The organism is Streptomyces sp. CA-210063, from assembly GCF_024612015.1.
In the GTDB taxonomy this organism is placed as follows: Bacteria; Actinomycetota; Actinomycetes; order Streptomycetales; family Streptomycetaceae; genus Streptomyces.
Genome location: NZ_CP102512.1, coordinates 1,206,276 through 1,263,400, shown reverse-complemented (window position 1 = coordinate 1,263,400; position 57,125 = coordinate 1,206,276). Strand labels below are relative to the sequence as shown.

Here is a 57,125-nt window from a genome sequence, read left to right as displayed (position 1 = left end):
GGTCGCCACTCTCTGCATCGGCGTGGCTCAGAGCCACGCGCTCGTCCTCGAACGCTGACCTGCCGGGAGCCGCAGTGCTGCACCACCACGTCATCGGCCCGCCCGAAGCGCCGCCGCTGATCCTCGGCCCGTCCCTGGGCACCTCCAAGGCGCTCTGGGAGCCTTGCCTGCCGTTCCTGACCCGCGGTTTCCGGGTACTGCGTTTCGACCTGCCCGAACACGGCGGCTCCAAGACCGGCCTCCTGCGCGACCCCGGACCTGGCAGCACGACGATCGACGACCTCGCCTCGCTGGTACTCACCGTCGCCGACCACCACGGCTGGGACCGGTTCCACTACGCGGGCATCTCCCTGGGCGGTGCCATCGGAGCGCACCTGGCGGTCCACCGGCCCGAACGCGTCGCGTCCTTGGCCATGGTCTGCTCCTCCGCGCACTTCGGCACTGCGGGGCCCTGGCATGAGCGCGCCGCCCTGGTGAGGTCCGAAGGAACCGCCCCCCCTGCTCCGAACCAGCCCGGGCCGCTGGTTTGCCTCGCCGGCAACCGCCGACACCCCCTTCGGCCGCTGACTGCTCCGCAACCTTGCCGATGCCGACCCGGTCGGGTACGCGGCGTGCTGCGACGCCCTGGCCACGTACGACGTGCGCGGGGCCCTGAGGAGTATCTCCATCCCCACGCTCGTCGTCGGAGGTGGCCACGCCCGTCGCGCACGCCCAGGAGCTCGTGGCGGGCATCGCTCACGCCGCCCTGGAGGTCCTCGACACCGCCCATCTCGCGGCCGAGGACCCCCGAGCTCTATGGACGGTGCTCCAGGCTCGTCTGAACGGGGCCCACGCCGAGGACGCTCAACGGGTTCCGCCGCTCGACTGAACCGTTCAACCCGGGTACTGGGTCTCTGATGGGGAAGAGTCGCCCTCAAGAGATCCGATGTATGGATTTGGCTCGACGCTTGAGTGATCTATCGTGCTCAACGCACTTCCAGGAACCTCCTGCATACTTCCCTTTTTTGGGCGAATCTCGTCCTGCCTATAGACGCAGCCCCCGTCGTGCTCCTATAAATCCATCCGATGTCTTCTTGAGGGCAACGCGGGACACGGCCGCCATGCCGGTGCTCCGCTCCTGACGCCCTGCCCTTCCCCCTGACACATGGAGCCGCACCGTGTCCTCTGCCTCCCTCAGCAGACGCTCTCTGATGAAGGCCGCCGCCCTTGCCGGAGGAGTGGCGGCCTTCGGGCTGCCGCAGGCCCTGTGGCCCTCCGCCGCCGAGGCGTACACCGTCCCCTCGAAGATGGACTGGTGGTACCAGGCCCGGTTCGGGATGTTCATCCACTTCGGGTCCTACTCCTACCTGGGCCACGGCGAGTGGGCGTTCTACAGCGAGAACTGGGCCAAGGCCGACTACCAGAACCAGGTCAGCGCGCACTTCAACCCGACCTCTTTCAACGCCGCGACCATCGCAGAGCTGGCCAAGAACGCCGGCATGAAGTACCTGGTGATCACCGCCAAGCACCACGAGGGCTACGCGATGTGGGACTCCGACGTGGCGAGCTTCACCGACACCACGGGCACCAAGCAGTACAACCTGCGCGACTACGGCGGCTACCAGCCCGACCTGCTCGCGCAGTTGAAGACGGAATGCGAGAGCCGGGGCGTCAAGTTCGGGCTGTACTACTCGATCATGGACTGGAACCACTCCTCCCAGACCGCCAACCACAGCACCGTCTTCTCCACGATGGCCTCGCAGGCCGCTCGCACCGCCTACATCACCGACATGAAGGCCCAGTTGCAGGAGCTGCTGGACCGCTACGACCCGGCCGTGCTGTGGTTCGACGGCGACTGGTGCGGCAACCCGGCCACCCCCACGCTCAACGACTGGTGGATCAAGTCGGACGGCCAGGACCTGTACAACTGGCTGATCAGCCGCAAGCCCGGACTCGTCGTGAACGAGCGGGTCAAGCGCGACCTCGGTCTCGGCGACTTCGCCTGCCCGGAGGAGAAGGTCCCCCCGGCACCTATGGACCGGCCCTGGGAAACCTGCGTCACGATGAACGGCGCCTGGGGTTACAACCAGTCGAAGGAAAGCTCCTACCGGTCCGTCCGGGATCTCCTGAGGGAGTACGTCACGGTCGTCTCCCGCGACGGCAACTACCTGCTCAACGTCGGCCCCAAGGGCGACGGCACGCTCACCTCGGGCACCGTGAACGTCCTCAAGGGCTTCGCCGCCTGGATGGACACCTACAGCGACAGCGTCTACGGCACCAAGGGCAGCCCCTTCGCCGCCGAGCCGTCCTGGGGCAAGGTCACCATGAAGGACGGCAAGCTGTTCGCCCACGTCTTCAACTGGCCCACGGACGGCGTCCTGCGGATCCCCGAGGTCCACAACACCATCAACCGCGTCTACCTGCTGAACGCCCCGTCCACCTCGCTCTCCTACACCGTCAGCGGCGGCACCATCAACGTCACCGTGCCGGCCACCGCGCCCAACGCCGACGTCTCGGTGGTCTGCGTCGAGGTCAGCGGCATGCCCGCGGTCCTGCCGGAGGGTGTCTACCGGATGGTGTCCGCCAACAGCGGCAAGGCATTGGACAACGGCAACGTCACCACGCAGGGCAGCTCGGTCATCCAGTACACCCAGAACGGCGGCACTCCCCAGCAGTGGAGGCTCACCTACACGGGGCACGGCCACTACAAGCTGGTGTGTGTCCGCAGCGGCAAGGCCCTGGACAACGGCAACGTCGCCACCGAGGGCAGCGCGGTCATCCAGTACACCTCCAACACCGGAACTCCGCAGCAGTGGGCCATCTCCTCGCTGGGTGGCGGACGGTACAAGCTCGTCAACCGCCGCAGCGGCAAGGCTCTGGACAACGGCAATGTCACCACCGAGGGCAGCGCGGTGATCCAGTACACCTCCAACAGCGGCACTCCTCAGCAGTGGAGCATGACCAAGATCGGCTGACCGCCGGGTGCCGGTCCGTCGGCACAACCACCGGTTCCGAATGGAGAGTTCCGTCCGGACCGGCCGCGCCGACGGCGCAACATCACACCTGAGTGGTTCATCTCGAGCGGCGGCGCTGAGCAGCGCCGCCGCACTCGGCGCCCCGGCGGCTCACCCGCCAACGCACTTGCCTCATGCGGCGAACCCGCGGCACGACCGGCACCGCCCCGCAGTTCCCGCCGCGCACCGTCCGGAAAGACGCCGAGCCCGGCGGGTGGCATCCCCTGCCACCCGCCGGGCGTCGATCTGTCCGCCGACGGGCCGCTACGCGCCCTCGATCACGACGATGTCCAGGACGCGCGGCCCGTGCACGCCTTCCACACGGTCCAGTTCGATGTCGCTGGTGGCCGAGGGGCCGGAGATGAGCGTCAGCGGCCGGTACGGGTCCAGGAGGCTCAGCGCCTCGGGCACGTCGGGGGCTATCTGGCTCGCCCGGACCACGCAGATGTGCTGGTCCGGCAGCAGGGTCAGGGCCCTGCGCCCCTGGCCGGGGCCGTGGTCGAGGGTCACGGTGCCGGTGACGGCGATGGCGGTGGCAACGGTGGTGATCACGGCGTCCGCCGCGTCGAGTTGCTCCACCGTCAGCGGTGGGATGTCCTGCAGCCGTGACCAGGGCCCGTCGGGGACGAGGTCCTCGGGGAGACCCGGCGGCAGGATCACCGACCGCGCTCCGGTGCGTGCCAGCGCGCGCTCGGCGGCGGCCGCGGCACCGGCCGGCGGCACACGGACCACCGTGGCGCGGTACTCGGCGGCGCGCTCGGTGAACAGCGCAACGATGTCCGGCTCCGCATGGTCGGTGCGATGACCGTGCGGGACCGGTATGTTGTCGGGGCTCTCGGAGCCCGGGACATCTCCCAGAGCTGTCCTGACTGCGCTGAGGACTGTCTCGCGGTCGCTCATCGTGGTCCCTTCCCTTCCGCTGTCCTACGGCCTTCGTCTCGGGTCGTCGTCTTCGTCCGGCGCCACCAGGCGCGCAGTGATTCCTGGGCCGGCGCGGGCGTGTCCCGGGTGGCGGACCAGCGGGCGAACGGACCCGGCAGGAAGCCGATCCGGCCGTCGCGGGCCACCACGCGGGCCCCGAGGGCGGCGAGCCGCTGGGCCGCCGCCAGCCTCCGCGGGGACGACAGGACCGCGCCGGCGGCCTTCATAGCCAGCGCCTCGGTGGTGGGCAGCAGCCGGTCGCGGCGCTTGGCTTCCACGGCCTCGGCGCGGAGATGGACCAGCACTTCGGGGATGTTGATCTTCACGGGGCAGGCGTCGTAGCAGGCGCCGCACAGGGTCGAGGCGAAGGGCAGCGAGGCGGCGTTCTCGATGCCGACGAGCTGTGGGGTGAGGATGGCGCCGATCGGCCCGGGGGAGACGGAGCCGTAGGCGTGGCCGCCGGTGCGCTCGTACACCGGGCAGACGTTCAGGCAGGCCGAGCAGCGGATGCAGTTCAGCGCCTGGCGGCCCACCTCGTCGGCCAGGGTCGCGGTACGGCCGTTGTCGAGGAGCACGAGGTGGAAGTCCTGGGGACCGTCGACCTCGGTGACACCGGTCCACAGAGAGGTGTACGGGTTCATGCGCTCGCCGGTGGAGGAGCGGGGCAGAAGCTGGAGGAAGACGTCCAGGTCGGCGAAGGACGGCAGGACCTTCTCGATGCCCATGACCGTGATCAGCGTCTCTGGCAGGGTCAGGCACATGCGTCCGTTACCCTCCGACTCCACGACCGCGATCGTGCCGGTGTCGGCGGCCGCGAAGTTGGCGCCGGAGACGGCGACCTTGGCACGGAGGAACTTCTCCCGCAGATGGAGCCGGGCCGCTTCGGCCAGGTCGCGCGGGTCGTCGGTGAGTCCCTCGGGGGCCGCTCTGCCCCACTCGCCCATCTCTCTGCGGAAGATCTCCCGGATCTCGGAGCGGCCCCGGTGGATGGCCGGTACGAGGATGTGTGAGGGGCGGTCGCCGCCCAACTGCACGATGAGTTCGGCGAGATCGGTCTCGTAGGCGCGGATGCCGGCTTCGGCGAGCGCCTCGTTGAGGCCGATCTCCTGGGTCGCCATCGACTTGACCTTGACGACCTCGCTCTCGCCGGTGGCCTTCACCAGATACGTGACGATGCGGTTGGCCTCGGCGGCGTCCGCCGCCCAGTGCACGGTGCCGCCGGCGGCGGTCACCGTTGTTTCCAGCCGCAGGAGATGGTGGTCGAGGTGGCGCAGGGTGTGGCGTTTGATCGTGGCGGCCTTCTCCCGCAGATCCTCCCAGTCCTCCAGTTCGGCGGCGACGGCCAGCCGCTTGTCGCGGATGGTGCCAGTCGCCCTGCGCAGGTTCGCCCGCATCCGGGTATCGGCGAGCGCCGTGCGCGCCGCCTTGGGAAAGGCCGGTGTGCCCAGCCATACGACGTTGTCGGCACCGCTCACAGCGTGTCCCCTTCCGTGGAGGCCAGGATCTCGGCCAGGTGCAGTGTCCCGACGCCGGTACGGAGCCGGGACAGGCCGCCGCCGATGTGCATCAGGCAGGAGTTGTCGCCGGCGCAGAGGAACTCGGCGCCGGTGTCCAGGACATGGCGCATCTTGTCGACCAGCATGGCGTTGGAGACGTCCGCGTTCTTCAGCGCGAAGGTGCCGCCGAAGCCGCAGCAGGAGTCGGCGGCGGGCAGTTCGACGAGGTCGATGCCCTTCACCGCGCGCAGCAGCCTGAGCGGGCGGTCGCCGACGCGCAGCATGCGCAGTGAGTGGCAGGTCGGGTGGTAGGTGACCCGGTGCGGGAAGTACGCGCCGACGTCGGTGACGCCGAGGACGTCGACGAGGAGTTCCGACAGCTCGTACACCGTCGGCACCACCCGCTCGACCGCCTCGGTGAGGCCGACGTCCCCGTACCGGGCGGCCACGGCACGGTGGTGGTCGCGCACCATGCCCGCGCAGGAGCCGGAGGGAGCGACGACGGCGTCGTAGCCGGCGAAGACGTCGGCGAAGCGGCGCACCATGGGCAGGGTCTCGGGGCGGTAGCCGGTGTTGAAGTGCATCTGGCCGCAGCAGGTCTGGTCCTGCGGGAACTCGACGGTGTGGCCGAGGCGTTCCAGCAGTGCGGTCACCGCCCGGCCGGTGCTCGGGAACATGGTGTCGTTGAAACAGGTGATGAAGAGAGCTATGCGCATGGGGCTTCCTGGTGCGGGCCCGGGGATCCGGTCATGGTCAGGCCGTAGGTCCGCCCGGCGGTGCCGGTGAAGACCTGGTGGCGTTCTGCGGCGTCGAGCCGGGCCGTCAACTTGCGGGCGATAGTCACCACTTCGGCGTAGTCGGCGGCGAGCCGGCAGACTAGTCGTGCACGACGTCCAACAGCTCGCCCATCCGCGCTTGCCAGGCGATGTTGACCGGTAGCCTCTCGAGTTCGGCGATCATCGCTGGGTAGCCGTCGACCTCAAGGACGTGAAACAGGTCGGTGCCTCCCCCACTCTCGGCTCCGCTCGCGCGGGGCCCCCACCGCCACATGGTCCACTCGCTCACGCCGGCGGCGCGAAGGGCGGCAGTCAGCTCCGGGGGCACCTCGAGGTGTGCCGCCTCGTACTCCTCGACGCCGTCGGCACGAACCCTGGTGTGCAGGGCGATCCTCATGACGGTTCCTTCGAGGGCGTGGCTACGGGGACGGGGGTGCCGTTGGCCAGCAGCTCTTCGGCGCGCAGGTCCTCCCATACCGCGTCCGGGATCGTGCGCCGCAACTGCTCCACGGTGTCGCGTACCTCTTCGGGAGTACGGGCGCCGGTCAGGACGCTCGCGACCGCCGGGTGGCCGAAGGGGAAGCGCAGGGCGGCCGCGCGCAGGGGAACACCGTGGCGCTCTGTCACCGCCAACAGGCGCAGCGCGCGGTCGAGCACCGGCTGGGGCGCCGGGGCGTAGTCGTACGTGGCGCCGGGGCGCGGGTTGGTGAGCAGCCCGGAGTTGAAGACGCCGCCGATGACCACGCTCTGGCCTCGAGCGGCGGCTTCCGGCAGTACCTCGGCGAGGCCGTCGTGGTCCAGCAGGGTGTAGCGGCCGGCCAGCAGCACCACGTCGATGTCGGTCTCTCGCAGGAAGCGGGCGGGCAGCGCGGACTGGTTCATCCCTACGCCGATCGCCCCGATCACGCCTTCGGCGCGGAGCCGTTCCAGGGCGGGGTACGCCTCGCGCAGAGCTTGCTCGGCGTGGTTGTCGGGGTCGTGCAGCAGAGCGATGTCGACCCGGTCGAGACCGAGGCGCTCCAGGCTCGCCTCCAGGGAGCGCAGCACCCCGTCGGCGGTGAAGTCCCAGACGCGACGGTGGGTGGCCGGCACGGCGAAGCCGTGGGCGAGGTCGTCGCCGAATCCGCTCTCCGGGTTCGGTGCGAGCAGTCTGCCCACCTTGGTGGAGACGGTGTAGGTGTCCCGGGGGCGGCCGCGCAGCGCGGCGCCCAGCCGCTTCTCCGCCAGGCCGAGTCCGTAGTGGGGTGCGGTGTCGAAGGTGCGGATTCCGGCGTCCCAGGCCGCCTCCACGGTGGCGAGGGCGACCTCGTCGGTTACCGGGTGGTAGAGGTTGCCCATGGCCGCGCAGCCCAGCGCCAGTTGCGTGACCTCCACCGTGCTGCCGCCGAGCGTCGTGGTCCTCACGACCGGGCCGCCGGGCGCAACCGCAGCCCCTGCATGCCGCCGTCCACCGCGAGTGCGGTGCCGGTGACGGAGGCCGAGGCTGGGCTCGCGAGGTAGACGATGGCGGCGGCCACCTCGTCCGCGGTGACGAGACGGCCCATGGGCTGGCGGGAGTTGAGTGCGGCGCGCTCTGCTTCGGGGTCGTCTGCGGCGTCGAGTAGCCGTGTCACCCAAGGGGTGTCGGCAGTGCCGGGGTTGACGCAGTTGACGCGGATGCCCTCGCGGACGTGGTCGGTGGCCATGGCCAGGGTCAACGACAGCACGGCGCCCTTGCTGGCGGAGTACAGGGCGCGCTGCGGCAGTCCCGCGGTGGCCGCTATGGAGCACGTCGTGACGACCGACGCGTGCGCGGACCGCCGCAGGTGAGGCAGGGCAGCCCGGGTGGTGCGCACGACACCCATGACGTTGACGTCCAGGACGCGGTGCCATTGCTCGTCGGGGTTGTCCTCCACAGTGCCCTGGGCGCCGATCCCGGCGTTGTTGACCAGGATGTCCATACCGCCGAGCCCGGTGGCGGCGGCCTCCACGGCGGCGCTTACCGAGGCGTCGTCGCTGACATCGGTCTTGAGGGCGAGCAGCGGACGCGGCACCCCGGAGGGGTCGAGGTCGAGCACGGCCACCGTCGCTCCCCGCTCGACCAGCATCAGCGTGGTGGCCAGCCCGATGCCGGACGCACCTCCGGTAACCACGGCCCTGAGTCCTGACAGATCGGTCATGCCACATCCCCCTGTCCGGAGAATCTGGAGAGTCCGGCGCGGTCGGCGACCCAGAATGTTCCGTCCGGGTAGCGGTACTCGGCGATGGCCTCCGCCCGCATGGACGCGGAGAAGCCGGGCGCGAGCGGGGCGATGTAGTGGCCGTCGTGGATCACCACGGGGGTGGTGAAGTGCTGGTGGAGGTGGTCGACGTACTCGATGACCCGGTTCTCGGTGGTGCCGGACAGCGCCAGGTAGTCGAACATCGACAGGTGCTGCACCAGCTCACACAGCCCCACTCCGCCGGCGTGGGGGCACACCGGCACCCCGAACTTCGCGGCGAGCAGCAGGATGGCCAGGTTCTCGTTGACCCCGCCGACCCGAGCGGCGTCGATCTGGAGGATGTCGATGGCGCCGGCCTGGAGGAACTGTTTGAAGACGACACGGTTCTGCACGTGCTCACCCGTGGCGACCTTCACCGGCGCCACCGCCCGGCGTACGGAGGCGTGCCCGAGGACGTCGTCGGGGCTGGTGGGCTCCTCGATCCAGTACGGGTCGAACTCGGCGAGTGCGTTCGTCCAGTCGATCGCCTCGTCCACGTTCCACCGCTGGTTGGCGTCGATGGCGATGCGGATCCCGTCGCCGACAGCGGCCCGGGCCGTGCTCAGTCGGCGGATGTCGTCGGCCAGGTCGGCGCCGACCTTGAGCTTGATCTGGGTGAAGCCGTCGGCGACGGCCTGCTTGGCCAGCCGGGTGAGCTTGTCGTCGGAGTAGCCGAGCCAGCCCGGGGAGGTGGTGTAGCCGGGGTAGCCGCGCTTCCGCAGGGTCGCCTCGCGCTCGGCGAGGCCGGTCCGGCCCTCGCGCAGGAGGGTGAGGGCCTCCTCGGGGGTGAGGGCGTCGGCGATGTAGCGGAAGTCGACCTGGGAGACCAGCCACTCGGGTTCGGCGTGGGCGAGAAGCTGCCACAGCGGCTTGCCCTCCCGCTTGGCGGCCAGGTCCCACACGGCGTTCACCACGGCGCCGATCGCCATGTGCATCACGCCCTTCTCGGGGCCGAGCCAGCGCAGTTGGCTGTCGCCGATGAGGTCGGCGCTGAGCGAGCCCGGATCGGCGCACAGTTCCTGAACGGAGCGGCCCATCACATGGGGCCGCAATGCGTTGATCGCGGCGACCTGGACGTCGTTGCCGCGTCCGATGGTGAAGGTGAAGCCGTGGCCTTCGAGCCCGTCGCCGGCGTCGGTGCGCAGCACCACGTAGGCGGCGGAGTAGTCGGGGTCCGGGTTCATCGCGTCCGAGCCGTCCAGTTCCCGTGAGGTCGGGAAGCGGACGTCGTAGGTGTCGACCGCGGTGATCCGGGCGGGGGTTGCAGTCAAGGAAGTGCCTTTCACGCTTGGCCGAAGGTCTGACGCTGGCCGCCGAGCCCGTCGACGGACAGTTCGACGGTGTCGCCGGGGTGCAGATACGGGGTGCCGGGCAGGCCGAGGGCCACGCCCGCGGGCGTACCGGTGTTGATCACGTCGCCCGGCTCCAGGACCATGTATCGGCTCAGGTACGACACGATGTGGTCGACCGGGAAGATCATGTCGCTGGTGTGGCCGTCCTGGCGCTTTACGCCGTTGACGCTCAGGTGCAGTCCCAGATCCTGCGGATCGCCGACTTCGTCGGCGGTGACCAGCCAGGGACCGAGGGGATTGAAGGTCTCGCAGGACTTGCCCAGATCCCACTGCGGTGAGTACTCCAGCTGGAACTCGCGCTCCGAGACGTCGTGGCTGACCGCGTAGCCGGCGATCACGGCCCGCGCGGCGGCCGGCCCGTCGAGGTAGCGCGCCCGGCGGCCGATGACGACCGCCAGCTCGACCTCCCAGTCCGTCTTCACAGAGCCACGGGGAACCAGCACCTCGTCGTAGGGGCCCACGACCGTGCCCGGGTCCTTCATGAACACCACCGGCCGCGGCGGGATCGGCGCGCCGGTCTCGGCGGCGTGGTCGCGGTAGTTCAGGCCGACGCAGACGACCTTGCCGGGACGGGTGACGGGTGCTCCGATCCGCAGGCCGTCCACGTCCAGTTCGGGCAGCATGCCCTCCGTGACCGCCGCACGGGCCCGGTCGACACCGTCCCCGGCGAGGAAAGCGCCGTTGATGTCGCTGGCCACAGAGGACAGATCCAGCAGCCTGCCGTCGTCGGTGCGGACAGCGGGCCGTTCCTCGCCGGGCGCGCCGACTCGTAGCAGTTTCACTGGGTAACTCCCTTGCCATGGGTGGTGTGGTTCGTGAGGGGTGATCGGCCATGCCAGCCGCGCCGCCATCAGCGCACCGGGCCGGATTTGCATTGGGCTTCGACGCCCTTGCAGTCATCGGAGGTATGGCCGCACGGTGACTGTAAGCACAGGAAGACCAGCTGGCAATGGAGACATCGGATGTATCTGGTCGTCGTTGGCGGTTCCGTTTCACCTGCATGGTCGATATGTGCTGCTGTGCCCTCAAAAGAGGACTGACTGCGACTCCTTCCTCCGATGAATCCATCGAGTGGTCATGCGGTCGTCTTCCCTGTTGAGAGCGGGGTGTGCCTGGCGAATCTCCTGGTCTCGGCGGGTCAGGCGCCGCGTCGCACGCGTCCTGCCGAGCCACCGCGCGGCGTCCCAAGTGGCTTCGTTGCCGAATTGTGAGCTGTTGCCGTTCTGCGCCCCGAGCCCCCGAGGATGGGTATAAATCCAGGTGAAAAGTGGTGGCGAGGGGTGCCTCAGGGTGCCAGGGCGGACCAGTGGCGTCCCATGAACCGGTGTAGCCCAAATCTACGACCGCGCACTCTTGTCAACGCTGGCAACGCCGTCGTAACGTCCTGGTCGTCCGAGATACATCGGAGGAATGGCCTGCACCTTCCGGTACATGCATTCGACTCGCACAGTGCGGCCGTTAGGCCTCCCCCCCGTCCCTCGGGCTGCCCTCACTCACGCTCCCTTCTGACGTGATCTGCACGTGCCTTGTGCCGGATTAGCAGCGTGCCCGGCCAGCGGCCTCGCCCTCCCCCCCCCGCAGGCGAGTACGCCACCTTCCACCGTCGCCCGGCGGCTCCCCGCCCTGCCTGAAGAGAGAACCCGGTCATGAAGCTCGCTTGCACCCGTTCCACCGCCGCAGCCGTCACCGCCGTCCTCGCGGCGATGTCGCTCGCCACCGCATGCAACCGCGAAGGTTCCGACTCGGTCGGCGCTGGCAGCGACAAGCCGGCCATCGGTATCGACCTGCCGCGTTCCGACTCCGACTTCTGGAACTCCTACGCGCAGTACATCGAGAAGGACATCAAGTCCGACGGCGTCAACGCCCTGCCCCGGAGCAACTCGCAGAACGACGTCACCAAGCTGGTGGCCAACGTCCAGGTGTTCCAGAACACCGGGGCCAAGGCCGTCGTCATGGCCCCCCAGGACACCGGCGCCATCGCCTCCACCCTCGGCACCCTGTCGGCCAAGAAGATCCCGGTGGTCAGTGTCGACACGAGACCCGACTCGGGCGACGTCTACATGGTGGTCCGCGCCGACAACCGGGCGTACGGCACCAAGGCGTGCGAGTACCTCGGCAAGCAGCTGGGCGGCGAGGGCAAGGTCGCCGAGTTTCAGGGGGCCCTGGACTCCATCAACGGACGCGACCGGTCCGAGGCGTTCGCGCAGTGCATGAAGACGAAGTTCCCGAAGATCAAGGTCTTCGAGCTGCCCACCGACTGGAAGGGCGACGTGGCCTCCGCCAAGCTGCAGTCGCTCCTGGCCCAGCACCCGGACCTGAACGGCATCTACATGCAGGCCGGCGGTGTCTTCCTGCAGCCCACCCTGGCGCTGCTGGAACAGAAGAAGCTGCTCAAGCCGGCGGGGGAGGAGGGCCACATCACGATCATCTCCAACGACGGCATCCCGCAGGAGTTCGACGCCATCCGCAAGGGCCAGATCGACGCCACAATCTCCCAGCCTGCAGACCTGTACGCCAAGTACGCCCTCTACTACGCCCAGGCCGCGATCGACGGCAAGACCTTCAAGCCGGGTGCGACCGACCACGACTCCACGATCGTCAAGATCCCGGGCGGTCTGGAGGACCAGCTGCCCGCCCCGCTGGTCACCAAGGACAACGTGGACGACAAGTCCCTGTGGGGCAACAACGTCGGCTGACTGCCGGCAGCTCACACCCACGGTGTGGAGAGACGGGCGATCCCCTCTCCCCACACCGCTTCACACCCGGCGTTGCCCGGCCCCACTCCGCACACGAAGGACGGTATCCACCATGGCGGACACCGCGACCGCCCCGGCGACCGGCCCCGGGCATCCGGCCCCGGTGGCCGAGGCGACCGGCATCAGCAAACGGTTCGGCGCGACCGTCGCCCTGCGCGACGCACGGATCAGCATCACCGCGGGCGAGTCGCACGCCCTGGTCGGACGCAACGGCGCCGGAAAGTCGACGCTCGTGTCCATCCTCACCGGCCTCCAGCGGCCCGACACCGGTTCCCTGCGCTTCTCGGGTGAAGCGGCGCCGGCCGTCGGCGACATCGACGCCTGGCGCTCCCGCGTCGCCTGCGTCTACCAGCGCTCCACGATCATCGGTGACCTGACCGTCGCCGAGAACCTCTTCCTGAACCGGCAGAGCGCCGGTGCGGTGCAGCCCATCCGCTGGAAACAACTCCGCGTGCGCGCCGAGGAACTGCTCGGTGAGTACGGTGTGGCCGTCAACCCCGCCGCGCGGGCGAAAGACCTCACCGTCGAACAGCGGCAGTTCGTCGAGATCGCCCGGGCGCTGTCCTTCGGCGCCCGCTTCATCATCCTCGACGAGCCGACCGCCAAGCTCGACGCCCGCGGCATCAACCGCCTCTTCGCCAAGCTCCGCGACCTCCAGGACCAGGGCGTTGCCTTCCTGTTCATTTCCCACCATCTGCAAGAGGTCTACGACCTCTGCAGCACGGTCACGGTTTACCGCGACGCGGCGCACATCCTCACCGCGCCAGTGGCAGAGCTCGGCCACCAGGAACTGGTGGAGGCCATGACGGGCGAGTCCGCCTCCGCGAGCAACGCCCTCGTGAGCGCGCCTCCCGCGGCGCGGACCGGCTCCGCGGAGCTGGTCTCGATCGACGGCCTCACGCTGACCGGTGCCTGCCAGAGCCTGTCCCTGTCGGTCCGCTCCGGTGAGGTGGTCGGACTCGCCGGAGCGGCGGCCAGCGGCAACGTGCAGGTGGGCGAGGCGGTCGCCGGACTCCACCGGGCCGAGGACGGCAAAATCTCGGTCACCGGCAGGACCGTGCGGACCGGCAGTGTGCCGTCCGCCCTCGCTGCCGGGGTCGGTCTGGTCCCCGAGGACCGCCATCTACAGGGACTGGTCAACAACCGCAGTGTGGCGGAGAACGCCACGCTGACCGTCACCGACCAGCTCGGCCCGTTCGGCACAGTCCTGCCCTCCCGGACCAGGACCTTCGCCCAGCGCATGATCCGGGATCTCGACATCAAGACCCCCGGAGCCGCTACCCCGGTCTCCGCTCTCTCGGGCGGCAACCAGCAGAAAGTCGTCGTCGCGCGCGCCCTCGCCACCGACCCGCATGTCCTGGTGGCCATCCGGCCCACCAACGGCGTGGACGTCAAGTCCAAGGAGTTCCTGCTCGGCAGGATCCGGCAGATCGCCGACGGCGGCAAGGCCGCACTGATCGTCTCCGACGAACTCGACGACCTCAGGGGATGCGACCGAGTCGTCGTCATGTTCCACGGCCGGGTGGTCGCCGAGTTCGACCGCGGCTGGAAGGACGAACACGTCGTCGCCGCCATGGAAGGCGTCGGCGCCACCACCGCATCCGGTACCGACGAGCACGGAAGGTAGTCATGTCCGCCACCACAGAACTCACCGAGCCCGCAGCGAGTGCGGCGGAGCCGGCCGCCGCGGACACCGCCCGTCGCCGGGTCGACCTGGGCCGCTTCCGTGAGCTGTCCCTGGTCCCGGCCATCCTCGTCCTGATGCTCATCGGGTTCATCGTCTCGCCGGCCTTCCTCACCTCCGACAACCTCATCGGCGTGCTGCAGCAGTCCACCGAGCTGAGCCTGCTCGTCCTCGCCACGACGTTCATCCTCATCAGCGGACGGATGGATCTGTCCCTGGAGTCCACCATCGGCGTGGCGCCCGTCATCGCCGTCTGGCTCGTACTACCCACCAGCGGCGGCCGTTTCATGGGGCTCGGGCTGTTCCCCGAATGGATGGCGGTCCCGCTCTGCCTCCTGGTCGGCGCGGCGATCGGCGCCGTCAACGGCTTCCTCATCCTCAAGCTGCGCCTCAACGGGTTCATCGTCACCCTCGGCGCCCTGACCATGCTGCGCGGACTCCAAGTGGCCCTGTCCGAGGGCCAGTCCATCGTGGAGCTGCCGTCTTCGTTCACCTACCTGGGCAAGGCCTCATGGCTGGGTGCCCCGGCCGCCATCTGGGTCTGCGCGATCCTGTTCGCGGCGGGCGGCGGCGCGCTGGCATGGCTCCGGCACGGCCGGGCTCTGTACGCGATCGGCGGCAACCCGGAGGCCGCCCGCACCGCCGGCATCCGCGTCGACCGCATCGTCTGGATCGTCCTCATCATCGGCAGCGTGCTCGCCGCGTTCGCCGGCATCCTCTACAGCGGCCACTACGGCTCCATCTCCGCCACCCAGGGCAGCGGCTGGATCTTCCAGGTCTTCGCCGCGACCGTCATCGGCGGTGTGAGCCTCAACGGCGGCAGGGGCTCCGTCTTCGGCGCCCTGACCGGTGTGCTCACCCTTCAACTCGTCGTCAACGTCATGACGCTGGCCGGCGTGCCTCCGCTGTGGAACCAGTTCCTCAACGGCGCGATCATCATCGTCGCTCTGATCATCTCCCGCTTCGCCTCCGGCGAGAAGCAGGAGTAGACGCAGGCTCGCAGGCAGCTCCGCCCGGGCGCTCGGAGGCGGACCGGGCGGAGCACGACGGCCCTCTACGCCCCCCCACAGAGAGGCACCCTCGTGGCACTGACGGACGAGGCGATGGACAAGATCAAGGCGATGATCGTCGCCGGGGAACTCGCGCCCGGCTCCCGCCTGCCCAAGGAGGACGTCCTCGCCGGCCAGCTCGGCCTGTCGCGCAACTCGCTGCGCGAGGCGGTCCGGGCGCTGACCGCCATGCGGATTCTGGTCACGCGGCAGGGCGACGGCACTTACGTCTCCAGCCTGGAGCCCCACCTCCTCCTGGAGACCCTGTCCTTCGCCGCCGACGTCTCCCACGGGCGTACCGCCCTGCAACTGCTCCAGGTACGCAGACTGCTCGAATCCCAGGCAACCGGACTGGCCGCGTCCGTGCTGCAACCTCACGACCTCCAGGAACTCCGCGACATCCTCGACCGGTGCCGCTCCGCCGTCACTGTCGAAGAGTTCGTCGCCCACGACATCGCCTTCCACCTGCGCATCGTGGAAGCGGTCGGCAACCCGGTGCTCTCCATGCTTCTGCAGGTGCTCTCCACCCGCACCCAGCGGGTACGCATCGTCCGGGGCAGCCGGACCCGCGCCGCGCTGGACAGCGCCCACCAGGACCACGAGGAGATCCTCAGCGCGCTCCAGGCACGCGATGCGCTGCTTGCGGTCTCCGCCGCGACGGTTCACATCACCGCCGTCGAGCAGTGGCTGGCGACAAGCCTCGTCGACGATCCTCTCCGCCCGATCGACGGCTGATGGCCGCTCTACTTGTCCCAGTCCCTGTCGTGCTGGCGGCTTGAGCGGCGGTACTGGCCGGGGGCCTGGCCGCGGGCGCGCCGAAAGGCCCGGCTGAACGCGAAGACCGAGGTGTAGCCGACCGCACGGGCGATGGTGTCCACAGTGTCGTCGGTGTCGCGCAGCCGGATGGCGGCCAGGTCCATCCGCCACCGGGTGAGGTAGTCGCCGGGGGTTCGCCCGGTGCTCTCGCGGAAGCGGCGGGTCAGCGTGCTGCGGGAGGTCGCCAACTCCGTCGCGAGCAGGTCGGTCGTCCACGGTTTCGCGGGGTTCTCGTGGAGTCTGGTGAGAGCCACGCTGACCAGTGGGTCGCCGAGGACGCCGAGCCAGGTTCCTCGTGCTTCGGCCGGCTTCTCGGTCAGCCACACGCGGAGCAACTGGATGAGGAGGATGTCGACGAGTCGGTTGAGGACGAACTCGGTGGCGATCTGCGGGTGGGTCAGTTCCCTGGACAGCAGCCGGACGGTGTCGTCCAGACCGCTGCCGCTGTGGTTCGCCCGAAGGTGCACGACTTCCGGCAGCGTCGCGAGAACCTGTGTGGACACCGCCGGGTCGTAGTCGTAGGAGGCACCCAGGATATTGGTGTGCATCTCTCCCGAGCCAACGCGGAGCACGCCGCCGCGGGCCCGGGCATCATCCGCGTCCGTGCACTGCTGGAGGACTACCGCGGCATCGGGGGCACTGCGCAGCGTGTGTCCCGGCCCGTTCGGCAGCAGTACGACATCGTCCGGCATGAGTTGTCGGGGCGGGTGGCCGGGCAGCTCCAGCCAGGCGGTGCCAGAGGCCACGGCGTAGAAGGCCGCGCCGGCGCTGCCGGGCCACAGGATTCCCCACGGCTCGTTCGCCTCGATGCGTGCACCGACGGTGCCTCGGACTCCGCCTACCGCGAGCGTTTCGGCCAGTAGGTCCATGCTCACCAGCGTAGTGCTACAGACAGATATGTTCATGGCCGTTTGAGGCATCGATTCGACCAGCGCACGCTTCATATGGTCGGTGTCATGGAAGAGACGATTGACTTGAACCAGCCGGGGAACGTCTCTTCGGATGCGTGGAACAGCGCCGTGATCGCCGAGTTCCGGGCGAACGGCGGGAACGTCGGCGGCGTGTACAAGGGCTTGTCGCTGATCTTGGTCCACCACATCGGCGTGAGGTCCGGCATCGAACGTACAACGCCACTGGTCCCGTTCTGCCAGGACGACCGGCTCTTCGTCTTCGCCAGCAGGGCCGGTGCCGACGAGCACCCGGCGTGGTACTACAACTTGGTGGCCCACCCGACGACCATCGTCGAGTTCGGCACCGATACATTTCCGGTGGTCGCGAGGGCGCTCACGGGTGCCGAGCGGGACGAGATCTACGCCAAGCAGTCCGCTGTCCAGCCGGCGTACGCCGAGTTCCAGCGCCAGACCAGCCGGGTCATCCCGGTGATCGAGCTGCAGCGAACCCAGTAATTCCGGTACAGAGGCTTCTACGGCGGATCCCCGAGTGCGTCCTGGGGTGCCGGCCAGGACAGTGATCGCACAGCCGATGCCGAATCCTCGGGTACCTCCGCCTGCCGGTCCGAACCAGAGGATCACTGGCCCGTACTCGGCGAGCGTCATGGCCCACCAACGACAAGGTCGGCGGGCAGTGGGGCGGTCATTGGTCAGTAGGCACGCCGATCCCGAATAGATCATCGACGGCACCGTGGCCGTTGCAGTGATCGTCACGTAACTCCGAGGCAGCGTCCGAGAGCCTCCAGAATCGCCTTCACACCCCGGCCCGAAAGGTCAGGAGCGTCGGTCACTGCGGAGCCTGCTCGCGCGATGCCGCCGTCTCCCCGGGACCGATCCGGCCGTGCCCTCGGCGGCCGCCGGATACATTGCGGCCATCTTGTTCGACGCAGCAGGAACCGTCCGCAGTTGATCGAGTGGCGCCAGGTATCTGCTGGGGCGCACGGCGGAGGAAGCCTGCGGTCGTCCGGTCTCGACGCTGCTGATGGACCCGTCACGCCTGAATCCCCCGGAAGCGGGGAGCGACACGGTGTCCTTGTCGTTCGCGCCAGGTCATGCAGTCGATGCTGTCTGGTCGGTGGCCGGGGTTCGCCCCGCCGCCGGGCTTCGAGCAGCCAGCAGCGCGGCGCCGAGGTCCGCCACCGTATGGGGATCCGAGAGGGAACGTCCGGTCAGCTCCTCGACGCGGCGCAGGCGGTAGCGGACTGTGTTGGGGTGGACGTAGAGGCGTTGCGCCGTGGTCGCGGCGGAGCTGCCGGCGTCGAACCAGTGCTCCAGGGTGTCCAGGAGACGCGTGCGTTCGAGGCCCGGTAGGTCGAGTACGGGCTTCAGGACCACGTTCATCAGGTGAGTGGCCTCCGCGGGGGCGGCGGCGACGAGCATGGCGAGGGGATTGTCGTCGAAGCGGGCGACGCCCGGGCCGCCGCCCGGCAGTCCCGCCAGGGCCAGCCGGGCGAAGCGCAGGGCTTGTGGTGTGTCCCGCAGCGAGGAAAAGCGGGGACTGACCCCCGCGCGGGCGCCGGCCCGGCGCAGGATGCGCAGGCCGGTGGCCTCCGCCTCCGGTGCGCCGACGGCGATGAGGCCGATCTGCTGATCCGCCAACAGCCGCCAGGCCGAGGGCAGGTGTGCATGGCGCAGCGAGGCTTCCACGCCCGGCAGAGGTTCCTCGCCGGGGGAGTCTGCGGCCGCCGCGACGACACAGTAGGGGCCGCGTTCCGGCAAACCGAGTTCGCGGGCCGCGTCCCACAGTGTGATGCGGTCGGCGATCACACCGGAGAACAGCGCCTCGACCAGTGCCGAGCGCCGGGCGCCGCGCTGCACGGCCAGCTCGGCGGTGGTCTCCCGGTGTGCGGCCGCCACGGCCTCGGCATAGAGCCCGAACAGGTGCCAGATCTCCGCTGACCGGTCCACGAGTTGTGCGTCGGGGACCGTGGTGTGGGTGCGTGCCTGGGTGAGGATTTCCGACCACACGAACTCGAAGCCGATCCGGTACGCGTGCAGGATGTCCGCCAGCGGCATGCCCTGCTCGGCGCGGATCCTGCCGGTCTCCCGGGCGGGGCCGGGATCCGGTGCGCCGGAACGGCGCAGATGCCTCAGGACCAGGTCCGCGTTCGCGGTGCAGGACCGGCGCAGCGAGTCGAACGGGATGAGTGACTCATCCGCATACGCGGGGACGTCCGCGCGAATGCGTTCCGCGATCCGCTCACCCAGCTCGGGAAGCCGCTCGTGGATCGCCGCGATCACGTCGGCAAGGTCCATCACCGCAGCTTAATGCGCCTGTCTTGTTCGTGGGAACAGTTGTGGGCGGGTGATGGTGTCGCGCGGCCCATAGGCGACGGCGGTGGTTCGAAGCACGATGGCGCCCACGTGAACAACGGATTTCAACGGTGAGTTCGTGGAGGCGGTCATGGCGAATCTGGCGGAATTTCTGGTGCAGACGGCGGCCCGGCAGCCGGAACGGCCCGCACTGCGGCTGGGGTCGCACATCACCTCCTACACGGAGCTGGACGAAAGCAGCGCCTGTGCGGCCGCGCTGCTGCGGGCCGAAGGCGTACGGCCCGGAGACCGGGTCGCCCTGATGCTTCCGAACGTCCCCGAGTTCGTCGTGCTCTACTACGGCGCGCTCCGGGCCGGCGCGATCGTGGTGCCGTAGAACCCGCTGCTGAAGGAGCGGGAGACCGCGTACCATCTCAGCGACTCAGGCGCCGTGCTGCTCTTCGAATGGCACCAGGCGCCGGGAGAGGGCGTGCAGGGAGCGGCTGCCGCCGGGGTACGGCGCGTGGCAGTGGAGTCTTCGTCCTTCGCCGCGCTGCTGGCCGGGCACGAGCCGCTGAGCGAGGTGGCGCGGACGGCGGACGACGACGTGGCTGTCCTGCTGTACACGTCCGGCACCACCGGCAAGCCCAAGGGCGCCGCGCTCACCCACGGCGGACTGCGGCACAACACCGAGGCCAATGAGGTGCACGTCCAGCGGATGACGGCGGACGACGTGGTGGTGGGCTGTCTGCCTCTGTTCCATATCTTCGGCCAGATCTGCACGATGAGCGTGGCCGTCTGCAGCGGCGCCTCGCTCACGCTCATCCCGCGCTTCGACCCGCAGACCGTACTGGACGCCATAGTCCGCGACCGGGCGACGGTCTTCGGGGGCGTGCCGACCATGTACGCGGCCCTGCTGCAGCACCCGACGGACGCGGACGTGTCGACGCTGCGGATGTGCGTCTCCGGCGGCGCATCCCTGCCGGTGGAGGTGCTGCGCGGCTTCGAGGAGCGCTTCGGCTGCGCGGTGCTGGAGGGCTTCGGCATGTCCGAGACGAGTCCGGTGGTGACGTTCAACCATCTCGACCGGCCCCGCAAGGCCAGCTCGATCGGCACCCCGATCCAGGACGTGGAGGTCCGGCTGCTGGACGACATGGGTCAGGACGTCGCCCCCGGGGAGATCGGCGAGCTGGCCGTGCGCGGTCCCAACCTGATGAAGGGCTACTGGAACCGTCCCGAGGAGACGGCGATCGCCATCCCGGACGGCTGGCTGCGCACCGGCGACCTGGCCCGGCGGGACGAGGACGGCTACCTCTACATAGTCGACCGGAAGAAGGACATGATCATCCGCGGCGGCTACAACGTCTACCCGCGCGAGGTCGAGGAGGTTCTGCACGAGCACCCGGCCGTCGCCCTCGCCGCGGTGGTGGGTGTACCGCATCAGGAACTCGGCGAGGAGATCGCGGCCGCGGTGGTCCTGCGCCCGGGGGTCCAGGCCACGGCCGAGGAACTGCGGCAGTACGTCAAGGACCGGGTCGCGGCCACAAGTACCCCCGTGCTGTGTGGCTCATGGACACGTTGCCGATGGGGCCGAGCGGCAAGATCCTCAAGCGGCACATCAGCGCGCCGGCGTCGCCGGAGCCGACTGTCTGACTGCGCAGCCACGAGCGATGGTGAGGCACCGTGTACGGTGCCTACGACCGTCGGCATTGCTGCTGCTCTGTTTATCGGGCCCCTCAGCAGGGCGGTGATGTCGAGGCCGGATTGCCAGGTTGTATCCGGCGCCGTTGCCCGGAACCGGCGGGCATGGTCAGTTATCCAGCCAGGTGACCGCATCTATGCCGATTCATCCCCCGCAGGGCCACCTGTCGGCCCGCCGTGGCGACTGCTGCTAGTGCGCTCCCTGCCCGGGGGCGACGCACACGGGAGGCGCGCGACGCGCCGCGGTAGGCAACGGACGGTGCCAGGTGAGTCGGTGGTGCACACCTCTAGACATCGGATCTATCGTCCCGCAAAGATGACAACGCCCTCGATAGATCTTGATGCGGCTGTCACTCCCCCGTGAAAGAGCCGATGAATGTGCCCTGGGAGATCTCACTGTGATCAATGAATCCCAACCGCAGCGACGAAGCGTCCTCAAGTTCGGCGGTGCCCTCGCCCTGGCACCTCTGATCACTCAGCTGACCGGCGTAACCTCTGCGGGACAGGCCGTCGCAGAGACCGACGCGCCGGCGGCTGTCCAATGGCCGACCTTGTCGCGCAAGGCGCTGAAGTATTCCGTCCCTGCCACGGACTGGCAGTCGCAGGCCCTGCCGATCGGCAACGGCCGGCTCGGCGCCATGCTCTTCGCCGATCCCTACGAGGAGCGCATCCAGTTCAACGAGCAGAGTCTTTGGGGCGGTGTCAACAACTACGACAACGCCCTCGCGGGCAAGCCGGACAGCGCATTCGACACCGGCATGACCGGCTTCGGCTCGTACCGGAACTTCGGTAACGTCGTCGTTTCCTTCGCTCCCCGTGCGAAGGTCACGGCCCCGGGGGGACCGTACAACACCTCCTCGTCGGAGGGTGTCGACAAGACGTACGACGGCAACTCGAGCACCAAGTGGTGCATCGTGGGGCCAGGCTCGAAGGTGCAGTGGCAGGCCGAGCTCCCCGCCCCAGTCGCGGTCGCGTCCTACAGTCTGACCAGTGCCAACGACGTGCCGCAGCGCGACCCGCAGGAATGGACGCTGTCCGGTTCCGCCGACGGCGCCACCTGGACCACGCTGGACAGCCGCACTCTGGCGGCGCCCTTCGAGAGCCGCGGCCAGACAAGGGCATTCACCTGTGACAACACCGCGGCCTACCGCTTCTACCGGTTCGACTTCGTCCCCAAACCAGGGGTCAGCCACTTCCAGCTGAGCGAGATCGGTCTGTCCGGCGCCGACCTCGGCGGGGGCGGTTCGATATACCTGTCGTCGCCGAGCGGGCACTCCAAGGGATCCGGCGGCGGGACCGGGTCCCAGGCCACGGACATCTCGAGTTCGGTGGACCGCGATCCGGCCACGGTCTGGCGGGTCGACGCCGCCGCGCCGGCGGTCGTCTGGCAGGCCGACCTGCCCCGAGCGGTCGCCGTCACCTCGTACACGCTGACGGCGGCCCCCGACCGTCCGCAGGACGACCCCCGGCGATGGGCACTGGAGGCGTCGCAGGACGGGCATGCTTGGGTGACCCTCGACACGCAGAACCCCGGGGCGCCCTTCGCCGGCCGCGGCGAGAGACGGACCTTCCGGATCACCAACAGCACGGCCTACCGCGTCTACCGGCTCACCCTGACCCCCGGCGCCTCCTCCACAGGCTTCCAGATCGCGGAGATCGCGCTGGAAGGCAAGGGCTTCGACACGCGCACGCAGCGCACGGTCGTCGACTACCAGCGCACCCTCGACTTCGTTGAAGGTGTCCACGTCACCCGCTTCGGCGCGCCGGGACGACGTGTCCTGCGCGAAGCCTTCGCCGGCCGGTCCGCGGACGTCATGGTCTTCCGGTACACCTCTGACGGTGCCCGGGCGCTCTCCGGAGCGATCTCGCTGACGTCCGGACAGGACAAGGCCCCCACGACCGTCGACGCCGATGCCGGGCGAATCGCCTTCAGCGGTGTCATGGGCAACGGGCTCAAGCACGCGTGCACCGTCCGGGCCGTGCAGAGCGACGGTGACCTCCGCGCCGACGGGTCGGTGCTCCGGTTCAGCGGCTGCACGACCCTGACCCTGTTCCTCGACGCCCGCACCGACTACAAGTTCGACGCCGCCGCCGGATGGCGCGGAGCCGATCCGGAACCGGCTGTCGCCGCAGCGCTCGACAAGGCGGCCGCCCGGTCCTACGACGAGCTGCGCGACGAGCACACTGCCGAGATGCGCGCTCTCATGAACCGTGTCTCGGTCGACTGGGGTACCTCCGACGACGCCGTCGTCGCTCTGCCGACCACCGCCAGACTGGCGCGCTACGCGGCGGGTGGGGAGGATCCGACACTCGAGCAGACGATGTTCGACTACGGCCGGTACCTGCTGATCAGTTCCTCTCGCCCCAACGGCCTGCCCGCCAACCTCCAGGGCCTGTGGAACGACAGCAACCAGCCGGCGTGGGCCTCCGACTACCACACCAACATCAACGTCCAGATGAACTACTGGGGAGCCGAGACGACGAACCTGACGGAGTGCCATGAGGCACTCGTCGCCTTCATCGAGCAGGTGGCGGTGCCCAGTCGTGTGGCGACCCGCAACGCCTTCGGCAAGGACACGCGCGGCTGGACCGCCCGCACCAGCCAGAGCGTCTTCGGCGGCAACGCCTGGGAGTGGAACACCGTCGCGAGCGCCTGGTACGCGCAACACCTGTACGAGCACTGGGCGTTCACCCAGGACCTGGTCTACCTCCGCACCGTCGCCTACCCGATGATCAAGGAGATCTGCGAGTTCTGGGAGGACCATCTCAAGGAGCGCGAGGACGGACTCCTCGTCGCACCGAACGGCTGGTCCCCCGAGCACGGGCCGCGCGAGGACGGCGTGATGTACGACCAGCAGATCATCTGGGACCTGTTCCAGAACTACCTCGACTGCGAGGCGGCGCTCGAGGCGGATCCCGCCTACCGGGCCAAGGTCGCGGACATGCAGGCGCGCCTCGCACCGAACAAGATCGGCAGGTGGGGTCAACTGCAGGAGTGGCAGGAGGACATCGACAGCCCCACCGACATCCACCGCCACACCTCGCACCTCTTCGCGGTCTACCCGGGCCGCCAGATCACCCCGAAGACGCCCGACTTCGCGGCCGCCGCCCTCATCTCGCTCAAGGCACGCTGCGGCGAGAAGGAAGGCGCCCCGTTCACGGCCGGGACGGTGTCGGGCGACAGCCGCCGCTCGTGGACCTGGCCCTGGCGGGCGGCCCTCTTCGCCCGCCTCGGTGACGGGCAGCGCGCCCAGATCATGCTGCGTGGACTGCTGACCTACAACACGCTGCCCAACCTGTTCTGCAACCACCCGCCCTTCCAGATGGACGGCAACTTCGGCATCTCGGGCGCCGTGGCGGAGATGCTCCTGCAGAGCCACGACGGCGTCATCCACCTGCTGCCCGCCCTGCCGAACGCATGGAAGGCCGAGGGTTCCTTCACCGGACTCCGCGCCCGTGGCGGCTACGAGATCAGCTGTCAGTGGCGGGACGGGAAGGTCACGTCCTACGAAATCGTGGCCGACCGGGCGCGCAACCGGGGGAACATCACCGTGCGGGTGAACGGCGCCGACAAGAAGGTGAAGCCGATCAAGCCCTGACGGCGGCACCGGATCGCTGCCACGGCCATGCCGACGGCCGTGCACCGCCCGAAGCGGAGCGGCTCGGGCCGTCGGCATGGCCGCTGTCCACACCGGATCCTGTCGACCGGCGCCGGAACACGTCACGTCTGAGGCGACCGTTCGGTATCCCGGGTGCGCGATCCGAGCCGGATCAGGCGGCGCGGCCGGCCTGAGTGCGGCTACGGTGTCGACCTGCGGCGAGCCCGGTGACGGGCCGCCCGCAATCACCTCACCAGGCGGGCCATCGCCGACCACGTGGGAGGTGCCGTAGACGTCGCCCACAAGCGACAGCAGGGACGGACACCACCCGCACCCGGCCACGCGTACCAACCACCCAACACGGTTGTACATTGCGCAGTCCGATATCAGTTGACCGTCGGCATCGTCGAGAGGGCCGGACAGCAGAATCTCGTCGCGGCTGGGAGTGCGGAAGGCGGGTAGGCCGCCCCAGCAACAGCAACAGCAACAGCAACAGCAACAGCGGGCACCGCCGGGTGCTCGCCTATCTGAACAGCCAGGGGTTGGGACCGGTCCCTGGGTCCGGCCCCCGCGTACGCGACGAGGTAGCCGCTGCACGCCAGGGCCGCGGTGGGCCAGGCTTCGCAGCCGCCGAGAACTGTCAGTCGCATGCAAGGACCGTGGAGCCGGGTCCGGCAGGCCGGTTGGTGATCAGTCCTTGCCCATCTGGTCCTCGGGCGAGAGGTGTTCCACCGTCCTGCCGGTCTCGGTGAACGTCCGTGTCACATGGCCCGAGGAGTACACCCACAGAATGCGCAGCGGGGTGCTGCCGATGTTGCGGAAGAGATGCGGGATCGGCGATGGAATGTAGGTGGTGTCGAATTTCTCCAGCCTGGTCACCTCGCCGTCCACCCAGACCTCCGCCTCGCCGTCGAGGACCGTGACGTGCTCGTCGCAGTTGTGCGAGTGCAACGGCGCGCCGGAGCCGACCGGGTACACGCTCATCCCGCTGGTGATGCGGTTCTCCCCGCCCGCCGAGGGAGTGGTGATCAGCGGCGTGGTCAGCACGGCTCCGCCTCGGTCGAGCAGCGGCACCGACGCGACCTTGATGATGGTGGTCATCCGGGGTTCCTCTCCACTTCACGCTGTTGCGTCGAACGACGTTAGGCCGCGCCCGCGTGAATGGGTGCCCTCCAGCGTGCAGTTTTACCTTGCATTCCGGGAGGGGTGAGCTCTTCCGGCCCGGCGGTACCGTCGGCTCGCACCGCACGGCTTTCGGATCCGTGCCGGAAACGCGCCGGAAAGCAAAGGCAGGTATCGGCCAGATGAGGCTCCCCGTTCTCAGCGAAGAGGAAATGGACCCCCGCCAGCAGGAGTTGGCCGCCCGCATCGCCGGCCGCCGCGGCGCGGTCCGCGGCCCCTTCCGGGTCTGGCTGCACAGCCCGGAGATGTGTGAGCGCGCGGAGTCTCTCGGTGCCTTCGCCCGCTTCGACTGCAGCCTCCCCAAGCACCTGCGCGAGCTCACGCTGCTGATGGCCGCCCGCAACTGGGACGCGCAGTACTCCTGGAACGCACACGTCCACCAGGCGATCGAGGCCGGCATCCCGGAGGCAGCCGTCAAGGCCATCGCCGAGAAGCGCGAGGCGGTCTTCGGCAACGAGGCGGACCAGGCCTTCTACCAGTTCTGCCGGGAGGTGCTGGAGGAGCACTTCGTCACCGACGAGACCTTCGCCCGCGCCCATGAGCACTTCGGCTCCAGGGGCCTGGTCGACACCATCGGCGCGCTCGGCAACTTCACCATGCTCGGCATGTGCCTGAACACCTTCCAGGTGGACCTGCAGGCCGGCAAGGAGCCCCCGTTCCCGGACGTCAGCGGCTACGGGCGGGTCGTCGCCGACGGCGACGGGCAGCGGCCGTGACAGCCCGCCGTGACCGGGGCCCCGAGGCCGCGGTCCGCGACCGGGAGGCCGTGGTCCGCGTCCGGGGCGTCACCAAGACCTTCGGCGGGGCGGCCGCCCTCAAAGGCGTCGATCTCGATCTGTACCCCGGTGAGATCCATGCGCTGATGGGCATGAACGGCGCCGGAAAGTCGACCCTGGTACAGGTCCTGTCCGGCGTGCACCAGGCCGATGGCGGCACCATCGAGGTCGGCGGGCAGGCGCACTCCGGGCTGACCGTGCGCAAGGCGCGCAAGCTCGGCATCGCCTGTGTCCCGCAGCGCCGCGAGCTGGCCATGGGGCTGACCGTCGCCGAGAACGTCATGCTCGGCGACCTGCCCACCCGGGGCCGTACCGTGCGCTGGAAGGCCGTCGAACAGGGGGCCCGCGAGTCACTCTCCGGCCTCGGCATCGACATCGACGTGGCGCGCGTCGCCGGGACCCTCACCGTCGCCGAACAGACCATGGTCGAGGTGGCCCGCGAGGTCCGCCGCGGTGGCCGGATCCTGATCCTCGACGAGCCGACCGCCTGTCTGAGCGCCAAGGACGCGGACCGGATCCGTTCACTGGTGCGGACGTTGCGGGACGACGGCGTCGCCGTGGTCTACATCTCGCACTACATCGACGAGGTCATGGCCGTCGCCGACCGGCTCACCGTCCTGCGCGACGGTGCCGTGGTGACCAGCGCCCCGGCCGCCGAGATGGACCCCGCCTCGCTGGTGCGCAGCATGGTCGGCCGGGACGTCGTGTCGCGGCGCCCCGAGCGCCCCGCGCCGAAGGACGACAGCGGTCTCACCGTGCGCGGGCTGAGCCACGGCCGGGCCGTCCGGGACTTCACCGTCGACGTGCGCAAGGGCGAGATCGTCGCCGTCCTGGGACCCGCCGGCGACGCCCAGTCACGTTTGTTCGACCTGCTCTCCGGACGGCAGCGCCCGGACGCGGGGCAGATGTGGGTCGACGGCAGGGCGGTGCCCTTCGGCAAGGTCACCGCCTCGCTCGCCAGCGGGCTGCGCTGCGTCACCGGCGACCGCCGCACCCTCGGCCTGGTCCAGGGCCTGACCCTGGACGAGAACCTGATGCTGGCCGGCGACCGCTTCGCCCGCCGCCGACTGCACCGGCGCGGCGAACTCGCCCGCCGCGCCGCCCCGTTGCGCAGCAGCTACGGCGTGGTTGCCCTCAGCGGCAACCCGCCGGTGGGCGCGCTGTCCGGCGGCAACCAGCAGAAGGTCCTGCTGGGCAAGTGGCTGGAGACCGACCCGGTCGCCTGCTTCCTCGAGGACCCCACCAACGGTGTCGACGTCGCCGCCATGGTCGACATCCACACCCTCGTCGACGAGCTCGCCGCGCGCGGCGTGGCCGTGCTGCTGGCCTCCTCCTCCGCCGAGGAGGTCATGCGCCTCGCCGACCGTGTCGTGGTCGTCAGCGCCGGCCGCACGGTCGCCGAGCACGACATCACCGCCATCACCCGCGACGAGCTCGTCGCCACCGCACTCGGAGGTCAGCCGCAGTGAGCCTCAAGACCCCCTCCGCCACCCCGGACCTCGCCGCGGGCCCGCCCCAGCGCACCGCGTCCCGGATGTCTCCGCGGGCCCTGCTGCAGGTCCCGCACGGCGGCCTTGTCGTGGTCCTCGTCCTGGTGGCGCTGTTCACCGCCCTCCAGGCGGACTCGTTCACCAGCTCGCAGAACCTGCTCAACGTGCTGCGGCAGATCAGCGTGACCGCCGTCATCGCGGCCGGGCTGACCCTGCTGATGACCGCGGGCGGCATGGACTTCTCCATGGGCAGCAACGCGGCCGTCACCGTGTCGGTGGGCGCGACCCTGCTGCACGACGGCCGCCCCACCGCCGTGACCGTGGTCGTCACGCTCGTCCTCGCCACCCTGATAGGCCTGGTCAACGGCCTGGTCGTGACCTTCACCCGGGTCGCCCCGTTCGTCGCCACCCTCGCCTCCGCGATGCTCCTCGACGGCGTCGCCCTGCTCGTCCTGGACGGCGAGTCGATCACCATCGGCCAGCGGATGTGGGCCCTCGGCAACGACAAGGTGCTCGGCATCCCCTACCTGTGCGTCGTCGCGATCCTCGTACTCGCGGTGATCGGCCTTGCCATGCGGTTCACCACCTTCGGCCGGGACGCCTTCGCGATGGGCGGCAACGAGCACGTGGCCCGCCTCAGCGGCATCAACGTCTCCGGACGCAAGCTCGCCCTGTACGCCCTCGCCGGCGGCCTCGCCGGTCTGGCCGGACTGATGCTGCTGTCCCGGCTCGGCGCCGCCGCCCCCAACACGGGCGGACTCCAGCTCCAGTTGACGGCCGTCGCCGCCGTGGTCATCGGCGGCACCTCGCTGGCCGGCGGCCACGGCACCGTCGTCGGCACCGTCCTCGGCGTGGTCCTGCTCGGAGTCGTCGCCAACGCGCTGAACCTGCTCCAGGTCAACAGCTACTACCAACTCGTCGTGACCGGCGGAGTGCTGCTCGTGGCGGCGATCATCAACGAGTTCCAGCGCAAGTCCGCGCCCGGGCATTAGCGCCGCGCGACGAGACCTGCCCACTTCCCCGCAGCCCCCGGTGCGCGCCCCCCCCACGTCCGCAACCTTCTCTTCAACGATGCAGGAAAGGCCAACCCCATGAAGCCCACCACCCGGCCCCGCCGCACCGCCGCGGTCTCGCTCGTCGGCGTCGCCGCCCTGGTGCTGTCCGGATGCGGCGCCGAGGACGACGGGGCGGGCGCCGCCGGCGGCTCGGTCACCCTCGGGTTCGTCAACGGCGCCAACACGCACTTCCACCAGTGTCTGCTCAAGGCCGTCGAGGAGACGGGCAAGGCCGAGAAGGCCACCGTCTACTCCGCCAACTCCAAGCAGGACGCCGGTACGGAGCTGTCCAACATCGAGGACATGATCGCCCGCAACGTGGACGCCCTGATCGTGCAGACGGTCAACGTCGACGCCCTGGAAGGCGACATAGCCAAGGCCAAGAGCGCCGGGATCCCGATCTACCTCACCTCGGTGGCCACCTCGGACCTGTCGGACGTGCTGGGCGTCGCCAAGGTCGACCTGAAGAAGCTCGGCGAGCTGGACGCGGGCTGGATCGAGAAGGACGCCGCCGGCAAGAGCGTGAAGGTGGGCATCGTCGCTGGCGCCCCGGGCGCCGCCTCCGACCTGATGGTGGGCGGCTTCAAGGACGCGTTGCCGTCGACCGCCAAGGTCGTCGCCAACCAGCCCGGGATGTTCAACCCCGCCAAGGCGCAGGACGTCGCCGAGAACATGATCCAGGCGCAGCCGGACCTGGACTACGCCTTCGTCGCCAACGAGGAGATGGCCTTCGCCGTTCGCAAGGCCTTCGACGCGGCGGGCGCCAAGGACGTCAAGATCGTCTCTGCCAACGGTACCGAGGACGGCATCGCCGCGGTGAAGAGCGGGCAGCTGTCCGCGACCGTCGCCAACTCGGCCATGGCCATCGGCCAGACCGCGGTGAAGAACGCCATCGGCCTTCTCGACAAGAAAGCAGGTGTTGACAAGATTGCCAACATTCCTCTTGTCTTGGTCGACAAGGACAACGTGAGCGAAGCACCCCAGTACTGCCCCAAGTAGCGGGCCCACCGGAAAGCGGTGCCTGCCTCACCGTGTTCGAGCCGCATTTGCGCCCTCCGCTCCCGGGTTTCTGTGAGCGGGCGGGAGCCCCCGGAGGAAAACATGGATCGCTTGCTCCTCATGCACAGCTTCGTCACCGTCGCGCAGGTCGGCAGTTTCAGTGGGGCCGCCAAGAAGCTGGGTTCGTCCGGCTCGCTGGTGTCACGGCATGTCGCCGAACTGGAACGGCAGGTGGGGGTCCGGCTGGTCAATCGCACGGCCCGGTCCGTCAGTCTCACCGAACCGGGCCGGCGGTACGCGGAATTCACCGCCCGCATTCTCGACGAGATCGAGGCCGAGGATGCCGGCATAGCTCATCTCCACGACCGCGCCGAAGGCACGCTGAGCATCATCTGCCCGAAATGGATAGGCAGCCTGGATCTTGGTGACGCCATCGCCGCGTTCTCCGCCGCGCATCCGAAAATTCAGGTGCGCTTCGAACTCGGCGGCATGTCCGACCGTACGTACGACTTCCTGGACAGCGGGTTCGACGTCGCCTTCCACACGAGGGACCTGCGCGACTCCAGCGTCCGCCTCAAGAAGATCTCCTCGCTGCCGTTCGTCCTGTGCGCCTCGAAGTCGTACATCGACCGGCACGGCGCCCTCACCCACCCGAACGACCTCGCCGCCCACGACTGCCTGGTGCACGTGAACGACCCGGTCTGGCGCATCGGTCACGGCCATGCGAGCACCCTGCACAAGATCCGCAACATCGCCTTCTCGTCCAACTCCTACATCGCCCTGCAGAAGGCGGCCGTCCACGGCCGGGGCATCGCCCTGCTCCCGCAGCGTCCGGTCTACGACGACCTCGTCTCCGGCGCCCTGCAGGTCCTGCTTCCCGACCTGGCCGTGCCCGACCGGCCCCTGTTCGCGATCTACGGCCCCGGGCAGGACACCCCGCGCAAGGTGAGCGTGTTCCTGGACTTCCTCGCCGAGTGGTTCTCGCAGAATCCCATCCCGGCGATCCGGCCGTAAGACCGCTCTTCACCGCAAGAAACGTTTGCGTACCTCGTGCGGCTCGGGTCATTGAGGGTCCCGCGACCCGAAACCTACGCTCACGAGGCGACCCGGAAACGAGGAGTCCATGGGAATCCAGAGAATCGAATCGGTCACCTACGGCATCGACGACCTCGACGAATGCGTCCGATTCTTCGAGGACTTCGGGCTGTTCCTGGTGGAGCGGACCGACGAGCACGCGGTGTTCGAGACGCTCACCGGGCAGACGCTCCACCTGGACACCGAGCCGGGCCCGCTGCTGCCGCCCGCCGTGGAGGACGGCCCCACTCTGCGCGAGGTGGTGTGGGGCGTCGACACCCCGGAGGAACTGGAGCGGCTGGTGGCGACGGCCGGCAAGGACCGGGGGATCCGGGAGAGCGCCGACGGCGTACACCACACCGTCGACGAGACCGGCTTCGGCGTGGGCCTGGCCCTGGCCCGTCCCAAGGACGCCCCGGTGACCCCGCGCCCCGCCAACGCGCTGGGGAACGTCAACCGCTGGAACACCGCCCTGGAGCCGCTGGGGCGCGCGTATCCGCTGCGCATGTGCCACGTCGCCCTGAACATCCCCAAGCCGGGCAAGGACGACGCGGTCGCCTTCTACACCGAGCGCCTCGGCTTCCGGCCCACCGACGTGGTCGAGCCGATGGGCGTCTTCATGCAGGCCCCGGGCGACGACGACCAGCACACCATGCTGCTGTGCCATCGCCCCGACCGGGCCGGGATCAACCACATCGCCTACGAGGTCCCCGGCTTCGACGACGTCATCGAGGGCGGCAACTACATGATCGAACGCGGCTGGCGGGAAGCCCGCAAGCTCGGCCGCCACACCATCGGCTCGAACGTCTTCCGCTTCCTGCACGCCCCCTGCGGCGGCCGCGTGGAGTACGCCGCCGACATGGACCGGGTCGACGACAGCTACGAGACCCGCGTCCACGAGACCACACCTCCGCACCACATCTGGGCCCTGCGGACGAATCGCGACCAGGATGCCCCGGCCTCCTGAACCGCCACCCCCAGCCTGAGAGGCACCCACCCATGACCACCGACCACGGCTACCCCGCCGTCCGCATGTACATAGCGGGCGAGTGGTGCCAGGGCGCCACCGGACAGACCGCCCCGATCGTGAACCCGGCCACCGAGCAGGTGATCGGAGAGGTACCGCTCGCCACGACCGCCGACCTGGACCGGGCGCTCACCGCCGCCGAAGAGGGCTTCCGCGTCTGGCGCGACACACCCGTCGCCCGGCGCACCGCGATCCTGCACGCCGCCGCCGACCTGATCGCCGAGCGCGCCGCCGAGATCGGCCGTGTCATGACCCTGGAGCAGGGCAAGCCTCTGACGGAGTCGACCGGCGAGGCCGGCCGCACGGCCGAGACCCTGCGCTGGCACGCCGACGACGCCCGCCGCGCGTACGGCCGCATCATCCCCTCGGCCCCCGGCACCGTGCTGACCGTACGGCGTGAGCCCATCGGTCCCGTCGCCGCGTTCGTCCCGTGGAACTTCCCGGTCGGCGGTCCCAACCGGAAGATCTCCTCGGCGCTGTCGGCCGGCTGCTCTCTCGTCATCAAGGCCTCGGAGGAGACCCCGGCCACCGCCGCCGCGCTGGTCGCCTGTTACGCCGACGCGGGTCTGCCGGCCGGTGTCCTCAACCTCGTGTTCGGCGAGCCCGCCGAGGTCTCCGCCCACCTCATCGCCTCCCCGGTCACCCGCCTGGTCGCGTTCACCGGCTCGGTCCCCGTCGGCAAGCTCCTCGCCGCCGAGGCCGGCAAGGTCATGAAGCCCTCCCTGATGGAGCTGGGCGGCCACGCCCCGGTGATCGTGTGCGCCGACGCCGACCCCGTGCGGGCCGCCCGGAAGGCCGCGCAGGCCAAGTTCGCCAACGCCGGACAGGTGTGCACCTCGCCGAGCCGCTTCCTGGTCCACGAGAGCCTGGTCGAGGAGTTCACCGCCGAGTTCGTGAACGCCGCCGAATCGGTCGTCGTCGGCGACGGTCTGGAAGAGGGCACGACGATGGGCCCCCTCGCCAACGAGCGCCGCCTCAAGGCGATGGAGCGGCTCACCGCAGACGCCGTCGCCCGCGGCGCCAAGGTCCTCACCGGCGGCGAACGGCTCGACCGCGCCGGGTACTTCTTCGCGCCGACCGTCCTGACGGACGTACCTCAGGACGCGGAGCTGTTGCACGAGGAGCCGTTCGGGCCCCTCGCGCCGATCGTGCCCTTCGCCGATCTGGACGAGGCGCTGGCGACCGCGAACCAGTTGCCCTACGGGCTGGCCGCCTACGGCTTCACCCACTCCGCCGCCACCGCCGAGAAGCTGTCGGGCAGGCTGGAGGCCGGCATCCTGTCGATCAACCACTGCGGCGGCTCGGTCCACGAGGCCCCCTCCGGCGGGGTGAAGGACAGCGGCTACGGCCGCGAGGGCGGCCCCGAGGCCCTGGACGCCTACCTGGTCACCAAGCGCGTCTCCCACCTGCTGGTGCCATGAGGTACGCGCGCGTCGCGGTCGGCGGCCGGGCGGTGTGGGGCCGCGTGGGGGAGCGGGACATCGAGCTGCTGTCCGGTTCCCCTCTGGACGGTGACCCGCAGGTCGTCGGCGAGACGTCACTTGAGACGGCCGTATGGCTGCCGCCCGTTGTCCCTCCCGTCTTCTACGCGGTCGGCTACAACTACCCGCGCCACATCGCGCACGTCAAAGCCGCGACACCCGAGCGCCCCGAAGTCGGATACCGCGCCAACAACGCGCTCACCGGCCACGGTTCGCCCATCGTCAAGCCCGTCGAGGTCGAGGGCCGCTTCGAGGCCGAGCCCGAACTCGTCGCGGTCATCGGCCGTACGATCCGGCACGCCACCCCCGAGACGGCCCGCATGTCGGTCTTCGGCTGGACCATCGGCAACGACGTCAGCGCCCGCACCTGGCAGCACCAGGACCGCACGTTATGGCGCAGCAAGAACAGCGACACGTTCAAGCCGATGGGTCCCTGGATCGAGACGGACGTCGACGCCCTCGCGCAGACCACGACCCTCCGCGTGAACGGCGAGGTCCGCTCGGAGTTCCCCACCGGCGACATGGTCTTCGACCCCTTCGACTACATCGTCGAGATGACCCGCCACCTCACCCTGCACCCCGGTGACGTGCTGTGGATGGGCGCCGAGTCGACCGGCCGGATCGAGCCGGGCGACACCGTGGACGTCGAGATCAGCGGCATCGGTGTGCTGTCCAACCCCGTACAACTCGAAGGGAAAGCTTCATGAGCGCGGAACCCCGCTACATCCACCACGTCAACTTCCCCACCACCGACCCCGACCGGACCGCCGAGTGGTACACGAAGGTCTTCGGGATGAAGCGGATCATGCCCAAGTCCAACACCAAGGTGGTGCTGATGACCCGGGGCAACTTCGACCTCCACTTCACGCCTGTCGAGGAGATGGAGCGTATGGCGCCCTACCACTTCGCTGTCGAGGTCGATGACTGGGACGACTTCCTGGAGCACCTGAGGGATCTGGGCATTCGGCACACCCGCCCGATCCAGCGCCCCGAGAACCAGTCGAAGTTCTGCTACATCCACGACCCCGACCACACCATGATCGAACTGGTCTGGCACGGCAAGCGCCCCAACTAAACCAGCACGTACGGGAGTTGACCCATGCCCATTGCCGACTCCGACGGCACCTCCATCTACTACGAACGTCACGGCAGAGGCCCGGCGATCCTGTTCGTGCACGGCAGCGGCGGCCACCACGCCGCCTGGTGGCAGCAAGTGGCCGCCCTGCGCGAGGAGTTCACGGTCATCACCGTGGACCTGCGTGGCTTCGGCAAGTCCGACTCGTCCATGCCCGAGTTCGACGGACAGGACTTCCCCGGTGACGTGGTCGCCGTCCTCGACGCCGAAGACCTGACCGACGCTATGCTGGTCGGCCAGTCCATCGGCTCCGTCGCCGCCCTGCGCGCCGGCCTGATGCGCCCTGAGTGTGTCTCGTCCGTCGTCCTCGGTCACTCCCTAGGCGGCATCAGCCACCCCGAGCTCAAGGAGCTGGCCGCCGCCGACCGCGCCGAGGCCGTCAAGCTGCCGGTGATCGACCGCCTGCTGACCAAGCGGTTCCAGCAGGAGCGCGCCGATCTGACCTTCCTGTTCCAGCAGATGGGCACGTTCAACGTCGCCAGGATGCAGGACCTGCGCAACCTCGACACCAACGGCCCGTCGCTGGAGGAGATCCAGGACTCCGGGGTGAAGGTCGCCTTCCTGGCCGGGGAGAAGGACGCGGTCCTCAGCGTCAAGACGGTCACCCGCGCCCACGAACTTCTGCCCGGCTCCCACCTGGAGATCGTCGAGGGCGCCCCGCACTCCATGTACTGGGAGACGCCCCGCGAGTACAACGCGGCGATCGCCCGTCTGCGTCGCACCCTCACCGCCCGCAAGGAAGCCGCATGAGCCCCGTACCGAAGGAAGCAGCATGAGCAGTCTGACCCTGGACGCCGCCGAGGAGATCATCGACGCCGCCCACAAGCGCGCCCAGGCGATGGGCAAGGCGGTGAGCGTCGCCGTCGTGGACGCGGGCGGTTTCCCCATCGCGATCCGCCGCGCCGACGGGGCCCGCCCGCTCACCCCGGACATCGCCCGCGCCAAGGCCTACACCGCGGCGATCATGCAGCGCCCCGGCACGATGCTGAAGAAGTGGCAGGAGAGCCAGCCGGTCTTCTTCTCCCAGCTCTCCCAGCTGCCCGGCGCGGCCATGCCGATCATGGCGACCGAGGGCAGCCTCACCATCAAGAAGGACGGCGAGATCATCGGCGGCGTCGGCATCGCCGGCGGCACCGCCGACGAGGACCAGCAGATCGCCGAAGAGGTCCTCCAATCCCTGGGCTACGAGCTGGAGTTCGCCGCCTGGGGTGTCGCGGGCCAGCCCGCCGGAAAGGACGCGTGAACCATGGCGGATACGTTCAACTACCGCATCGACCACCACGGCAGCCTGGTCCGGCCCGCGGGTCTGGCCCGTGACGACGCCGACGCGGTGGACGCGGCGGTCCAGGACGTGGTGGCGTACCAGCGCAAGCTGCGCTCCACGGTCGTCACCGACGGCGGTTACCCGTACGAGGACTTCCGCAGCCCCGTCCTCGACGGACTCAGCGGGGTGCGCCGCACCGGCGAGACGGACGGCCTCGGGCTCGCCTGCTGGGTCGCCGAGGCGCTGCCGAAGGCTGACGGACCGCTCGTCGCGGACCGCGTCAAGCGCCTTGGCGAACTCACCGCCACAGCCCCGAAGGTCACGCTGCCCGCTCCCTCCTACCTTGCAGCCACGCTGTACGACGCCGAACTCGCCGCCTCCGGGGGGCCTGCCTCCGCCCGCGAACTGGGCGAGGGGTTCGCCGGGATCCTCCGGGCGGAGATCGCGCGCCTGGTCGACGCGGGCGTCCGTCTGATCCAGCTGGACAACCCGCTGCTGCTCGCGGCGACAGCACCGGACGAGGTGTCCGTCGGCGCGCTGTCGTTCGCGGACGCCCTAGCGGTCGACGCACTCGCCGTCCGCCTCGACACCCGCCCCGAAGGGGTCCGCATCGGCGTCTGCCCCGGCTGGGCGGCCCCCGCCTCGGTGGACCGGGCCAAGGCCGAGCGCCTGTACGCGGAAGTGCCCGCCGACCGCTGGGTTCTGCCGCTGCTGACCGGATCCGAGGCGGAACACGACCTCGTACGCGCCCTGCCCGAGGAGCGGGATGTGTGCTTCGGCGTGGTCGACGCCGCCCGCCCAGGGCTGGAGGAGATCGACACCGTACTGGACCGCCTGGACGCGGTAGGTGAGCTGAAGGACCTGGAGGACGCGGCCGTCGCGCCCTCGCGCGGCTTCGCCGACATCGCCGACCGTCCGCTCGTCGCCGTCGATGACCAGCGCCGCAAGCTGGTCCTGGTCGAGACCCTCGCCCGCTACGTCTGGGGCAACGAGTTCTGACCCGGGACCTGCCGAAGGCCGGGAAGCGCCACGTGGGTTTCCCGGCCTTCGGCAGCCGTTACGGCTACAGCACTTCGGCGAACGTCACCGACCGGTCGGTGAGCAGCGGCCACACCGTCTCCACGATCAGTTCCGTGAAGTGCCCGGCGGCCTTGTGCGCCTCGAAGCCGGCCTGGTCGGCGTACTGCTCGTAGAGCACGAAGATGCCGGGCTTGCCCGCCTCCGCGTGCACCTCGTAGGCCAGGTTCGCCGGCTCCGCACGGGTGTGCTCGCGCACCTTCAGCAGCGCGGCGCGCACCGTGGCCTCGTCGGCGGGGTCGCAGTAGTAGCGGGCGATGACGGCGTAGGCCATGTGTGTCTCTCCTCGGCGGGTGTGCGGCTCCCGAGGGCCCGGGGCCCTCCGGCCTGCCGATTCCAGCACGGATCAGCCGCCCGCCGACCTGCGTGCGGCGCAAGCAATGCCTGCCGCCGTGGGGCTGGTGGCCCGTCCCGGCATGGTGTGTTGTCGCATCCGGCCCGCACGGCCGCTCTCTGTGCAGACCGCGTCACCGCGGCGGACGAAGGAAGTGATCTTCATGCGTACTGTGGAAGCCCTTTCCGGCGGGGAGTGGGTGACGACCGGCGACTGGATCGACGTCCACGACCCGGCCGACGTCCGCGCCCCGATCGCCCGCGTCCCCGCCCTCGCCGCCAAGGACGTCACCCGCGCCTACGACCACGCCGAGCGGGCCTTCGCCGGATGGAAGCGCACCAGCCCCTTCGAGCGGGCCCGGATCCTCACCGACGCGGCCCGGCTGATCCGCGAGCGGGTCGAGGAGATCGCCGCCGACGTCACGGCCGAGAACGGCAAGACGCTCACCGAGGCGACCGGCGAAACCCTCAAGGCCGCCGACTTCCTGGAGTACTACGCCGGTCTCGCCCGCCAGGGCTACGGCACCCTCCTGCACGACGTACGCCCGAACCACCGCACCCACACCCAGCGCGAGCCCATCGGCGTGATCCTGGTGATCAGCCCCTGGAACGACCCGCTGATCACCCCGGCCCGGAAACTCGCCCCGCTGCTCGCGGCCGGCAACGCGGCCGTCTTCAAGCCGGCCACCGAGACCCCGCTGTCCGGCCTGCACTTCGCCCGTGCCCTGCACGACGCGGGGCTGCCGGCGGGCGTGCTCAACGTGGTGACCGGGCGTACGGCGGAGATCGAGGAGGCCCTGCTCGACGACCCCCGGATCGTCGGCATCACCTTCACCGGCTCCAACGCCGTCGGCAACCGCATCCGCCGCCGCCTCGCCGACCGCAACGTCCGCTTCCAGGGCGAACTCGGCGGCAAGAACGCCTCCGTCGTCCTCAAGGACGCCGACCTGCCGGCCGCCGCCAAGGCCGTCGTGGCGGCCTCCTTCGGCCAGGCCGGCCAGCGCTGCACCGCCACCAGCCGGGTCGTCGTAGAGCAGCCGGTGTACGAGGAGTTCACCCGGCTGCTGGTGCTGGAGGTGGCGGAGCTGACGATCGGCCCGGGCAGCGACCCGGCGACCACCCTGTGCCCGCTGTCGAGCCCCAAGCAGCGCGACAGCGTCCTCGCCGACATCGACAAGGCCGTCGAGCAGGGTGCCGTCGTCCTCACCGGCGGTACGGCCGACACGGAGGGCGAGCGCGCGCACGGCTGTTACGTCCGGCCGACCGTCCTCGCCCACGTCACCCCCGAGACGGCGATCTGGCGCGAGGAGGTCTTCGGGCCGGTCCTCGCCGTCCGCGCGGTCGACGACTTCACCGCGGCCGTCGACGCCGTCAACGACTCCGACTTCGGCCTCGCCGCCGCCGTCTTCACCCGCGACCTCGCTTGCGCCCACCGCTTCACGGACGAGGCCGAGTGCGGGCAGGTCGCGGTCAACACCACCACCACCGGCTGGGACGTCCACCTGCCCTTCGGCGGCTTCCGCGACTCCGGCACGGCCTACAAGGAGCAGGGCGACGAGGTCCTGCGCTTCTCCACGCGCGTGAAGACCGTCGCCGTCCACTTCGGCGCGTGACGCCCGTACCCCAAGGAGGCACCGCCATGGCTGACGAGACCATCGGCATCGTCGGCGCCGGCATCGTGGGCCTGGCCACCGCCCGGGAGATCGCCCTGCGCCGCCCCGGCACCCGGGTCCTGGTGCTGGACAAGGAGCACGAGGTCGCCGTCCACCAGTCCGGCCACAACTCGGGCGTCGTCCACGCCGGCATCTACTACGCGCCCGGCAGCCTCAAGGCCGACCTGTGTGTACGGGGAGTGTCCCTGCTGCGCGAGTACTGCCGGGAACGCGGACTGCCGTACGAGGAGATCGGCAAGCTCGTCGTCGCCGTCCGCGAGGACGAGCTGGACCGCATGGAGAGCCTCTACCGGCGGGCCAGGAACAACCACGTGCCGGACCTGCGGAAGATCTCCAGGGAGGAGATCAAGGAGATCGAGCCCAACGCGGGCGGCATCGCGGCCCTGCACTCCCCGCGCACGGCGATCACCGACTACAAGGCGATCGCCCGCGCGTTCGCGAGGGACATCGAGACCTCCGGCGGCGAGATACGCCTCGGCTTCCCCGTCACCTCGATCACCCACGTCCCCGGCGGCATCGAGGTCGCCGCCGGCCAGGACCGGGTCCGCGTCGACCGGCTGATCCTCTGCGCCGGCCTGCACTCGGACGCCGTGGCCCGGCTCGCCCAGGACAAGCAGGAGCCGCGGATCATCCCGTTCCGGGGCGAGTACATGCTGCTCAGGCCGGAGAAGACGGATCTCGTACGAGGGCTGATCTATCCGGTGCCCGACCCGCGCTACCCGTTCCTCGGCGTGCACTTCACGCCCCGCGTCGACGGCTCGGTGGAGGTCGGCCCGAACGCCGTCCTGGCCCTGGCCCGGGAGGGCTACACGCGCGGCCGCGTCTCGCCGAGGGACCTGATCGGTCTCGCCGGCTACCCCGGTTCCTGGAAGATGGCCGCCCGGCACTGGCGTACCGGCATCAGGGAGTACCGCGGTTCGTTCTCCACGGCCGCCTTCATGAAGGACGCGGGGCGGTACGTCCCCGGCGTCGGCGTCGGTGACGTGGTCCGCGGCGGTGCGGGCGTCCGCGCCCAGGCGCTGGACCGGGACGGCACGCTCCTGGACGACTTCCGCATCCACCAGGCCGGCCGGGTCACCGCCGTCCGCAACGCCCCCTCGCCGGCCGCCACGGCCTCGATGGCGATCGCCGGACACATCGTCGACGCCGTCTTCAGCGACGCGTGACGACGCGTCGCGCACACAGTAAATGCCCTGCGTGCAGCGGTGTTCCGCGCAACAACAGCTTGCATCCCCAGAGCTCTGCAAGGCCTCGCGTCCCGCCTAGCGTTCCTCCCACACCACACCACCACGCCCCTTGAGAGAAAGAGTTGAAAGCATGTTCGTTGTCGACACCCAGATCCACATCTGGAAGGAAGAGACCCCGGACCGTCCCTGGGTCCCCGGCGCGCGCGAGCGCATCCGCCTCAACGGACACCGCGAGGACCCCTTCTCGTACGAGGAGGCCCTGGAGCTGATGGACGAGGCGGGCGTCAACCGGGCCCTGATCCTTCCGCCGTCCTGGGAGGGCGACCGCATCGACTACGCCCTTGAGGCGTGCGAGGCGTACCCGGACCGCTTCGGCATCATGGCCCGCATCCCGCAGAACAAGCCCGAAGAGGGAAAGGCCATGCTCAAGGACTTCGCCCAGAACCCGCACGTCAAGGGCACGCGCCTGACCTTCCACCGGCCGATCGACCGCAACTGGATGATCGACGGCACCAACGACTGGTACTGGCCGATCGCCGAGGAACTCCGCATCCCCACCATGGTGCACGCCCCGATCTGGAAGCGGGAGCTCGGCGAGATCGCCGCCAAGCACCCCGAGCTGAAGATCATCATCGACCATATGGGCATCATGGCCCGCTGCGTCGACGACGCGATCGGCTACTGGGTCCAGGAGACCGCCGACCTGGCCGCCCACCCGAACATCTACGTCAAGGTCTCCGCGCTCCCGGGCTACTCCACGCAGCCCTTCCCGAACAACAACATCCAGAAGTACGTGCGCGAGATGGTCGACAAGATGGGCCCGCAGCGCTGCTTCTACGGCACCGACATCACGCGGCTGCTCGGCCACGGCATCACCTACACCGACACGATCGAGCAGTTCACCAAGCACTGGGACTTCACGCCCGAGGAGCTTGAATGGATCATGGGCCGCGGTATCTCCGAGGTCCTGAACTGGCCGATCGAGGGCTGAGGAAGCACGGGAGATGACCGACACCAACAACTCTCCGGGGGTCGACGGCGGCGATGCTCTCGTCTCCGCCTTCAACGCCGTCGGCGCCGACTACCTCTTCTGCTCCTCGGGGTCCGAATGGGCCCCCGTGTGGGAGTCCCTCGCCCGGCGCCACCGGGACGGGCAGCCCTGCCCGCAGTACCTGGACCTGACCCACGAGACCGTCGCGGTCGGCATGGCCACCGGCTACGGCCTCGTCAAGCGTCGCCCGCAGGGTGTGCTCCTGCATGCGGCCCCCGGCCTGCTCCAGGGCTCGATGGCCGTCCACGGGGCGCTGCTCGCGGGCGTCCCCATGGTGGTCAGCTCCTCGGAGTCGACCACCTACGGCGACGGCCCCGGGCAGGATCCGGGCGGCCAGTGGTACCGCAACCTGTCCGTCGTGGGCGGTCCGCACGGCGTGGCCCAGCCCTTCACGAAGTGGTCCACTGAGGCGGCCAGTGTCCACACCCTGCCCACCATGATCACGCGGGCGGGGGAACTGGCCTGGCGAGCCCCGGCGGGCCCCGCGTACCTGAACATCCCGCTGGAGATCCTCCTGGAGGAGTGGGACGGCCGCGAGGCCAAGCCGATCGTGCCGCCGGGCTCCACGCACAGCTCGCCCGAAGAGGTCGACCCGGTCGCGCAGATGATCCGGGAGGCCCGCAATCCCGTGATCGTGACGGAGACGGCGGGTCGCGAGGCGGGCGGCTTCGAGGCGCTCGTCGCCTTCGCCGAGGCGTGGCACATCCCGGTCGTCGAACCCGACTCGGCGGTCTGCGGCAACTTCCCGCGCACCCACCCGCTGCACGCCGGCAGCGACATCGGACCGTGGATGGACGAGGCGGACCTGATCCTCCTCGTCAACTGCCGCGCCCCCTTCTACCCGCCGTCGCGCCGCCCCTCCAGGGCACAGATCGTCGTCATCGACGAGGTGCCGCAGCGCCCGCACGTCGTCTACCAAGTGCTGTACGCCGACAGGTACTTGGAAGGAAACGTCGCCAACACCCTGCGCCAGCTCGCCAAGCGGGCCAAGGATCTCGACGAGACCGCCGTGGCCGCGCGTCGCACGGCGCAGGAGGAACGGCACACCGCCGAAGAGGCCGCGATCGCCGCCGCGGAGGCCAAGGCCACGGCCACGGCCTCGGTCCGAGCCGAGGGCATCGACCCGGTGCTCGTCGCCGCCACCCTGCGCAAGCTGCTGGAGGGCCGGGACGGGATCGTCGTCGACGAGACCATCACCCACAGCCGGGTCGTCAAGCGCCATGTGCGGACCGACGCCCCCGACTCGTACTTCTACGTGCAGGGCGGACTCGGCCAGGGCATCGCGGTCGCGCTCGGCGTCAAACTCGCCGCACGCGAGCGCCCGGTGGTGCTCACGATCGGCGACGGTGCGTTCGCCTACAACCCGGTCATCCCGTCGTACGACGCGTCGAAGGCGTACGAACTCCCGCTGCTGGTCGTGGTGTTCAACAACCGTGTCTACAAGTCGATGAACCTCAATCACCGCAGGTTCTACCCAGAGGGCGCTGCCGCCGAGACGGGGGAGTGGCTCGGCACCGATCTGCACCGGCTGCCCCGACTCGCCGCGTTCGCCGAGCCGTTCGGCATGCACACCGAGACCGTCGACGCCCCGAACGCGCTCGCGCCCGCGCTGGAGCGCGCTCTCAAGGCCGTGTCCGAGGGCACGACGGCCGTCGTCGACGTCCTCGTCACCCGCTGATCCGCGAGTCAGCTCCGCCCCACCGGCGAACGAGCCAAGAAAACAGGAGGCACCCGCCACCATGACCGACACACCGACCCCCAAGCCGGGCAAGGTACGCCTCCCCGCCGAGGACCTGCGTATCTTCTCCGCCGCGCTGCTGGAGAAGGGCGGCCTCAGCCCGGAGCACGCCGCCACCACCGCCGACGTGTTCGTCTGGGCCGCGCTGCGCGGCGTCGACTCGCACGGCATCGCCCGCGTCCCCGCCTACCTGGAGCTGCTCGCCAAGGGCGTGGCCAACGCGCAGGCCGAGATCAGCATCGAGTCGACCACGCCGGCCGCCGCCGTCCTGGACGCCGACCGCGCCCCCGGCCCGGTGGCGCTCAGCGCGGCGGCCGAGGAGGCCGTGAGCCGGGCCCGCACCACCGGCATCGCCTCGGTCGGCGTGCGCGGCACCGTGCACACCGGCGCCATCGGCTACTACGTCTCGAAGATCGCCGAACAGGGCATGGTCGGCCTCGGCTTCGTCGCCGGCATGCCCAACATGGGCTACACAGGGGTGAAAGGCCCCGCGGTGGCGACCAGCCCGCTCGCCATCGCCGTACCTACGGATCCGTCGTCGAGCCACGCGCCGCTGCTGCTCGACATGGCGACCGCCACCATCGCGCTCGGCAAGATCCGCCAGGCCAAGGCGAGCGGCACCCCGCTGCCGGAGGGCGCGGCCGCCACCGAGGACGGCACCCCCACCACCGACCCCGCGACGGCCGTCATGCCGTTGCCGCTGGGCGGTGCCAAGGGGTCCGGCATGTCCCTCGCGTTCGAGCTGCTCACCAGCGTCCTGGTCGGTGCGCCGATCTTCGCCGCGTTCCACTCGGACGACCCGAAGGGCCGCAAGCACCGCCAGAACGCCCTCCTCATCGCCGTCGACCCGGCCGCCTTCGGAGGTACGGAGGGCTTCACCGAGGGCGTCGGGGCCACGTTGTCCACGCTCAAGGGCCTGCCGGTCGCAGACGGCGCCGACGGCGTGCACTACCCGGGCGAGCGCAGCGCCGCCGTGGCCGTGGAGCGGACCGAGCACGGCATTCCCGTGGCGCCCAAGGTGTGGCGCGAACTCATGGAGAACGCCGAGAAGTTCGGGATCACCCCGCCCACGCCCCTCGTCTGACCGGGGACGGGATCGGATGTCGCCAGCCATCGGAGGGGACGGTTGGCGACTGCTGTTTCCTCAGTGCCGGACAGCTTCCCGCACATGGCGGTCGATCAGGGAGTAGGTCTCCTGCGCCTTCTGCTCGTCCGAGCCGTCGTAGCTGTGGTCGCCCCGGCCACGTCGTGATGCCTGAGCGGAACCCCGTTGGTTGGGGCGATGCCCGTCAGGTTCGCGGTGTCGGAGGTGAGCGGCGACACCAGCCGGTCAGCGCGCAGCCGTACGTCCGGGACGTTTCACGTGTCGAAGACGTCCGCCATCCAAAGTGAAGATCGGCCGGCAACCGTACGGCGACGATGGCGCGGCCTGCCGTGTGTTGCGCGAGGCTCCGGGTCCGGGTGGACTGACCTTCGCGGAGGAACTCGGAGGAACTCTGTCCCGCCGACGACGTGCTGGGCGGCGCCGGCCGGTCGCCCAGAGTTGCATCCCCTTCATCGCCGTCGACCCGGCCGCCTTCGGCGGCGCGGAGGGCTTCACCGAGGGCGTCGAGGCCACGCTGTCCACGCTCAAGGGCCTGCCGGTCGCCGACGGCGTGTACTACCCGGGCGAGCGCAGCGCCGCCGTGGCCGTGGAACGGGCCGCGCGGGGGATTCCGGTGGCGCCCAGGTTGTGGCGCGAACTCATGGAGCACGCCGAGAAGTTGGGGGTCACCCCGCCCACGCCGGTCGCCTGACCGGAGCGCGGGGAACAGAGGTCGCGGTGCCCGACAGGTCCGCGGTGTCGGCTGGGTGGGCGGGCGACACCAGCCGGTCGGTGCGCAGCCGCACGTCCGGGACGTGCGACGTGTCCAAGACGTCGGCCGTCCAGGGCCGCAGCATTGCTTGGCGGCCTTGGCGCGCTTGCTCCGCGCCCCGGTCGGGACAGTGCAGGACCTGGAGCGCGGTCGAGGGGCCCCCTCCTCCAGCGCCTGGCGGCCACGGCCGCCGCGAGTTCGCTGCCCGTGCTTTTCCCGCCCGCGGTGAGCCGGGCACCGTCCCAGCCGTGCTCGGCGCCGTGTTCGGCGACCCAGCGCACCGGGTGTCCCCGGGGGTGATGATCGTCGGCGGTCTGTTCGTGGTCACCGCCTCGCTGCTGCTGATGACGAGTCTCGACGCAGACACCCCCCTTCGCCGATGTCATTTGGCGATTGGCGGTCCTGGTCCTGGCACGGGCTGCGTCATCACGCCGATGACCGCCGTGGCCGTGGCCTCCGTGCCGCCTCGGCAGGCCGGTATGGCAGCGGCCGGCAACAACGGTTTCCGGCAGGTCCGCAGCGCCCTGGGACCGGCCGTGCTGGGCGCTCTGCTGACCGTCCGGGCCCTCGACGCGTTTCCCGGTCACCTCGCCGCCGCCGGGCTGGCCGGGGCCAGCGCGCCGGCATCACCGAAACAGCTCGGGCCGACGGCCTGAGGGCGGTCGCGGAGATGAACGTCCGTGCCGCTTCGGGGCGCGTACGTGCGCTGGGCGCGTCCATGATCGACGGCATGCCCTGTGCCTGCTCGTGGCGGCGGCACTGACCCTCGTGGCCGCGGTGTGCGCGCTCCTGCTGCTGCCCCGGCCACGTCGGAACCCGGCGGGCAGAATCGGAACCGGGCCGAGCAAGGGCGAGGCGGCCGATTCGTCCCGCCTCCATCCCCGAGGCCGTCGGGGCGCGCCAGGTCACTGCCCTCATGGAGCAGGCGTAGCGGTACGTCGCTCGGTGACGGGCCCGCGCGTCGTCACGCCGACGCGCGGGCCACGATCCGGCCGGGCACCGGGGCCAGCCCCTCCTTGTCGATGCCGAGGGCGCTCCGAGCGGCGAGCCGTCCGAGGACCTCGGCATCGATGTGCACGGTGGTGAGCGCGGGCGTCGACAGGGAGCCGTACTCGGTCTCGTCGAAGCCGATCACCGCCACGTCCTCGGGCACCCGCACCCCGAGGTCGCGCAGGGCGGTCAGGCTGCGCAGCGCGATGTCGTCGTCGAAGGCGGCCAGCGCGGTCACGTCCGAGTGCCCGGCCAGGAACGCCTCGACGGCGGCCGCGCCGACTTCCCGGGGCCGCGGGACGACGAAGCGCTCCAGGGGCGGAAGCTCCAGGCGCCGGGCGGCCTCCCGGGCGAATCCGAGGCGGGCCTCGGTCAGCGGGAACTCGTGGTCGGGCATGGCCATCGCGATCCTGCTGTGCCCGCGTTCGGCGAGGTAGCCGATCTGTAGGGCGGCATTGGCGGCGAACCCGCTGTCCCAGTCCTCTTCGATCGGCTCGTGTCCCTGCATGTAGACCTCGCCCAGCCTGAACACCGCGCGCGGCACGATGGCGTCGAGGATCTTCTGCGTGGCCTCGGGCGCAGAGTGTCCGTGCCGGACGAGAAGAACGTGGTCGTGCTCGGCGAGTTCCTCGTCCAGGCCCCGGACGTAGCTGCGGGAGAAGTTGCCCTCCATCGCCCAGTCCACGTTGAGCACCACGATGCGCGAAGACCCCTCTCGCAGGGCGCGGGCGATCCCATGCGGGACGTACCCCAGGTCGTTGGCTGCCTCCAGGACCCGCTCCCGGGTCGCTGCGGAGATCGTCTGCCGCGGGTCGTCGTTGAGGACGAAGCTCACGGTCGCCCGTGACACGCCGGACACCTTGGCCACGTCGCTCAACGTCACCCGGCCAGAACGGCCCATACGGGAACACTCCTTCTCCGACGGACTGGGCGCGCCCGCCCGCGAGCGGCGTCAAGAAAGTGGCGTCCCAGCTCTAGAACGATTAAGCGCTTGGGGCTAGCCTACGCGACTAGATCGTTCCAGTTCTTACCTACTCCATATCTGTCACTAGATCGATTTAGCGCCTGCCGAGATGCAGGCTCGTCGACGTGAAGCATGCGAGAGGAGCGATGCCCCCATGGCGGCACCGAGTCTTCAGGACGGCATCGACCAGGCAGGCTCCGCCGTACGACTGTTGTGGAAGCCCGACGCCGAGCCGTGGCTGCCGGAGGGCATCGAGGACGAGTACGTGGGGTGGCGCCGGGAGCAGGCCGCCTGGCGCTCGACCGTGGCCTTCCTGGATCTGTCCCACCACATGTCCGACACCTTCGTCGAGGGGCCCGACGCCGTCCGGCTGCTGGAGTCGGTGAGCGCCAACGACTACACGCGCTTCGAGATCGGCCAGGCCAAGCAGTTCGTGCCGGTGGCAGGCGACGGCAACATCGTCACGGACGGCATCCTGATGCGTACGGCCGAGGCCGGCTTCGTCCTCAGTGGCATTCCCGCCGCGCAGAACTGGGTCAAGTACCACGGGGAGAAGGGCGGTTACGACGTCGGCTTCATCACCGACCCCGAGGCCCGGTGGCGTGAGGGCCGCGACGCCCGGCTCTTCCGCTACCAGGTCCAGGGCCCGCTGGCCGCGGAGCTTGTCGAGAACGCCTTCGGCGGCCCCCTGCCCGAGGTGAAGTTCTTCCACTCGACGCCGGTGGCCCTCCGCCACGCCCGCTTCCGGGCGCTGCGGCACGGCATGGCGGGCCAGGCGGGGTATGAGTTCATCGGCGACTGGCAGGACGCCGCACTGGTGCGTGACTGCCTCATGGCGGCCGGTGAGCCGCTCGGCCTCGTCCGCGTGGGCGCCCTGGCCTACCCCACAGCCAGCATGGGCAGCGGCTGGATCCCCACCCCGACGCCCGCGATCTACACCGACCCGGATCTCGCCGACTACCGCGCCTTCGTCGGTCTGTTCACGTACGAGGGGCAGAACCCCCTGCACGGCAGCTTCTATTCGGAGCGGATCGAGGACTACTACACCTCGCCCTACGAGCTGGGCTACGGCAGGTCGATCTCCTTCCGGCACGACTTCATCGGACGGGACGCCCTGCTGAAGGCGAAGGAGGGGGTCACGCGTACGCGGGTGACGCTGGTCTTCGACGCCGAGGACGTGCGTTCGGTCATCGGGGGCGGCGAGGACCCGGGCTATGTGCACAGCTACGCCCGCAACCGCGTCGAGATGGCCGCCGGTGAGCTCGCCGGCGTCACCTTCCAGACCGATCCGGTCGACCACCTGGGCACCCTCCTCTCGCTCGCCCTGGTCGACAGCGAGTGGGCGGCGCAGGGAACCGAGGTGTCCGTGGTCTGGGGCCGGCACCCCGGGCCGGGCACCTCTGCCGACGCCGACCTCGGCTTTCCTCGCGTCCGCGCGACGGTCCAGCCGGCGCCGTACGACGATCACGCCCGTCGGCGCTACCGCCGCAACGCCTGAGCCACGGCCACTCCGAACGCGCTGTCCGCGCGCTGCCTCCCCTCAGCGCGCGGGCAGCGCCTCGCGCCGGACAATCGTCATCCGTTACACACCGCAGCAGGCTCCGGGAACCTCCGCCGACGCGATGGCCAGCAGCCGGTGTGCTTTCAACTCGGTTTCCAACAACTCCCGTTCCGGCTCCGACTCCCAGGTGATGCCCGCCCCCGTACCGAACTTCAGGAGTCCCTCGGCTCGGTCGATCCAGAAGGTGCGGATGCCGACCGCCAGTTCGCCGCGGGCGTGGTCTGCGTCGACCCAGCCGATTCCCCCGCAGTACGGACCGCGGGGTGAGGTCTCCAGGGCCTCGATGATCCGTAGGGCTCTCTCCTTGGGCGCCCCGGTGACCGATCCCGGCGGAAAGGTCGCCGCCAGCAGCTCGGGCCAGCCCACGCCGTCACTCAGTCGCCCTGACACCGTGGACACGAGGTGGACGAGCCCCGGGTGCTTCTCCACTGCACACAGGTCGGGCACGGTCACGGAACCGGGGACGCAGACGCGGCCGAGGTCGTTGCGGACCAGGTCGACGATCATCACGTTCTCCGCGTGGTCCTTGTCCAGCAGGTCCGCCTCGGTGCGGCCAGTTCCTTTGATGGGGCCGGAGGTGACGTTTCCGCCGTCGCGACGGAGGAAGAGTTCCGGCGAGGCGGAGGCCACCTCCACACCGTGGCTAGGGACACGGATGACTCCGGCGTACGGCGCCGGGTTGTGCCGTGTGAGCAGTCCGGCCAGTGCCTCCACGTCGGCGCCCTCACCGATGGGAGCGGACAGGACCCGGCACAGGTTCGCCTGGTAGACCTCACCGGCGGCGATGTGCTCACGGATGCGGCTCACTCCGCTCGTGTACGCGAGGCGGTCGAGCGAGGTGGACCAGGCCTCGGCGCGCGGTCCACGCCAGGGCGCCGTGGGGACATGGCGGTCCTCGGTCCGCCGTACGTCGCGGAAGCGGGCGCAAGTCAGACGGCCCTCGAAGTCGGCCACCACGGCCCAGAAGCCCTCGGACTCCAGGGCCGAGGGATCGCTGGTGACGTCGGCGAGACCGGTGGCGAGATGCCCGCCGAGAAGGGCCATGGGAGGGGGTTGGTCCATGCCGCGCCTCCTGCAGGGTGCGGTACCGAAAGAACTGAGTTGCTCCTGTGGTGCAAGCGGCTACGCCGCCACTGCCTCGCGTTCAGCGCCCCATTGGGCGGCACGGAGGGTGTTGACCATGAGCATGGCGATGGTCATGGGGCCGACCCCTCCGGGGACGGGGGTGATGCGGTCGGCGATGCCGTCGAGCTCGGCGGAGCGGACGTCGCCGGTCAGGCCGGCGGGTGTGCGGTGGATGCCGACGTCGATGACGACGGCTCCGGGGCTGACGTGTTCTGGACCGATGAGCCCGCGGACGCCGGTGGCGACCACGACGATGTCGGCGGGCCGGGTGACGGCCGCGAGGTCGGTGGTGTGTTCGTGCGCGACGGACACGGTTGCTCCACGCCGCAGCAGCAGCTGGGTCAGGGGCCGTCCGACCAGTTCGCCCCAGCCGACCACGGCGACCTGGGCTCCTAGGAGGGGGATGCCTTCGGCGTCGAGGAGTTCGATGACGCCGCTGGGTGTGCAGGGGCGCAGTCCGCGTTCCCCGCGGGCGAGCAGGCCGGCGCTGCCGGTGGTGAGGCCGTCGACGTCCTTGGTGACGGGGATACGGTCGATCAGCACGGCCGCGTCCAGCTGCGGGGGCAGCGGGAGCTGGAGCAGGATGCCGGAGACGTGCGGGTCGGCGGCGAACTCGTCGATCACCGCGGCCACGTCGTCCTGGGTGGCGCGTGGGGGCAGGTGGCGGTGGAAGTCGCGCATGCCGGCCTCCCTGATGGCGCGTCGTTTGGCGGCGACGTACACGGCGCTGGCCGGGTCGTCGCCGACGAGGATGGTCGCGAGGCCGGGGGTTCTGCCCGAACCGGTGGCCTTGGCGACCTCCTCGGCGACCTGTGCGCGGATCCGCTGGGCGATCCTGGTGCCGTCGATCGTGGTGGTCATGGTGGCGAACCGCTTTCTTGTCGTGAGGAACGATTCACCCGGGCGAAAGGCTGTGCTGCGTGCGGTCGGCGTGACCGCTGCTGTACGGCGCCATGACCGGGCCGGCCGCCGGTCGTCGCGGTCGGCCGGCTCGGTCACAGGGGTGGCGCACGACAAGACCTGTCCCTGCACCGGGCGGTTTGCGTGCCGGAGAAGCGTCCTCCGTCAGGCGAAGACGATGGTGTGGTTGCCGTCGCGGATGACCCGGTCCTCGGCGTGCCACAGCACGGCGCGGGAGAGCACCGCACGTTCCACGTCGGCGCCGCGGCGGGTGAGGTCGGCTGCGGTGTCACCGTGGCTGACGCGGACGACGTCCTGTTCGATGATCGGCCCCTCGTCGAGGTCCTGGGTGACGTAGTGGGCGGTGGCTCCGACCAGCTTGACGCCCCGCTCCTTGGCCTTGGCGTACGGGCCGGCGCCGATGAAGGCGGGCAGGAAGGAGTGGTGGATGTTGATGATCGGGACGCCGACGTTCTCGATTAAGTCGCCGGAGAGGATCTGCATGTAGCGGGCGAGAACGACGAAGTCGACGTTGCCCTTCAGCAGCCGCAGGTGTTCGGCCTCGGCTGCGGACTTGTCGGCGCCCTGGCAGGGCACGTGGAAGAAGGGGATGCCGAAGCCGCGTACCTCCTCGGCCACATCGGGGTGATTGGAGATCACCATGGCGACGGTGACGGGGAGTTGGCCCCGGCGGTGGCGCCACAGCAGGTCGAGCAGACAGTGGTCGGACTTCGAGGCGAAGATCGCGACCCGCTTGGGGACCGACATGTCCCGCAGCGTGTAGTCGAGCCCGAACCCCTCCACCAGGCGCTTGTCGAGATCGGCCCGCAGCGCGGGCAGCGCGGCTTGGAGGGCGTCGAGGCCGAAGACGGTGCGCTGGAAGAAGGCGCCACCCTGCGGGTTGTCGGAGTACTGGTCCAGCGAGACGATGTTCGCGCCGTGGTCGCTGAGGACCGACGTCACGGCCGCGACGATGCCGGTCGCGTCGGCGCCCTGCACGATGAGCGACGCCTGCTGGGCGAGGGGCTTGTCCGTGGCTGTGCGGGCCGGGGCGTCATGCGTGAGGGTCATGCGAGGCTTTCCTTCCGGAAGCGGGCGGCCCAGTCGGAGGTGGCCTTGAGCCCGCCGAACGTATAGAAGTGGATCTTCAAGTCGCCGTGGCGGGCGGGATCGTAGGCGGCGGCGAGGTCACGCAGGAAACGGTCGGGACCCGCCGTACCCATCAGGTTCGTGATCGAGAACCCGTATTTCTTGACGACGGACGCGCTGGTCCCGACGCCGAAACGGGCCGCGTACGACATGAGTCGGCGCACACCGGCGGGGCCGGGCACCCCGATCCGGATCGGGAGCCCGATGCCCCGGCCGCGGACCTCTTCCACCCAGGTGAGCACCGGGTCGACGTCGAAACCGAACTGGGTGATGATGCCGCCTTCCAGAGGTTGGGCGGCGAGGGCCGTGTGCTTGTCCTGCAGTGCGGACCAGAGTGCGCCGCCGTCGATCTCCGGGTGGCCTTCCGGGTAGCCGGTTATGCCGACGTGCCGGACGCCGTACTCCTGCAGCAGCCCCGTGTCGATCAGGGACAGGGAGTCGGCGTAGGGGCCCCCGGGGTGTGCCGGGTCCCCGCCGACCAGGAACACGTTGTCGCCCGTGCCGTCCGCGTGCAGTCCGGCCAGGAACCGCTCGAAGTCGTCACGCGACCCGAGGCGCCGGGCGGATATGTGCGGCACAGGCACGAAACCGAACCGCTTGACCACGCGGGCCGCGGTCAAGCGCATCTCCAGGTCCTCGTTGCCGAGGAAGGTGACGTTGATGCGGGTGCCCCGGGGGATGGTGTCGCGGGCTTCTTCCAGTTTGGGGACGTCCTTGCCGGTCATCTCCAGGGAGAAGTCCTCAAGGAGCGCCGTGCCGACCGCTGTTCGTGCCGTGCTCGCGGGATTCATCGTCTTGCGACTCGCTTTCCGGTCCGTTGTCAGCGGTCGCGCCGGTAGAGGGTGCGCGCGTGCTCGTTGAACGGTGACTGCTGGACGGTCGCACGGATGCGGGGGAAGCCGAGGTCGGCCTCGGGGTCGGTGCCGGAACCGGGGTGCTCGCCCCAGACCACCGTGACCTCGGTGCCCGCAGTGGCGTACTCGGCGTCGATCAGGGTCTGCGCCAGGACGGTTCCCACCGGGTCGATCGAGGCGCTCTGCATCGTGACGCCGACCAGACCGGCGGCGCTCTCCACGCGGTGGCGGGCGTAGCTGAGCACGAAGCCGGGGTCCTGGCCCTCCCCGATGACGGTGCGCACGTCGGCGGGGTCGAGAACGACGGTGACCTTGGTACGGCGTACCTCGCCCTTGGCCTTCTCCAGGGCGTCCCGGCCCACGAAGTCGTGGTTGAAGGAGATCATCTTCCCGTAGCCGAGTTCGTACGGGGAGACGTAGTAGTCCTCGATGTCCTCGGAGAAGTAGCTGCCGTTCAGCGGGCGCTTGCCCTCGATGCCGAACAGGGGCAAGTTCCGCCGATAGTCGAGCAGTTCGGGGTCGGTGTAGATGCCGGGCACCGGCGAGGGGATCCAGCCGCTCTCCACGCTGGGCGTGGTGTAGGCCAGGGCGCCGACCTGGATCAGACTGAGCGGCTCGCCGATCTTCAGGAACGTCTCGTGCACGTACGCGGCGTGCTCCCAGGGGCCGATGAACTCGAAGCCTGCCTGGCCGGCCATGCCATGGCGCAGGGCGCGCAGGGGGCGCCCGTCCAGAGTGACCGCGGTGGAGTGGAAGAACTTCGTCTCCGGCAGCGGACCGCCGAAGACACGCTCGACGAGTTCCGCCGCCAGCGGGCCCTGGATCTGATAGCGGAACAGCTTCGGGTCACCGCCACCGGGCCGGAAGGCGGAGGACGGGTCGGTGACGAAGCCGACGTCGTAGCCACCCTTCTCCGCGTGGTACTGAACCCAGTGCTGAGCGGCCGGGATCCCGCTCAGCAGGTACTCGTTCTCACCTTCGCGGGCGAGGATCCCGTCGGTGACGATGTGGCCGTGGCGGGTGACCGGCACGTACTGCTTGGCCTGCCCGATCGCGAACTTCTCGAAGTTGTTGGCACCGTGGTCGGCCAGCACCTGGGTGGCGTCGGGGCCCTCGATCCACATGTCGTACATGTGGTGCGAGAGGTTGAGCAGGGCCACGCCCTCGTGCCACGCGGCCTGTTCCTGACGCCAGCCCGCGTACTCGCGCTCGACGACCTCGGGGGTCCACGGCTCGGCGCCCGGATGCCACAGCAACTTCATCGGCGAGCCGGCCTTGTCGATGCCGTCCTGGAGGGAGGGGGTTGCCATATCGGCTCCTTTTGGTAACTGCCTGCCCCACGAGAACTAAATCGATCTAGTGAATGCTGGCAGCAGGTCAACGTGACTGGTCTATCGGCGGATTGGTGAACTAAATCGATCTAGTGGAAGCTAGCAGAGCGGTCTCGTTCAAACGAGGCGTTGGTTTCGCATTCATTACGTGCGATCGGCGTGCTCGACATACGCGGCGGCCATGTGCACCGCGTCGAGACTCACCCGGACGTCGTGCACCCGCACACAGAACGCGCCCCCGACGGCGGCGAGCGCGGAGACGGCAGCCGTCGCCACGTCACGCCCGGCGGGCGGCATCTCGCCGACGCCCCCCTCGGCGAGGGCCGCGCCGATGAAGCGCTTCCTCGACGCACCGACCATCAAGGGGAAACCCAGCGTCCGCAGCTTCTCCAGGCCGGCCAGGAGCGTCCAGTCGTGCTCGGGGCGCTTGGAGAACCCGAGCCCCGGGTCGAGCGCGATGCGCGACGGATCCACACCCATTCCCGTCAACTGCCGAAGACGAGCGCCGAGTTCCGCCATGACGTCGGCCACGACATCGCCGTAGTCCGCATGGCGGTCCATCTCACGGCTGGGCGCACGCCAGTGCATGGCGACATACGGAACGCCGGCCTCGGCGACGGTCCGTGCCATGCCCGGGTCGGCCAGGCCGCCGCTGACGTCGTTGACCATGCGCGCCCCCGCCTCGACCGCGGCGCGGGCCACGGGCGCGTGCATGGTGTCGACGCTCACCCACACCCCGGCCCGGGCGAGTTCACGCACCACCGGCACGGTCCGGGCCAGTTCCTCGTCGAGGCACACGGGCCGCGCCCCCGGCCGGGTGGACTCGCCGCCCACATCGACGATGTCCGCGCCTTGTGCGGCGAGCTCCAGCCCGCGGTCGATCGCGTGCCCAGTGTCCGCGTACACGCCGCCGTCGGAGAACGAGTCGGGTGTCACGTTCACGATGCCCATCACCAGGCAGCGGCCCAGTCGGGGCACCCCTTCCGGTGCCACGAGGGGTCTCGCCCGCCCGAGGGCGGGGTTTTCCAGGGTTGGCATCAGCGACAACCTCCTCGATCCCGCGTCCCGCCGCGGGAAAGGAATGCTAAATCGATCTGTCCGGGATGTTACATGGCAGAGCTTAATCGTTCTAGCTCTGCTGTGATCGCCTTTGAAGGCAGCCGTACGACGTCCGCGTACCGAGTGGGCGGATGCGTGCAGCGGGCCTCGTCCGACGGCGCGCTGCGGCTGAAGGTGTCATCGCGACCACGCAGGTAGACGTGTTCCTGGTGGGCGACCACCCCGGTCACCGGTTCTCCCGGAGGCGGGCGACGACGTAGGCGGCCGCCATGCCGGTGACATCCCTGACGGTCCCCATGGGCAGCGGGGAGCGGGTCTCGGCGATCGCCTCGTGCTCGCCCGCCCTGATGAGCACCCGGATGTGGGCCGCGACTCCGTGCGCGGCGATGGCGACGGCGATGTTGTCGAGGTTGTCGGAGCCGACCGGCGAGGGCGCGGGCGCGTCCGAGACACAGCCGCTCCAGCACGTGGCGGTCGCCCGCCGTTGCCGGTCATGACGGGCACTCTCAGACCGCGCGCCAGTCGTGCCGCGGAGGCGTGCGGGTCGCGTTCGACGCCGACGACGGGAACGCCCAGGCGCCGCAGCTCGACACAGAGCCGCGTGCTGACTTGCCTCATGCCGACGACGATGACGCACTGTCAGTCCTGGTCGTAGGTCCCCCGGGAACGTGTCCCGGGGACCTTGTGCCGTGACAGATGCTGTCAGCGCTTGTCGCTCGCGAAGGGCCTGCGGGAGATGGTGGCGCGGATGGTGGTCTGGGCGTGGCGCTCGACCGTCGGATTGGCGGAACCGCCGTCCGGTTCACCCCAGATGAGGTCGACCTCGCGCCCGTAGCCCAGTTCGTCTGCGTCGATCATGCAGACGGAGATCCAGCCACGGACGTTGGACGAGTAGCTGCACAAGGTCGACACCCCGATCAGCCGGCCGTCGCTCTCGATTCGGTCGAACTGCGAGGCCGAGTAGAACGCGGCGGGCGTGTCGATGTACTTGAACCGCCGGTCACCCTGTTCATACATGCTCGCGTAGACGCGGGCCACGTCGTCGCGGTGCCAGGACAGCCACACCTTCTTGCGGTGCTTGCGCCCGCGCATCCCCTCCAGGGCCTCGCGGCCGATGAAGTCGTGGTCGAACTTGAGGACGTGGCCGTAGCCGAGGTCGTAAGGCGTGACGTAGTAGTCGTCCACCCGGTCCGGGGCGAAGCTGCCGCCGACCGAGAGGTTCGCCTCGAAGGTGCGCGCGCCGAGCCACTCGCGGTAGGGCCGCATGTTCTCGCCCGAGTAGACCGCGGGCACGGTGGAGGCGATCCAGCCGGACTCCGTGGCCACCGAGGCGTAGGCGCGGCCGCCGACCTGGCGTATCCCGTAGGGCTCGCCCGCCTCCAGGAGGGTGTCGCGGATGCCGTCGATGTCGGCGTAGGGGCCGAAGAACTCCAGGCCGGGGAAGCCGGACATGCGGTGGTTGAGGGCGGTGACCTCGTGCTTGCCGATGCTGAACTTGCCCATGCTGAAGAAGGGGATGTCCGGCATCGGGCCGCCGTTGACCTCCTCGAAGATGCGAGCCGCGTGGGGGCCCTGCAGCTGAAGACGGTAGAACTCGCGGCCGCCCGGGTTCTGGGCGGTGCGTTCGTCCCGGCGGAGGGTGACGTCGTAGCCGCCGGTCTCGGCGTGGAACTGGACCCAGTTGAGGGCCGGCGGGCGCCCGACGAGGCGGACCAGGTTGTCGGCGAGGCAGAACAGGATGCAGTCGCCGATCATGTAGCCGTCGTGGTTGACCGCGATGAGCTGCTTGGCCTGCATCGGTCCGAAGCCTGCGAAGCTGTTCGCGCCGAGCTCCGAGAGGAGGCGGTAGCAGTCGGGCCCCTCCACTGTGAGGTCGGTCATGTGGTGGGAGAGGTCCATGAGTGCGGCACTTGTGCGCCAGCTCTCCTGCTCGTCACGCCAGTTGGTGAACTCGGCCCGGATCGGGAAGGGATACGCCCCCGACAGGCCGCCGCGCATCAGCGCCAGCGGGCCACCGGCCTCGCGTATCTGATCGTCAAGGTGTGCCACTGCTTCCTCCATGTCCTGTCGGCATGCCACGCCGACGCGTCTGCGGGTGCTTCAACAGCGGATCGAAAAAAGGGGGGTGGGGCACCCTGGGCGGCGCCCGGGCAGGTGCTGCCGGGTGTCAGCGCGGCCGGGTGGGGGTCCGTTCGGGGAACGTCTTCG

50 protein-coding genes and 3 pseudogenes (1 of these 53 only partly in view) are annotated in these 57,125 nt (G+C 69.7%); 31 read left to right on the top strand and 22 right to left on the bottom strand.

Annotation, left to right across the window (positions count from 1 at the left end; genetic code table 11):
* The 4 genes and pseudogenes from JIX56_RS05515 to JIX56_RS05500 all read left to right on the top strand — a co-directional run.
* Positions 1–58: pseudogene (locus JIX56_RS05515) on the top strand (CoA-transferase); its annotated part reaches 299 nt to the left of the window's first position; the annotation flags it as partial.
* Positions 59–74: 16 nt separating this feature from the next.
* A pseudogene (locus JIX56_RS05510) lies at positions 75–389 on the top strand (alpha/beta fold hydrolase); the annotation flags it as partial.
* A 299-nt stretch (positions 390–688) separates the two neighbouring features.
* Positions 689–868 (top strand): hypothetical protein, encoded by a 180-nt coding sequence (locus JIX56_RS05505; protein ID WP_257551547.1) that lies wholly within the window; start codon positions 689–691, stop codon positions 866–868.
* 289 nt (positions 869–1,157) lie between these two features.
* Positions 1,158–2,954 carry an alpha-L-fucosidase gene (locus JIX56_RS05500; protein ID WP_257537637.1) on the top strand — a complete coding sequence of 599 codons (1,797 nt, stop codon included), beginning with the start codon at positions 1,158–1,160 and terminating at the stop codon, positions 2,952–2,954.
* 303 nt (positions 2,955–3,257) lie between these two features.
* On the opposite strand, the gene JIX56_RS05495 is transcribed toward JIX56_RS05500, so the two are convergent.
* From JIX56_RS05495 to JIX56_RS05455, 9 genes are read right to left on the bottom strand one after another with little or no spacing between them, the layout of a single operon-like run.
* A complete protein-coding gene (locus JIX56_RS05495) occupies positions 3,258–3,893 on the bottom strand; it encodes a LutC/YkgG family protein (RefSeq protein WP_257537636.1) in 636 nt (211 codons plus the stop codon).
* A complete protein-coding gene (locus JIX56_RS05490; protein ID WP_257537635.1) occupies positions 3,890–5,389 on the bottom strand; it encodes a LutB/LldF family L-lactate oxidation iron-sulfur protein in 1,500 nt (499 codons plus the stop codon). Before JIX56_RS05490 ends, JIX56_RS05495 begins: the two co-directional genes overlap by 4 nt.
* Entirely contained in the window at positions 5,386–6,126 is a 741-nt protein-coding gene (locus JIX56_RS05485; protein WP_257537634.1) for a (Fe-S)-binding protein, read from the bottom strand. The genes JIX56_RS05490 and JIX56_RS05485 overlap by 4 nt, the downstream gene beginning before the upstream one ends.
* The gene (locus JIX56_RS05480) at positions 6,117–6,254 is read right to left on the bottom strand and encodes a hypothetical protein (protein ID WP_257537633.1); all 138 of its coding nucleotides are present in this window, start codon (positions 6,252–6,254) and stop codon (positions 6,117–6,119) included. The genes JIX56_RS05485 and JIX56_RS05480 overlap by 10 nt, the downstream gene beginning before the upstream one ends.
* A gap of 32 nt (positions 6,255–6,286) precedes the next feature.
* On the bottom strand, positions 6,287–6,583 hold the full coding sequence (locus JIX56_RS05475; RefSeq protein ID WP_257537632.1) for an L-rhamnose mutarotase: 297 nt from the start codon (positions 6,581–6,583) through the stop codon (positions 6,287–6,289).
* Positions 6,580–7,590: an aldo/keto reductase gene (locus JIX56_RS05470; RefSeq protein ID WP_257537631.1), complete on the bottom strand. Its 1,011-nt coding sequence runs from the start codon at positions 7,588–7,590 to the stop codon at positions 6,580–6,582. The genes JIX56_RS05475 and JIX56_RS05470 overlap by 4 nt, the downstream gene beginning before the upstream one ends.
* Positions 7,587–8,345: an SDR family NAD(P)-dependent oxidoreductase gene (locus JIX56_RS05465; RefSeq protein WP_257537630.1), complete on the bottom strand. Its 759-nt coding sequence runs from the start codon at positions 8,343–8,345 to the stop codon at positions 7,587–7,589. Before JIX56_RS05465 ends, JIX56_RS05470 begins: the two co-directional genes overlap by 4 nt.
* Positions 8,342–9,697, bottom strand: coding sequence for an L-fuconate dehydratase (locus JIX56_RS05460; protein ID WP_257537629.1), 1,356 nt, complete (start codon positions 9,695–9,697; stop codon positions 8,342–8,344). Before JIX56_RS05460 ends, JIX56_RS05465 begins: the two co-directional genes overlap by 4 nt.
* 11 nt (positions 9,698–9,708) lie before the next feature.
* Positions 9,709–10,560, bottom strand: a complete 852-nt coding sequence (locus tag JIX56_RS05455; protein WP_257537628.1) for a fumarylacetoacetate hydrolase family protein — start codon at positions 10,558–10,560, stop codon at positions 9,709–9,711.
* Between the two features lie 864 nt (positions 10,561–11,424).
* Between JIX56_RS05455 and JIX56_RS05450 the strand changes: the two genes are divergently transcribed.
* From JIX56_RS05450 to JIX56_RS05435, 4 genes are all read left to right on the top strand, one after another.
* Positions 11,425–12,474, top strand: coding sequence for a sugar ABC transporter substrate-binding protein (locus JIX56_RS05450; RefSeq protein ID WP_257537627.1), 1,050 nt, complete (start codon positions 11,425–11,427; stop codon positions 12,472–12,474).
* Positions 12,475–12,586: 112 nt separating this feature from the next.
* A complete protein-coding gene (locus tag JIX56_RS05445) occupies positions 12,587–14,161 on the top strand; it encodes a sugar ABC transporter ATP-binding protein (protein WP_257537626.1) in 1,575 nt (524 codons plus the stop codon).
* Between the two features lie 2 nt (positions 14,162–14,163).
* Positions 14,164–15,207 carry an ABC transporter permease gene (locus JIX56_RS05440; RefSeq protein WP_257537625.1) on the top strand — a complete coding sequence of 348 codons (1,044 nt, stop codon included), beginning with the start codon at positions 14,164–14,166 and terminating at the stop codon, positions 15,205–15,207.
* Between the two features lie 93 nt (positions 15,208–15,300).
* Complete coding sequence (locus tag JIX56_RS05435; RefSeq protein WP_257537624.1) at positions 15,301–16,002, top strand: FadR/GntR family transcriptional regulator; 702 nt, start codon at positions 15,301–15,303, stop codon at positions 16,000–16,002.
* Between the two features lie 8 nt (positions 16,003–16,010).
* Here JIX56_RS05435 and JIX56_RS05430 read toward each other — a convergent pair whose 3' ends face one another.
* Positions 16,011–16,952 (bottom strand): AraC family transcriptional regulator, encoded by a 942-nt coding sequence (locus JIX56_RS05430; protein ID WP_257537623.1) that lies wholly within the window; start codon positions 16,950–16,952, stop codon positions 16,011–16,013.
* 87 nt (positions 16,953–17,039) lie between these two features.
* Between JIX56_RS05430 and JIX56_RS05425 the strand changes: the two genes are divergently transcribed.
* Positions 17,040–17,489, top strand: coding sequence for a nitroreductase family deazaflavin-dependent oxidoreductase (locus JIX56_RS05425; RefSeq protein ID WP_257537622.1), 450 nt, complete (start codon positions 17,040–17,042; stop codon positions 17,487–17,489).
* Between the two features lie 594 nt (positions 17,490–18,083).
* On the opposite strand, the gene JIX56_RS05420 is transcribed toward JIX56_RS05425, so the two are convergent.
* Positions 18,084–19,289, bottom strand: coding sequence for a PucR family transcriptional regulator (locus JIX56_RS05420; protein WP_257537621.1), 1,206 nt, complete (start codon positions 19,287–19,289; stop codon positions 18,084–18,086).
* Positions 19,290–19,437: 148 nt separating this feature from the next.
* On the opposite strand from JIX56_RS05420, the pseudogene JIX56_RS05415 reads away from it, so the two are divergent.
* Positions 19,438–20,939, top strand: a pseudogene (locus JIX56_RS05415) (long-chain-fatty-acid--CoA ligase).
* A gap of 599 nt (positions 20,940–21,538) precedes the next feature.
* Entirely contained in the window at positions 21,539–24,586 is a 3,048-nt protein-coding gene (locus JIX56_RS05410; RefSeq protein WP_257537620.1) for a glycosyl hydrolase family 95 catalytic domain-containing protein, read from the top strand.
* A 690-nt stretch (positions 24,587–25,276) separates the two neighbouring features.
* Here the strand turns inward: JIX56_RS05410 and JIX56_RS05405 are convergent.
* Positions 25,277–25,687, bottom strand: a complete 411-nt coding sequence (locus JIX56_RS05405) for a cupin domain-containing protein (RefSeq protein WP_257537619.1) — start codon at positions 25,685–25,687, stop codon at positions 25,277–25,279.
* A 233-nt stretch (positions 25,688–25,920) separates the two neighbouring features.
* On the opposite strand from JIX56_RS05405, the gene JIX56_RS05400 reads away from it, so the two are divergent.
* From JIX56_RS05400 to JIX56_RS05345, 12 genes are all read left to right on the top strand, one after another.
* Positions 25,921–26,484: a carboxymuconolactone decarboxylase family protein gene (locus tag JIX56_RS05400; RefSeq protein WP_257550746.1), complete on the top strand. Its 564-nt coding sequence runs from the start codon at positions 25,921–25,923 to the stop codon at positions 26,482–26,484.
* Positions 26,481–28,013 carry a sugar ABC transporter ATP-binding protein gene (locus tag JIX56_RS05395; RefSeq protein WP_257537618.1) on the top strand — a complete coding sequence of 511 codons (1,533 nt, stop codon included), beginning with the start codon at positions 26,481–26,483 and terminating at the stop codon, positions 28,011–28,013. The genes JIX56_RS05400 and JIX56_RS05395 overlap by 4 nt, the downstream gene beginning before the upstream one ends.
* Positions 28,010–29,026 (top strand): ABC transporter permease, encoded by a 1,017-nt coding sequence (locus JIX56_RS05390; RefSeq protein WP_257537617.1) that lies wholly within the window; start codon positions 28,010–28,012, stop codon positions 29,024–29,026. The genes JIX56_RS05395 and JIX56_RS05390 overlap by 4 nt, the downstream gene beginning before the upstream one ends.
* 99 nt (positions 29,027–29,125) lie before the next feature.
* Positions 29,126–30,088 (top strand): sugar ABC transporter substrate-binding protein, encoded by a 963-nt coding sequence (locus JIX56_RS05385; protein ID WP_257537616.1) that lies wholly within the window; start codon positions 29,126–29,128, stop codon positions 30,086–30,088.
* Between the two features lie 102 nt (positions 30,089–30,190).
* Positions 30,191–31,102 carry a LysR family transcriptional regulator gene (locus JIX56_RS05380; RefSeq protein WP_257537615.1) on the top strand — a complete coding sequence of 304 codons (912 nt, stop codon included), beginning with the start codon at positions 30,191–30,193 and terminating at the stop codon, positions 31,100–31,102.
* Positions 31,103–31,211: 109 nt separating this feature from the next.
* Complete coding sequence (locus JIX56_RS05375) at positions 31,212–32,129, top strand: VOC family protein (protein WP_257537614.1); 918 nt, start codon at positions 31,212–31,214, stop codon at positions 32,127–32,129.
* A gap of 32 nt (positions 32,130–32,161) precedes the next feature.
* Positions 32,162–33,610 (top strand): NAD-dependent succinate-semialdehyde dehydrogenase, encoded by a 1,449-nt coding sequence (locus JIX56_RS05370; RefSeq protein WP_257537613.1) that lies wholly within the window; start codon positions 32,162–32,164, stop codon positions 33,608–33,610.
* The gene (locus JIX56_RS05365) at positions 33,607–34,377 is read left to right on the top strand and encodes a fumarylacetoacetate hydrolase family protein (RefSeq protein ID WP_257537612.1); all 771 of its coding nucleotides are present in this window, start codon (positions 33,607–33,609) and stop codon (positions 34,375–34,377) included. Before JIX56_RS05370 ends, JIX56_RS05365 begins: the two co-directional genes overlap by 4 nt.
* A complete protein-coding gene (locus JIX56_RS05360; RefSeq protein ID WP_257537611.1) occupies positions 34,374–34,745 on the top strand; it encodes a VOC family protein in 372 nt (123 codons plus the stop codon). The genes JIX56_RS05365 and JIX56_RS05360 overlap by 4 nt, the downstream gene beginning before the upstream one ends.
* Positions 34,746–34,769: 24 nt before the next feature.
* Entirely contained in the window at positions 34,770–35,555 is a 786-nt protein-coding gene (locus JIX56_RS05355; protein ID WP_257537610.1) for an alpha/beta fold hydrolase, read from the top strand.
* A 22-nt stretch (positions 35,556–35,577) separates the two neighbouring features.
* Positions 35,578–36,048 carry a GlcG/HbpS family heme-binding protein gene (locus JIX56_RS05350; RefSeq protein ID WP_257537609.1) on the top strand — a complete coding sequence of 157 codons (471 nt, stop codon included), beginning with the start codon at positions 35,578–35,580 and terminating at the stop codon, positions 36,046–36,048.
* 3 nt (positions 36,049–36,051) lie between these two features.
* A complete protein-coding gene (locus JIX56_RS05345) occupies positions 36,052–37,068 on the top strand; it encodes a methionine synthase II (cobalamin-independent)-like protein (RefSeq protein WP_257537608.1) in 1,017 nt (338 codons plus the stop codon).
* 64 nt (positions 37,069–37,132) lie between these two features.
* Here JIX56_RS05345 and JIX56_RS05340 read toward each other — a convergent pair whose 3' ends face one another.
* Positions 37,133–37,420, bottom strand: a complete 288-nt coding sequence (locus tag JIX56_RS05340) for a putative quinol monooxygenase (RefSeq protein WP_257537607.1) — start codon at positions 37,418–37,420, stop codon at positions 37,133–37,135.
* 223 nt (positions 37,421–37,643) lie between these two features.
* Here JIX56_RS05340 and JIX56_RS05335 point away from each other — a divergent pair, with 223 nt between their 5' ends.
* The 7 genes from JIX56_RS05335 (at position 37,644) to JIX56_RS05300 (ending at position 45,640) form a co-directional block, all read left to right on the top strand.
* Positions 37,644–39,092 (top strand): aldehyde dehydrogenase family protein, encoded by a 1,449-nt coding sequence (locus tag JIX56_RS05335; protein WP_257537606.1) that lies wholly within the window; start codon positions 37,644–37,646, stop codon positions 39,090–39,092.
* Between the two features lie 26 nt (positions 39,093–39,118).
* On the top strand, positions 39,119–40,318 hold the full coding sequence (gene lhgO / locus JIX56_RS05330; protein WP_257537605.1) for an L-2-hydroxyglutarate oxidase: 1,200 nt from the start codon (positions 39,119–39,121) through the stop codon (positions 40,316–40,318).
* A 151-nt stretch (positions 40,319–40,469) separates the two neighbouring features.
* Positions 40,470–41,330 carry an amidohydrolase family protein gene (locus JIX56_RS05325; protein ID WP_257537604.1) on the top strand — a complete coding sequence of 287 codons (861 nt, stop codon included), beginning with the start codon at positions 40,470–40,472 and terminating at the stop codon, positions 41,328–41,330.
* A 13-nt stretch (positions 41,331–41,343) separates the two neighbouring features.
* A complete protein-coding gene (locus tag JIX56_RS05320; protein ID WP_257537603.1) occupies positions 41,344–43,068 on the top strand; it encodes a thiamine pyrophosphate-dependent enzyme in 1,725 nt (574 codons plus the stop codon).
* Positions 43,069–43,129: 61 nt separating this feature from the next.
* The gene (locus JIX56_RS05315) at positions 43,130–44,212 is read left to right on the top strand and encodes an Ldh family oxidoreductase (RefSeq protein ID WP_257537602.1); all 1,083 of its coding nucleotides are present in this window, start codon (positions 43,130–43,132) and stop codon (positions 44,210–44,212) included.
* Between the two features lie 304 nt (positions 44,213–44,516).
* Positions 44,517–44,924: an Ldh family oxidoreductase gene (locus JIX56_RS05310; protein ID WP_257537601.1), complete on the top strand. Its 408-nt coding sequence runs from the start codon at positions 44,517–44,519 to the stop codon at positions 44,922–44,924.
* A 308-nt stretch (positions 44,925–45,232) separates the two neighbouring features.
* Complete coding sequence (locus JIX56_RS05300; RefSeq protein ID WP_257551546.1) at positions 45,233–45,640, top strand: hypothetical protein; 408 nt, start codon at positions 45,233–45,235, stop codon at positions 45,638–45,640.
* Between the two features lie 308 nt (positions 45,641–45,948).
* Here JIX56_RS05300 and JIX56_RS05295 read toward each other — a convergent pair whose 3' ends face one another.
* Positions 45,949–46,875: a LacI family DNA-binding transcriptional regulator gene (locus JIX56_RS05295; RefSeq protein ID WP_257537600.1), complete on the bottom strand. Its 927-nt coding sequence runs from the start codon at positions 46,873–46,875 to the stop codon at positions 45,949–45,951.
* A 217-nt stretch (positions 46,876–47,092) separates the two neighbouring features.
* Here JIX56_RS05295 and JIX56_RS05290 point away from each other — a divergent pair, with 217 nt between their 5' ends.
* On the top strand, positions 47,093–48,436 hold the full coding sequence (locus tag JIX56_RS05290) for an aminomethyl transferase family protein (protein ID WP_257537599.1): 1,344 nt from the start codon (positions 47,093–47,095) through the stop codon (positions 48,434–48,436).
* Between the two features lie 84 nt (positions 48,437–48,520).
* On the opposite strand, the gene JIX56_RS05285 is transcribed toward JIX56_RS05290, so the two are convergent.
* The 8 genes from JIX56_RS05285 to JIX56_RS05250 all read right to left on the bottom strand — a co-directional run bounded on the left by JIX56_RS05285 (position 48,521) and on the right by JIX56_RS05250 (position 56,966).
* Complete coding sequence (locus JIX56_RS05285; protein ID WP_257537598.1) at positions 48,521–49,561, bottom strand: chorismate-binding protein; 1,041 nt, start codon at positions 49,559–49,561, stop codon at positions 48,521–48,523.
* A 60-nt stretch (positions 49,562–49,621) separates the two neighbouring features.
* On the bottom strand, positions 49,622–50,485 hold the full coding sequence (locus JIX56_RS05280; protein ID WP_257537597.1) for a bifunctional 5,10-methylenetetrahydrofolate dehydrogenase/5,10-methenyltetrahydrofolate cyclohydrolase: 864 nt from the start codon (positions 50,483–50,485) through the stop codon (positions 49,622–49,624).
* A 204-nt stretch (positions 50,486–50,689) separates the two neighbouring features.
* A complete protein-coding gene (purU, locus tag JIX56_RS05275) occupies positions 50,690–51,595 on the bottom strand; it encodes a formyltetrahydrofolate deformylase (RefSeq protein ID WP_257537596.1) in 906 nt (301 codons plus the stop codon).
* Complete coding sequence (locus JIX56_RS05270; RefSeq protein WP_257537595.1) at positions 51,592–52,464, bottom strand: methylenetetrahydrofolate reductase; 873 nt, start codon at positions 52,462–52,464, stop codon at positions 51,592–51,594. The genes purU and JIX56_RS05270 overlap by 4 nt, the downstream gene beginning before the upstream one ends.
* 29 nt (positions 52,465–52,493) lie before the next feature.
* Positions 52,494–53,837 carry an aminomethyl transferase family protein gene (locus tag JIX56_RS05265; RefSeq protein WP_257537594.1) on the bottom strand — a complete coding sequence of 448 codons (1,344 nt, stop codon included), beginning with the start codon at positions 53,835–53,837 and terminating at the stop codon, positions 52,494–52,496.
* Positions 53,838–54,002: 165 nt separating this feature from the next.
* On the bottom strand, positions 54,003–54,896 hold the full coding sequence (gene folP / locus JIX56_RS05260; protein ID WP_257537593.1) for a dihydropteroate synthase: 894 nt from the start codon (positions 54,894–54,896) through the stop codon (positions 54,003–54,005).
* Between the two features lie 247 nt (positions 54,897–55,143).
* A complete protein-coding gene (locus JIX56_RS05255) occupies positions 55,144–55,272 on the bottom strand; it encodes a hypothetical protein (protein ID WP_257537592.1) in 129 nt (42 codons plus the stop codon).
* Positions 55,273–55,619: 347 nt separating this feature from the next.
* Positions 55,620–56,966: an aminomethyl transferase family protein gene (locus JIX56_RS05250; RefSeq protein WP_257537591.1), complete on the bottom strand. Its 1,347-nt coding sequence runs from the start codon at positions 56,964–56,966 to the stop codon at positions 55,620–55,622.
* Positions 56,967–57,125 lie beyond the last annotated feature (159 nt).

Coding starts and splice junctions, on each gene's coding strand:
- JIX56_RS05495 (WP_257537636.1), bottom strand. CDS start 3,893: ATGAGCGACCGCGAGACAGTCCTCAGCGCAGTCAGGACAGCTCTGGGA.
- JIX56_RS05485 (WP_257537634.1), bottom strand. CDS start 6,126: ATGCGCATAGCTCTCTTCATCACCTGTTTCAACGACACCATGTTCCCG.
- JIX56_RS05475 (WP_257537632.1), bottom strand. CDS start 6,583: ATGAGGATCGCCCTGCACACCAGGGTTCGTGCCGACGGCGTCGAGGAG.
- JIX56_RS05465 (WP_257537630.1), bottom strand. CDS start 8,345: ATGACCGATCTGTCAGGACTCAGGGCCGTGGTTACCGGAGGTGCGTCC.
- JIX56_RS05450 (WP_257537627.1), top strand. CDS start 11,425: ATGAAGCTCGCTTGCACCCGTTCCACCGCCGCAGCCGTCACCGCCGTC.
- JIX56_RS05445 (WP_257537626.1), top strand. CDS start 12,587: ATGGCGGACACCGCGACCGCCCCGGCGACCGGCCCCGGGCATCCGGCC.
- JIX56_RS05440 (WP_257537625.1), top strand. CDS start 14,164: ATGTCCGCCACCACAGAACTCACCGAGCCCGCAGCGAGTGCGGCGGAG.
- JIX56_RS05430 (WP_257537623.1), bottom strand. CDS start 16,952: ATGGACCTACTGGCCGAAACGCTCGCGGTAGGCGGAGTCCGAGGCACC.
- JIX56_RS05425 (WP_257537622.1), top strand. CDS start 17,040: ATGGAAGAGACGATTGACTTGAACCAGCCGGGGAACGTCTCTTCGGAT.
- JIX56_RS05420 (WP_257537621.1), bottom strand. CDS start 19,289: ATGGACCTTGCCGACGTGATCGCGGCGATCCACGAGCGGCTTCCCGAG.
- JIX56_RS05405 (WP_257537619.1), bottom strand. CDS start 25,687: ATGACCACCATCATCAAGGTCGCGTCGGTGCCGCTGCTCGACCGAGGC.
- JIX56_RS05400 (WP_257550746.1), top strand. CDS start 25,921: ATGGACCCCCGCCAGCAGGAGTTGGCCGCCCGCATCGCCGGCCGCCGC.
- JIX56_RS05385 (WP_257537616.1), top strand. CDS start 29,126: ATGAAGCCCACCACCCGGCCCCGCCGCACCGCCGCGGTCTCGCTCGTC.
- JIX56_RS05380 (WP_257537615.1), top strand. CDS start 30,191: ATGGATCGCTTGCTCCTCATGCACAGCTTCGTCACCGTCGCGCAGGTC.
- JIX56_RS05375 (WP_257537614.1), top strand. CDS start 31,212: ATGGGAATCCAGAGAATCGAATCGGTCACCTACGGCATCGACGACCTC.
- JIX56_RS05370 (WP_257537613.1), top strand. CDS start 32,162: ATGACCACCGACCACGGCTACCCCGCCGTCCGCATGTACATAGCGGGC.
- JIX56_RS05365 (WP_257537612.1), top strand. CDS start 33,607: ATGAGGTACGCGCGCGTCGCGGTCGGCGGCCGGGCGGTGTGGGGCCGC.
- JIX56_RS05360 (WP_257537611.1), top strand. CDS start 34,374: ATGAGCGCGGAACCCCGCTACATCCACCACGTCAACTTCCCCACCACC.
- JIX56_RS05355 (WP_257537610.1), top strand. CDS start 34,770: ATGCCCATTGCCGACTCCGACGGCACCTCCATCTACTACGAACGTCAC.
- JIX56_RS05350 (WP_257537609.1), top strand. CDS start 35,578: ATGAGCAGTCTGACCCTGGACGCCGCCGAGGAGATCATCGACGCCGCC.
- JIX56_RS05345 (WP_257537608.1), top strand. CDS start 36,052: ATGGCGGATACGTTCAACTACCGCATCGACCACCACGGCAGCCTGGTC.
- JIX56_RS05340 (WP_257537607.1), bottom strand. CDS start 37,420: ATGGCCTACGCCGTCATCGCCCGCTACTACTGCGACCCCGCCGACGAG.
- JIX56_RS05335 (WP_257537606.1), top strand. CDS start 37,644: ATGCGTACTGTGGAAGCCCTTTCCGGCGGGGAGTGGGTGACGACCGGC.
- lhgO (WP_257537605.1), top strand. CDS start 39,119: ATGGCTGACGAGACCATCGGCATCGTCGGCGCCGGCATCGTGGGCCTG.
- JIX56_RS05325 (WP_257537604.1), top strand. CDS start 40,470: ATGTTCGTTGTCGACACCCAGATCCACATCTGGAAGGAAGAGACCCCG.
- JIX56_RS05320 (WP_257537603.1), top strand. CDS start 41,344: ATGACCGACACCAACAACTCTCCGGGGGTCGACGGCGGCGATGCTCTC.
- JIX56_RS05315 (WP_257537602.1), top strand. CDS start 43,130: ATGACCGACACACCGACCCCCAAGCCGGGCAAGGTACGCCTCCCCGCC.
- JIX56_RS05295 (WP_257537600.1), bottom strand. CDS start 46,875: ATGGGCCGTTCTGGCCGGGTGACGTTGAGCGACGTGGCCAAGGTGTCC.
- JIX56_RS05290 (WP_257537599.1), top strand. CDS start 47,093: ATGGCGGCACCGAGTCTTCAGGACGGCATCGACCAGGCAGGCTCCGCC.
- JIX56_RS05285 (WP_257537598.1), bottom strand. CDS start 49,561: ATGGACCAACCCCCTCCCATGGCCCTTCTCGGCGGGCATCTCGCCACC.
- JIX56_RS05280 (WP_257537597.1), bottom strand. CDS start 50,485: ATGACCACCACGATCGACGGCACCAGGATCGCCCAGCGGATCCGCGCA.
- purU (WP_257537596.1), bottom strand. CDS start 51,595: ATGACCCTCACGCATGACGCCCCGGCCCGCACAGCCACGGACAAGCCC.
- JIX56_RS05270 (WP_257537595.1), bottom strand. CDS start 52,464: ATGAATCCCGCGAGCACGGCACGAACAGCGGTCGGCACGGCGCTCCTT.
- JIX56_RS05265 (WP_257537594.1), bottom strand. CDS start 53,837: ATGGCAACCCCCTCCCTCCAGGACGGCATCGACAAGGCCGGCTCGCCG.
- folP (WP_257537593.1), bottom strand. CDS start 54,896: ATGCCAACCCTGGAAAACCCCGCCCTCGGGCGGGCGAGACCCCTCGTG.